Origin of the sequence: Arcicella rosea (genome assembly GCF_014204325.1) — a bacterium.
GTDB classification, from domain to species: domain Bacteria; phylum Bacteroidota; class Bacteroidia; order Cytophagales; family Spirosomataceae; genus Arcicella; species Arcicella rosea_A.
The window spans coordinates 1-53,519 of the sequence record NZ_JACHKT010000036.1; the positions used below are offsets into that span (position 1 = coordinate 1).

Sequence of the window (53,519 nt, forward strand, 5' to 3'; positions counted from 1 at the left end):
AACCCCGAAATTTGCCAGTATTGACACTTTTTCGGGGTTATTTTATTGGTAATATATTGATTATTAAAAGATTACACTCATAAAGGGAAGCCTAATTATATTTTTATTAATCAAAAAGCCTTGAACGTCTAGCGTTCAAGGCTTTTTGATTTTATGACAGATAGGTTTCTATCTAATTCATAACCATTTTAGGAAAACGATATGATTGAGAATCATAAACCATCAATTGGTCTATCTCTAATTCAAAGTAGCTATACAATGGTGACCGTTCCAGATATTTGTGAACACTTTCTTTACTTTTAGCATTGACAATTATCCAGCCACGACCTACTTCAGCTGAGATAGCATAAGAATCTATTACTCCTTTTAGAATTAAATCATTAATCACACTTCTATGTTCAGGGATTAATTTCATGAATTCCTGATCTACACTAAAATATACAGTTGTTTGGTATTTGTTCATATCAATAAAAATTGTGGTGCTGCTAAAAATTACTAATATTGAGCGAACAAAAAAAATACCTTGACAGTTCGTTGGAGATGTCAAGGTATTTTGAAATTGTTAAAAAGTATTAGCTCTTTTTACCTTTTGCTTTTGATTTTCCAGCTAAAGAATTAATCCATCCTGCAATTTTCAAAGCGTCTTCTTTAGGTACTTTTAAAGCAGCCATCGGAGGATAACCTGGCCAGTTAGAAGGCTTAGGAGCACCGATTAATTCTACGATTTTCTCGTTAGTATATTTCTTTTTTGCAACATCAGTATATGCAGGACCAACAAGTCTAGCATCAACTTTATGACATGCAGTACAAGCGTACTTCGTTACAAGTGGTTTAATATCCTCTGGAAAATCCTGAGCTTTTGCATTAATTGCTAAACCTGCAAGCAATAGTGCGCTAAATATCGTTTTTTTCATAATAAAGAAAAGAAAGGGTTACTGGTATATTGATTAAATCTTATTTGTTCGGAAAATTATAATTAGCAATAAGACTTGTTTATGGTTTAAGTAATTTCACTTATAACGACAAACATAGTCGCTTGTTTTAATACTTGCTGTTAACGATATGTTAATGGCTGGCTCTGTAGGCATCTACCGAAGCTCGTACACTTCCGTGTTTTTGTAATAAATTTTCGGCTTCGTCACGAGTAATCCCTAATTCTTCCATGACCATATTCTCTGCTCTGACAACCAATTTATGATTACTCAGTTGCATATCAACCATTCTGTTTCCTCTTACTCTTCCCAATTGAATCATCACAGAGGTTGAAATCATGTTTAGAATTAACTTTTGAGCCGTACCTGATTTCATACGAGTACTTCCCGTTACGAATTCTGGCCCTGAAATGGCTTCAATTTTAAATTCAGCAGCTTTTGAAATTTCACTATCTTCATTACAAGAAATAGAACCTGTCAATAATCCATTTTCACGAGCTTTGTTTAAACCACCAATAACATAAGGTGTTCTTCCAGAAGCTGCTATACCAATTACTGTATCTAGTTCATGAATATCATAAGCTTCTAAATCTTTCCAAGCTTGTTCAATATCATCTTCTGCATTTTCAACTGCTTTACGAATAGCACCATCACCTCCAGCAATTAGTCCAATTACTAAATCAAAAGGTACACCAAAAGTAGGTGGGCATTCTGAGGCATCTACGATTCCTAAACGTCCGCTCGTTCCAGCACCGATATAGAAAAGCCTTCCTCCTTTTTTCATTCTAGGAACAATCTCTGCAACTAGTTTCTCTATTTGTGGAATAGCTTTTTCTACAGCATAAGGCACTGTTTTGTCCTCATTATTAATACCTTCTAAAATCTCACGAATAGACATTTCATCAAGGTTGTCATACCGTGAGGTTTCTTCTGTTGTAAGAGCGTCTAAATTAATTTCGGTCATGATGATTATAATTCAATTCTTTCAGAAAGGGCAAAAATCAACACTTATACCTCTCTTTAATCTTTGTATTAAGATATTTTATTACGTAGCAACGCTTCTATCTTTTTGCAAATATAACAATTTGCCTTTTTAATTAAGCACAGTATTGTCTTGACTATAATGGTTTTGCCATAAAAACAAAAGACCTCTGCAATATTTTACTGAATCCTTATGATTCTGCATAATACTTAAAAAATAAAGGTATCGTTTCTATTCCTTTATAAAAGTTAAATAAACCATAATGTTCGTTAGGCGAGTGAATAGCGTCTGAATCTAAACCAAATCCCATTAATACAGTTTTTAAACCTAATTCTTTTTCAAATAAAGCCACAATTGGAATACTTCCACCACCACGAGTAGGTACTGGTTTTTTACCAAAACTTTCTTCCATTGCCTTTTCAGCCGCTCTGTATTCTTTAGAATCAGTTGGGGTAACATAAGGTTCTCCACCATGGTGTGGACGAACAGTTACTGTTACTCCTGCTGGTGCAATTGACTGAAAATGCTTTGTAAACAATTCTGTAATTTTATCTGATTGCTGATTAGGCACCAATCTCATTGAAATTTTTGCAGAAGCTTTTGAAGGCAATACCGTTTTTGCACCTTCTCCGATATAACCTCCCCAAATACCATTTACATCCAAAGTCGGGCGAATAGATGCTCTTTCCAAAGTTGAATAACCAGCTTCTCCTCTTACATCATCAATGGATAAATCTTTTTTATAAGCTTCTAAATCAAATGGCGTTTGTGCCATTGCTTCACGCTGAGCAGGCGTTAATTCAACCACATCATCATAAAAAGTAGGAATGGTAATATGGTTATTTTCATCATGTAAAGAAGCAATCATTTTACTCAACACATTGATTGGATTTGCTACTGCTCCACCATACACACCCGAGTGTAAATCTCTATTTGAACCTGTTACTTCTACTTCTAAATAGCTCAACCCTCTTAAACCAACATCAATTGAAGGAATATCATTAGCAATAATTGCTGTATCAGAAATCAAAATAACATCAGCAGTTAATCTTTGTTTATTGGCTTTTACAAAAGTACCCAAGTTATCAGACCCAACTTCTTCTTCTCCTTCAATCATGAACTTTACATTACATGGTAAAGCATTTGTAGCCATCATTGTTTCAAAAGCTTTGATGTGCATATATACTTGTCCTTTGTCATCGCAAGCTCCACGAGCATAAATTTTTTCGTCTTTTACAACTGGCTCAAATGGTGGAGAATCCCAAAGATTTAATGGATCAGCAGGTTGTACATCGTAATGTCCATACACCAAAACCGTTGGTAAAGATTCATCTATGATTTTTTGTCCAAATACAATTGGATAACCAGCCGTTTCACAGATTTCTACGAAATCTGCACCAGCAGATTGAATTTTTTCAGCAATAAATTCGGCGGCTTCTCTGACATCATCTTTGTATTTGCTATCAGCACTTATCGATGGAATTCTTAATAAATCAAGTAATTCAGCTAAAAAACGCTCTTTATTTGCTTCAATATAGTTTTTCATGTTGTTGTGATTGTGTAATGATGAGCCTTTATTTTGTATTTGATGCTCCAATATTCAGTCAAAAAAATACCTTCCGTCAATTTTCTGACAGAAGGTACAAATATAATATCTTCTAACGATTTAAACGGATTCTTTCTTCGGACGAAGGTAAATTCTATTTTCTTGCCCTTTGAACAATCTCACTACATTTTTACGATGCGTAATCAGGATAAGTAAAAATAAAATAAAACCGAAGACGATTACTAAATCGTTTTCTTTTCCAAATGTTTTTAATAAAAGTAAAATAGGAAACGACAACGAAGCGATGATAGCACCTAATGAAACATAATGAAATGAAATAAATACTAAAAAGAAAATCACCATGCAAACTAAAGCTGCTTCTGGATGCACTGACATCACCATTCCTAATAAAGTTGCTACTCCTTTGCCACCTTTAAAATTAGAAAATACTGGAAAGATATGACCTAAAACCGCTGCAAAACCAAAAAGTAGTTTAAGATTTTGGCACTCAGACCATTCAATAAGATGCCCGTAATAAATCATTAAAGCTAAAGATGTTGCAATCCAGCCTTTGATGGCATCAATTAATAATACGATTGTCCCTGCTCTTTTTCCTAGTACTCTAAAAGTATTGGTAGCACCTGCATTCCCACTTCCATGTTTACGAATATCAAAACCAAAATAAGCTTCACCATACCAAATTGCCGTTGGAATTGAACCAAGTAAATATGCAGCAATTGTGCAAGAAATTATAAGTACTAAAATTGACATTGATTGAAAATTAATTAATGTTAGGCAAACAGTGCTATATTTTTTTTCTCTAAAACAAATATAAATCAAAAATTATTAAAACACGAAAGCCTCCAAAAGTTCTTCAAATTGTACAAATTGGCTCTTTTAAATGTTTTATTTTTGAAAAACTGTTAAGATTATTGTGTTCTTCAAGGTCTTTCATGAATTAGCTATAGCACAGTTTAGTCATTTATAAAAAAGCATAAAGCCTTGGTACATTGAAGTTACCAAGGCTTTATGATAATAAAATATCTATTTATTAATTATTTGTCTCCACCAATTTTTCTATAAACCAAGGTAGCACTATCTTTTTCTTTATAGTAAATACTTCCTTCAATCGCTTTCGTAAATTCATCTGCATAAGTATCTCCAACAGGAATTCTCACTACTTTATCAAGGATTACTTCGTCGCCTTCAATACCTGTGATTTTTTCCGTTGAGATGATATAAGAACGGTGAATTCTCATAAAACGGTCTGGCGGTAAACGTTTTTCTAAATCCGAAAGCGTTAGATTGGTCGTAATACGTTCTTCTTTCGTATAAATAGAAGCATAGCTTTTTTGAGCTTCCATATATACAACATCCTTGTAGAGTACTTTATGAAATTTACCTTTTACATCTACTTTTACAAAAATAAACTCTTCTCTTTTTACAGGAGGCTCTGGAGCAGACTCAACTGATTTAGTTGGGTCATCAACCAAAGTCATACTGAAAGGCATTTTATTGACAGCCTTCAAGAATCTTTGATATGAAAATGGTTTAACCAGATAATCTAATACACCATATTCAAAGCTTTTCAAAGCATATTCCTGATAGCCAGTCGTCATCACGAATTTTACTTTATTTTCAAATAGACTGACCAAATTCAAGCCATTCATTCTTGGCATTTGAATATCTGCAAATACCAAATCAACCTCCCTAGATTGAATAATACCAACAGCTTCCATAGGGTTGGTTGTCGCAGCCACTAAATTAAGGAACGGGGTATCATTAATATAATCTACCACAAGATCTAATGCAGATTGTTCATCATCTACTACAACACAATTAATCATTTCTTCAGAAGGTTAAAATTTACTGTAAATACTACTGTATAGTCCTCTTCGCTTTCTATTATTTCTAAACTATGCGCTTCGGCCGGATATGTTGTTAAAAGTCTTTTTTTAATATTTTTTATTCCTATTCCAGTCTGTCCAGCATCCGCAATGGCATTAGGATATGGATTTTTCTTGTTTGTCGCCGTAAATACAAATACTTCATCCATTAAAGTTGCTCTGATTCTAAAGGCAATGTCTGGCTCATCAAAAAAACCGTGTTTGATACCATTTTCTACAATCGTAATCAAGACCATCGGAACGATTCTGTGGTAAGAGAAATCGCCATCTTCTTCAAAGTCGATATAAACTTTATAATGAAATCTTTGTAAATGTAATTCAATATATTGTTTTACAAAATCTAATTCACCCCCTAAATCTACTTCATCTTCTTGCGACTTTGTACTAGTTGCATAACGTAACATTTCAGCAAAAGCTAGAACAATATCTCCAGCCTCACGAGAAGCCTTTCTTACCCTTTCAAAAATCATATTAAGGGTATTGTACATAAAGTGCGGATTAATTTGGGCTCTTAAAAAAGCCATTTCCGCCAAAGCTTTTTCTTTCGCTAAGATAGCTATTTCCAATTCTTGTTTAGCAATTTTCGCCTCCTTTTCTGCAATGGCAATTTTTTGTTCAGCAATTTCTCTATCTCTGGCTGCTATTTCAATTTGTTGATTAATTGATTTTTGTGCGAAATAATAGCCTAGTGCGTAAATAGTAAAAATCTGACAGCCCCAAAAATGTCGAATTACTTCCAATACATCAAATGCAACGCTTGGATAATCAGGAAAAAGTAGAGTTATTATATAAAGGTTAACAATTGTAATTATTGAACTATTTATTACACATAAAAAGGTTGTTGCAGTATATCTTTTTGTTTTTAAAAATTTCGGAAAAATAAATAATGAGCAATTATAGAAAATAATTATCCAACAAGAACAATTTATTAAGATTATTAACCCAGTAGCCAATTCATACTTTTCTCTGTATGCAATTACATAACTCAACTGATAATAAATCACATATAAAACCCAAACAACTATGTGTATTTTTTTTCTCCCATTCATTTTATAAAATTTTAAAAATTATGAACCCGAATATCCTTTACTTTTCATCAAATACATTAAAACTTATCAACTTATTATTTATTATTCAAATCTATAATATTACTATTTAGACTGAGAATAGTTTGGTTAAGACCGACCACCTCTAACAAGATATTTTTTTGTGCAATTTTGAACCATCAAACAACTCAAAACAGAGTTGATTTCTAATCAAAGACATTTTAAACATTTCACAAAATGAAAAACAGTAAATTAAATATCTCGAAAAAAACAGTTTCAAGTTTATCTTTAAAGGCTCATGCTCCTAAAAGTGGTAAAACAAATTTAGTTACAGCTGATACGATGGTTACATTTATAATATAATTATACAACCCATTATAGTTACTTACTAACAAAAAATCCCACCTCACAGCTATGTATTCTGTAAAGTAGGAGCTTTTTGTAAAACTAGTAAGTTTGTCTTAAAAAGAGAAATGTACAGACGCTTTTAATGCAAAAGGTCTTGGACTTTTCCCTGATGGTGAAAGATGATCTAGGTAAGAAAGGCGATGAAATGCCTGAATCCTAAATATCTTAAAGATGTTATCAATACCGTATCCAACTTCAATATAAGGTTTGTTGGGGTCTAGTCCTGAAAAACTATATCTTGGCTGTAATTCTCCTTTAGTATGTTTTGGATTAATTACTGGTATCGCTTCTTGCATCAGTTCTTTATTTTCTTCTCGCTGACTTCCTAGAAGTACATTAGCAGAAGCAATCAAACGCCATTTTAATTGACGAATGGCAGGAATACGGTTAAAGAGTAATCCATCAAAATTGTGGTTATAATTTAACGAAACGTATTTATCACTTACAAATTCAAAATAGTGCATTGTATTAAATGCGGCACGATTATAAAAAAAGGTTTCGTTCCCTAAATGTGGGAACAAAAGCGGTGCTGGCAAAGCTGTTGGAATATAGCCTGCCTGCAAAGTATAATCTGAGCGACCAATTGTTCCAATACGAAACGATTGAAATACTTTTGCCATAAACTTATCATAACGAAAATCTCCGTTAAGGACTTTCATTCCATGTTGATAAGTTAGCGTAACAGTAGGAGTACGTTTACTTCCAAGCGTTATGCGTTCATTACCATCCATTAAGAATGTTTCATTCTTTGCGAAGCGTGCTTCAAACGTAAAAAATGTATCGTCGTAATGATCGACCGTTGGTGAATGTTTGCCTTGGTCGGGATGTGTGCGGTATTGAAACTCAAAAAGTGGGTCAAAACCTCTTGTTGTGAGTGAACTCGTGAAAGTGATACCTTTTGTAGGTTCTGTTTTATAGAATACTTCACTTTCTCTTCGGTAGAAAGCACCAGAAAATGCACCCCAGCGTGTAAAAGCATAAAATATTTTATTGTCGCCAATTAATTCTGGTGTCAATCCTATGCGTTCTAAATCATAACTGTGTTTTATTCCAGCGACAGTCCAATGTCTGCGTGAAATAATATAGTCAACTTCTCCGCCATATTTAAGTGTTAAATCTCTAGTTCCAAATCCTGCCCAGCCTTTTAGAATCCATTCTTTGCTAAAATCTGAGTTTGTTTTAAAACCCAATCTTGTTCTGATTCCTTCAATTTTATTGACAGATAAAAGTGAAATGTAGGGACCTATTCCAAATTTATTGAATCTTTTATAGCCACTTGCCACAATTTCTGCGATTTCGACATAAGTTTTCACGATTGGAACATTCCTTACAGTATCAATTAGTTTTGAAGCTAAAATATCTTGTGCAGAAAGTGATTCATGTCTTGCTTCTAGCCAAAATTTAGGGTCAGGTTCTTTAGAATCTTCTGCTACTTCAATCGGTAAGTCATAAAAGCTTAGTTCTTTTGGTTGATTTACGACAAAATCCTTATTTGAAATATACATTTTCAACAACATCCCCGCCGAATTTTTAGTTAATTCAGCAATATCAATTAAAAATCGTGTTTTTGATGGCAACCAAGCTCCTTCAGAAGTCTGTTCTAATTCTTGAGATATTTTTATTTTGTCAATAAAGTTGATATTTGCCTCTTTTCCAACAGTAGCATCAATTTGTACTAAAGCATACGAAGTAGTATCAATATAAGCTTTCCCTATAAAAACTAAATCTTTATCATTTTTAGGGTCAAATTCCATTCCGTAACAAATATGACCGTCAACATTTGTTGTATCTGACAAAAACCACTTGTATGTTCCTTTCCAATTATCACCAAATGGAGAAATAATATCTTTGCCTAAAAATGGCACATAATTATCGTAGAAATTGTAATTAGCAAAAATGTTTCCTCCAACAAGTTGCGAGACAAAACCTCCTTCTTTTACACCAACACCTTTGATATTATTTTTCAAGATAATTTCTTTCTTTCTTGAAGGATTTTCACGGAAGTAATATTTTGAAAGCGTTTCGGAAATAAAAGTTGGAATTACAGCTTTGCCGTCTTCACCTGCTAGTTTTTCAAATTTTTCAATCGCTCCCTGTATTTGCTTCATCACCTTTCTTTCTTTAAATTTTTCAGAAAGGTTATCCACATCCAATTCCATTTTTGAATAAGAATTATACTCAAAAGCATTCAGTCGCTTTCTATCATTCTTGTTTTTATTTTCACTAAGTTTTCTAAGAATTTTAAATGCAGGATTTTCACCAGAATATACCACTACTTCATCTAAAGATTTGGCTTCTCCTTGTAATTGGAAGTCTATCGTTTGAGTAAATATTTTTTTATCAAGTACTTTCATTCTCCTTTTATAATTAATAGTACTTACATAAATGGAGTCGGAAAGCACTTTTGTTTTGATAACATAAATGCCTTCAAAATTTGTTTGTGCACCTACATTCATACCTTTCAAGCCAACTGTTGCAAAAGGCAAAGGGTCTCCATTTTTGGCATCAGTTACAACTCCAGTAATAGTGTATTGGGCATTGGCGTTTTGGTAAGCTAAAGCAACGATTATAACAATTAGCAGTTTTAAAGTTTTTGGGTAAATCATTCTATTTGTGAATGTTAAAGAAATTAGCATTTATACTCGAATTTACATGATTTAGAGGCAATATCAAATTTGCTCGCATAATACAGACATTTCATCTATTCAAAACCCCTATTTAAAGCATAAATCTTTAAAAAAAACAATTATCTTATCCGTTACAACCCATAAAGTAAAATAGCCACAAGGCTAAGTTTTTTTCACTTAACCTTGTGGCTATTTTACTGTCTTTTTATATTTATTTTAAAAAGCTAATTAATTTTTCAACAGCTTTTGCACGATGCGAAATTTCACCTTTTTCCTCTATACTCATTTCTGCAAAAGTTACTTCATAACCTTCGGGCATAAAAATTGGGTCATACCCAAAGCCTTCGCTTCCTTTTAATTCTTCAATAATTTTACCTTTAATAATCCCTTCAAACTGATTTACTTTCCCATCTAAAATCAGTGTAATAACCGTCCTGAACTGAGCTGAACGGTCTTCTACTCCTGATAAGTTTTTTAAAAGTAAAGCGATATTATCAGCATGGCTTCTTTGCTCTCCAGCATATCGAGCAGAAAATACTCCTGGTTCACCGTTCAATGCAGTTACTTCCAAACCCGAATCATCTGCAAAACAATCTACCTGATAATGATCAAAAAGATATTGAGCTTTTTGTAAAGAATTGGCTTCTAAGGTATTTCCTGTTTCAGGCAATTCTTCTTGACAACCAATTTGATTGAGCGTCAATAACTCAAAATGTTGTCCTAAAATCGCTTGAACTTCTTCTACTTTATGAGCATTGTTCGTTGCAAAACATAGTTTTTTCATGATAAAATAAATAAAAAACCTCCTCATTTCTACGTGAGGAGGCTCTTAATGAAAATATAAATTTATTTAACCGCAGTTACTTCTATTTCAAAATTTAATGGTGAATATGGAGGAATTACGTAAACGTTTAAATTATTAAGGCTTCCATTTTTACTATAACCTAATGAAGAGGGAAAAACAAAATTCCCTTTATCACCTACTTTTAGTTTTGAAACACTTTCTTCAAAACCTGGCACCACTGAACCTTGTCCTATTACAAAACTAAGACTTCCTGTATCAAATTGTTCGTTGTAAATATAGAAACCATTAAGGTCTCTTTTTCGAGTTTTAAAAAGTAAATTTCCTGTATAAGCTACCGTAACAGTTTGTCCAGCTTTAACCAATTCTCCAGTAGAGTTTGATTTCGTAATTACATATTGTAAACCTGTACTGGTTGAATTAACATTTAATCCTGCAAATTTACTTTGAACGAATTCACCAATCTGTTCCGTTTCATTACGAGTTGAAATCAATTGAATACTTAAGATTGTAGGTTCAGTATATTGGCTTGTTTCTGGAAAAATAATTATTCCTTTTTCACCTTCTTTTAATAATGCAGCAGCAATGCTATAAATAGAATTATAAGTAAAATAAGTAAAACCTAACGGTACTGTTGTGGTACTATCAAGTAATGTTCCGTCTAATTTTCTATATGTATAAAAAAACTTTACTAATTCCGTTTCTTTTGCACTCCTGCCTGAAGCATTTGGAGTAGTTACTGTATAATAAGCTCCAGAATTGGCTTCCTTGGTAAGTGTCAGATTATTAGCTTTACCGTATTGAATTACTTTGTTTTCATTCTCTATGTATCGCTTACTTGTATCTTCAAGGCCACTCGAACATGAACTTAGCAACCCAACAACACCAAATAACATTACCCAAAATATACTTTTATTCATTGTTTTGTATTTATTTTTATTTATCCTTCATTGCTACAATTTCTAATTCAAAAATAAGTGGTGTGTATGGTGGAATTCTTCCGCCATCTCTTGAATCTCCGGTTGCACCATAACCAAGTGCAGACCTAAAGATGATTGTTGCTTTTTCGCCTAGTTTCATTTTATTTGCACCTATCATAAAACCTGTCACAAACGATGCTGCTGTAGAACCTACTGTTAAACTTAAAGAATCTGTTGTATTTAGATTAGTATCGAAGATTTCGCCATTCAAAAATTTACCAGTGTATTTAATTTTTGCTACTTTCCCTGCTATTAAATCCGCAGAACCATCTCTTGTTTTGATATATCGTACTCCTTCTGTGGTTTTTTCTGTAACTGTAATGTTCTTTTCTTTTATATAGCGGTCAATGGCTGCTTCTTCTCCAGAAGTTTGGAAATAAGATATATCACAACGTACAGGTTGATTAGCGGCTAAATTAGGAAAAGCTACACCACCACCCACTAATCTTGAAGGTAAAATAAAAGTACCTTTTTCACCTTCGTGCATTAATGAAATGAATTTCAAAAAGATATTAGTATTTACTCCGTTGTGGTAAAACGTAAAAGGCTTGTTCGTTAGTACAGATGAACTATCGATTTTAACACCGTCTAGCCTAGTAATGACATAATGCAAGTGGATAGTATCGCCTAAAATCATTTGGCGACCATTCGCATTCGACTGAGTAATTGTATAATAAACCCCATTTCCAGCTTTTTGCATCGTTAGGCTTTTACTACTGATATATTGCTGGATTTGTGTTTCGTTTTGTTGGTCGATTACATTTTCTTCCAAAACAACCGAAGAAAGACATGAACTGAGCAAACTCACTACCGCCCCAAACACTAAAAAGTTTAATAATTTGAACTTCATCGTTACTGACTGTTATTTGATTATCAGTTATTCGTTAAAATCATAACGAAACTAAACTCTTATTTGAAACGCAAAATAACGAAATCCATTGTTGGAAATTCGTTAAAAACTGTTAAAATGGCATAAAGCCAAAAAGGTAAGTAAAAAAGTACAACAAAATCTTAGAAATAAATAAATTAAAAACCTTTAGGCTAAAAGATTTACATATTTCATTTTACTGTCTTCTTTACTTACCTTCTGTGAAATCTATTGTCCGCCTTTTTTGAAATCTACCACTTCAACATCAAAAACTAAAGCAGAGTTGGCAGGAATTGGTCCTTGAGCAGCCTCGCCATAGCCAATTGTTGGTGGAATCAAGAAAGTACCTTTCCCTCCTTTTTTCATCATCAATAATGCTTCATTGAAACCTGGAATCATACTTCCGATTGGCATATCTAATGGGCTTGGGCTTTTATCAAACTCTTTTCCATCTAAAAACTTACCAACATACATACATTTACAAACGTCACCAGTTTTAGGTGTTTCGCCTGTTCCTTCTTTCGTGATTACATATTGTAAACCAGAAGCAGTAGTTTTGAATGTTAAGCCAGATTTTTTAACATAATCAGCCATCATTTGTGGCAATTTAGTTTTACGATCTTCAGCATCAGCTTTTGCTTTTGCTTGTTCAGCAGCCATATCTTTTTCAAATTCAGCTTTCGACTGTACTTTCAAAATCTTAACTGTGTATTTTAAATCTGTTCCTTTTTTGATAAATGGAGGTAATTGCTGACCACCTTTTGCTAAAGAATCTACTGGAACATAAATTGTTGCACTATCTCCTAATGAAAGTAAACGTAAGCCATCTTCAAAAGAACCTTTGAAGCCTGATAAGCCAGCTGGTTGTAACATAGCACGTGCTGGTTGTGAAGCTGGCGACTCTTGAAGTACTGAGTCTGTAGAATTTTGAATTTTAGCAGTAAACGAAATAATATCTCCGTCTTTTAATTTTCTTGCTTTGTCGTCGTGGCTATGAATTTGGATTTTCACACCTTCTTTTACTTCTACACGATTCTTGTTACATGCAACCATCATACTGGCAGCAAACAATACAACACTGATTCTTTTGAACATTTTTGTTTGATTTTATTGATTTTATTTTAGTTTTTTTGCTCGATGAGCGATTATTTAAGCCCTGTTTAAAATAAACGAGTTAGTGTATAAATTAAAGTAATGTATATCAATATTTTAGACTCAAAACTCATCACTCACAATTCTTACTTAAATGGGTACTGCTAATAATTCTGCCTGATACTCTGGTAAAATACCAATAAATTTTTCTACGGTTGCTTCTAAACCAATACCCGATGTTTTACCGCCAGAGGCATTTTTGTGTCCGCCTCCGCTGAAATATTTTGAAGCAATTTGATTCACAGCAAATTCTTCTACCGAACGGAATGACATTTTTACTGCCTCCGGACGGTCAACAATGATTACTGACATTACTACTCCTTCAATTTGTAAACCATAATTTACAATTCCTTCAGTATCGCCAGTTTGCGAATTAAAACGTTTTAGTTCTTCTTCTGTAACGGTAAAATAAGCGACTCTGTATTCTGGTAAAATGACTAATTTTTCTGAAAGAACATATCCTAAAAAATTCAATCTTTCAGCGGTTGTACTATCATAAATTCGGCGATGAATCAGGTTTGTATTCACGCCAATTTCCATAATATCAGCTACAATTCTGTGTACTGCTGGCGTTGTACTTGGATGACGGAAAGAACCTGTATCCGTCATAATTCCAGCATATAAACATTCACAAATAGCGACGTCTAGTAAAGATTCATCTCCTAAAAGTACTATTAATTGAAATATCAATTGTGCTGTAGCAGCCGCTTTGGTATCATGATAAGAAAACTGTGCAAAATCTTCAGGAAAAGTATGATGATCAATCATTACTTTTATGGCATCCGATTGTTTGACAGGGTCAGCCATTGCTTCAATACGAGACAATGCTGAAAAATCTAGACAAAATATTATATCCGCCTCAGCTATTAATTTATTAGATTTGCCTCTTAATTTATAATCTTCATAATTAATAACTTCCTCATTATTAGGCATCCAGAATAGGAATTTAGGATAATCAGAAGGAGTAATAACTGTGATATGATGTCCTTTTTTTCTTAAATATCCTGCTAAACCTAATGCAGACCCAAGTGCATCGGCATCGGGTTTAAAATGGGTTGTAATTACAATTTTTTTGGGCGTATTAATCAACTCACGAAAGGCTTCAAGATTTTGCATTATATACGATTGATTATCAGGATATTATGTTTTATTCTAAATTTGAATGGCAAAGTTAGCGAGAATTCTCCACAAAAAAAGCTGCTAGGTTTCTAAAACCTTACAGCTTTGTCGTAATTTTACATAAATTATCTATTTTAATAGGGGTTTAATTGCTTTTCAATAAGCTTTAAAACTATTTGGCACATAGAAATATCACATTCCACACATTTCATAAATTCAAAATATGGCAACTAATAGAACTTTTACAATGATTAAGCCTGATGCAGTAGCAGAAGGTAACTCTGGCGCAATTATTAAAATGATTGAAGAAGCGGGTTTCCGTATTGTAGCCATTAAAAAAACGCTACTTACCAAGGAAAGAGCTGGAGAATTTTATGCAGTTCACGCTGAAAGACCTTTTTATGGTGAATTATGCGACTATATGTCGTCGGGACCAATCATTCCAATGATTTTGGAGAAAGAGAATGCAGTGCTGGATTTCCGTACATTAATCGGAGCAACCAATCCAGCTCAGGCAGCTGAAGGTACAATTCGTAAAGTTTTCGCTAAATCGGTACAGGCTAACGCAATTCACGGTTCTGACTCTGATGAAAATGCAGCTATTGAAGGGTTTTTCTTTTTTGCTGGTGTAGAGCAGTTTTAATAATGCTGTTATACATCAATATGAGTAGTAATATGTTTTATTCCATGCTACTACTCATATTTATCGTTATCCCCTAAATCCTCCCCAATAATTCTACTTGCTGCTTGCTTTAGTTTTCCAAAGAATCCTAAACTGCTTTTCTTTCCATTGGTTTCAGCAGACTTAGTATTTTCTCTACCATTTTTATTGATGGTTGTATTAACAGGTACTACTGGTATAATTACTGGAGCATCCTTTCTAAGTATTTTATAACCTTCTTCACGCTCGTCAATATCTCTGATGCCTCTCCAAACCAATCCAACAGCTGTTGAATAAGTAGGGTTTTTAATTTCTTCTGTAAATGTTTTTCCTAAATTTTCGTTTGGATAACCAATTCTAACATCTCTCTGTGCTACTCTTTCAAAAAGTTGATCAATGTAAGGCATTTGAGCAGTTCCCCCAGTAATCACAATTCCGCAGTTAATTCTATTCAAATAACCAGACCGTGTAATTTCAGCCACAACCAATGCTACAATTTCTTTTAATCTCTCTTCAATGATGATTGCAACATTTTTTACAGAAACAATTTTAGGTTTACGTCCATTAGCACTTGGAATGGAAACAACTTCTTCGACAGCTACTTCGTCAGCAATAGCTGAGCCAAATCTTACTTTCAATTGTTCTGCTTGTTCAATAGAAACCCCACAGCCTTGTTCAATATCTGTTGTGATTGAATCTCCAGCAAATGGTAATACAGCTACGTGTCTTACAATATTCTTATAATAGATTACAATTTCAGTAATTCCACTTCCAATATCTACTAAGGCTACGCCTGTTTTCTTTTCTTGTTCGGTTAATACGGCTAAAGAAGCGGCTAAAGGCGAGTGCACTAATCCGCCTTCAATCTCCATTTTATCTTTAGAGCGTTCAATACATCTTTTAGTTTTGTCTAATTCTGCTTGTGGAGAAACAATCATCAAAAAATCTCCTTTTAGTTTCAAACCACTAATTCCTACTGGTTCTTGGATACCATTCGCAGAATCTACAGAATATTCCTGGGGTAAATTGTGCACAATAGCATTACCCTGCGAAACGAAAGTCCGCTGGGCATCATTAGCTACTTGATCTACGTCCGTAACTGTTACTTCTTCTCCACGAGTTTGTCTGGTAATATCAGCCTTATGTTTTAAACTACGAATATTCGGGCCAGCGATACTAGCAACAACACCTCTGATATGAATATTGGCTTGGTTTTCAACTTGCTCGATAGCAGACTGAACGGCTTCTATCGTTTTATTGACATTCAAAACGACACCCTTAGAGACTCTTCCTGTGGTATCGGCTTTACCCAAACCAAGAATCTCCAACTTGCCAAAACTGTCAAGTCTGCCAGCAACTACACTTACTTGCTTGCTGCCTATGTCAAGTCCAACGATTATTTCATTCATGGAAGGTAGAATTTAGGAAACTTGGGATTAAGAATCTGAAAAATACAACATTATTAAAATAAACCGCCAATATAAGTACTCTTATTGGATAATCGTTTACCGTTTAATAAAGTCTATATTGAAACATCATCTTTACTCACAAATAATCTGGTTTCTGTATTTTACACTTACTTTGTGATAGGTATCCCAGCCTTTAGCAGGTAGAATATCTTTATAAAAAAATTTAATTTTCTTGAATTTAGATTCAATATCAATCCCCATGCCAAATTCAATTACATGGTTGCCTATCTCAGGCACCATAGTAATACCCCCATCTTTCTCAACGATTAGTTGGGTTATTTGTGCTTTCCAAAAAGGATCGACATTGATAGCATTGATTAAGTCCAAAACAGGTTTACTTTTCACTTCTTTTAAATCCTGTATTTTATCAAAATACCTTCCCGAGAGTAATAAAACTCTGGGAGTAAAGTGCTGAGAAATACCGATAAAATCGCCTTTCTCTGTGACGTAACTATCTGAACTTTTATTATATAATACTCGGGCGAGTGGTGTGTGTTCTACAATATCAATTGTCATTTCTCCGCTTAAATCACGATGAACTTGACAAGATTTTACTAATTTATTTAAACAAACTCTTTTTTCAATCTTTTTAAAGTCAATCTTGTCAAAAGGTTTTCCTTCTGGACTATCAACAACATTTGGACTAACAATGGCTAAAATCTCATCAGGAGTAACTAATTGGCTTTCGTTAGCACCTTCAATGTTTACATTGATATTCTTACATTTCTGATGATGATGAACATTTTCAGCATAAATTACAATCGACAGTAGAACCACAGTTAGTACCGTCGGCCAAATCCATTTCTTAATTTTTCGTAAGGGGTTCAATGTAATTGAATTAAAGATATTGTTTTCAAGCAATTTGAAAAAGCTTATTCAGCTACCTATAAAATTACTCATTATATTAATGAACTTTCTAAAAGTTTGAAAAAACCATACGAAATTAAATAAAATAACTTAAAACCTTAGCATTATTTATTAAAAGGCAATTAAGTACACAAAAAAACAAAAAAGTTTCAATTCTCAACATATTTAAGGCTGAAAAAATAAAAAACTTAATATTGACTCATTTTTCTAATAAATCGGAGGAAACTTTAGTGGATAGCATTCCGACATCAGTTCATAAGCGGTATCTACAACATTCTCTACATTTGGTTTTGAAAAATAATCTCCATCAGAACTATAAGCAGGGCGGTGAGGCACTGCTGCCATACAAACTGGTTTGGCATCTAAATACCGATAAGCATTTTGTTCATCCAATACTTGTTGCATCATATATGCCGAACCTCCTCCTGGCATATCTTCATCTGCAAAAATCACTCTATTCGTTTTTTTAATTGATTCTACGATAAGATGTGAAATATCAAAAGGCATTAGTGTTTGTACATCTATCACTTCTACCGAAATATCCATATTTTCTAATTGACGAGCGGCTTCCATCACAATTCTGCACATTGAACCATAGGTAACAATGGTAATATCTCGTCCTTCTCTGATTACTTCTGGCACTCCTAATGCTACTCTTGTTTCATGTAAATTCGTTGGTAATTTTTCTTTTAAACGATAACCATTCAAGCATTCGATGACAATAGCTGGGTCGTCGGAATTTAATAAAGTATTGTACATTCCAGCGGCTTGCGTCATATTTCTTGGTACGCAGAGATGAATTCCTTTTAAACCACCTAATAAAACAGACATTGGTGAACCTGAATGCCAAATTCCTTCTAAACGATGTCCTCTGGTTCTGACAATCAATGGTGCTTTTTGTCCGCCTACCGTTCTGTATTGTAAACAAGCCAAATCATCCGACAAAGTAGCGAATGGGTAAAATATATAATCTAAATATTGAATTTCAATAATTGGTCTTAATCCTCTCATTGCTGCTCCAATTCCTTGACCAACAATCGTCATTTCTCGGATTCCAGTATCAGTTACTCTTAATTCCCCAAATTTTTCTTGTAAACCTGCTAATGTTTGATTGACATCCCCAATTTTCCCCACATCTTCTCCTAAAATGAAAATTCTAGGATTTGTACTGAATAAATGGTCGAAATTTTTATTTAATATTTCTCTACCATCTACTAATGGTGAATTCGCATCGTATTCTGGCTGAATAGCCTGTACTTTCAAAGGCGAATGTTTTGAAATACTAAACTGACTTGAATTAAACCTTTGGTCATTACTTGCATCGGTTTGCTCTAACCACTTTTTTAATCCTTTTTTGGCTGGAGAATCCTCAAATCGTAAAGCTCTGAGTACTTTTCTCGCTGCTACTACATTTTCATGGTGAATCGGATTTACAGCTTTGCGTAATTCTTCTGCTATTTTTTTTACTTCTGCACCATTCTCGGTTTCAGCGGCTGCCTGATATAATAATGAAAGTAAATCTTCTCTTTCTGGCTTGATTGAACTCATATAAGCATTCCAAGCTGCTTTTTGACAAGCCTTTGCTTCTTTGATAGCTTCTTCGTCAATACTTTTTAGTTCTTCTTCAGTAGCCAAATCTTCTGCTAAAATCCAATTTCTGAATTTTATATTACAATCATAGTCTAATTCAAATTGTAATCTTTTCGAAGATTTATATCTTTCGTGTGAACCCGAGGCTGAATGTCCTTGCTGTTGTGTTACTTCTTCTACGTGAATTAAAGATGGAATATGATACTCACGAGCTAAAGTTGCTGCTTTTTGGTAAGTTTCCATCAAAGCCACATAATCCCATGCCTTTACTGTAAAAATTTCTATGCCAGCACCATCTTCATTTCTTTGATAACCTGCCAAAGCTTTTGAAATAGAAGATTTTGTAGTTTGGTATTCTGAAGGAACTGAAATGCCATAACCATCATCCCAAACAGACATTACCAAAGGAATTTGTAAAACACCCGAAGCATTTACACACTCCAGAAACATCCCTTCTGAAGTAGAAGCATCGCCAATGGTAGAGAAACATACTTCTCTGCCATTACGAGTAAATTTTTCTGAAATTTCTTGAAGATTAGGTAACTGTCTGTATAATTTAGAAGAATAAGCTAAGCCCACAGCTCTTGGCATTTGCCCAGCCGTTGAAGATACTCCAGCCGCAGAATTAAATAATTTTGTTTGATCAACCCATTCTCCTTCTTCGTCCAACCATCTAGTAGCATGATGATTATTCATTGCTCTTCCACCAGTGTGTGGGTCGAAATTAATATCTGGATGTCCGTAAAGTTGGGAGAAGTACTGTGTCCAAGTCATATCACCGACTGCTGCAACAATAGTTTGATCTCGATAATATCCTGAAATAAAATCTCCTGCTTTCATAGCTCTTGCCAAAGCAAGTTGGCAGAGTTCTTTTCCGTCTCCGTAAATTCCAAACTTAGCACGACCTGCAAAAACTTCTTTCCTTACAAGAAGGCTACACTCACGACTCATGCGAGCAACCCGGTAATCAGTCAAGACTGATTCTTTGGTGAATACAATAGTTTCTGACAGAAGTGTGTTTTCCAAGATAATGAGAGGGGTATAAATGAACAATAAAATATAAGTTTCAGTACCAAAAATAACAAAAATTAATTAGGGTAGCAAATATAGATTTTGGAAGCAAAGAAATTCTGCTCTTGTTAATGATTTGTTAAAACCTATGAAACATTTTGCGAAGCATCTACAAGACTTTACTTTTGTTTTGTGAATTAAGGGTATTTTTTATTAAATTAAACGAAATTTTAATTTTAAGACATCGTTTAAAACTTTGTTCAGGTTATAATATTTTTACAATTATCTTAAACATCATTAAAACAAAACAATTAAATCTAGTATGAAAAAGTTATTTTTCGTTTTCGCATTGGTATTTGTTGCTTCTTTTGCAAATGCTCAAGGAGTAATTAAATTCAAATCAGAATCTCATGATTTTGGTAAAATAGAAGAAGGTGTTGTGGCAACTCACGTTTTTGAATTTACAAATACTGGTACTGCACCAGTTGTTATTTCAAATGCTTCGCCTTCATGTGGTTGTACTACTCCTGACTGGACGAAAGAACCTGTAATGCCAGGAAAAACTGGTAAAGTAACGGCAGCATTTAGTTCGGCTGGTCGCCCAGGTGGTTTTTCAAAAACAGTTACTGTAATCAGTAATGCTGAAACGCCACAAATTGTATTATCATTCAAAGGAGAAGTTGTTCCAAAAGGTACTGTTATTGAAGCTCCTGCTCCAGCGAAAGCTCCAGCAAAGAAAAAATCAACGAAGTAATATTTCTTGAAGTAATTTAAAGAAAGGCGTAGGCAGTAATGTTTACGCCTTTTTTTGTTTTTTATCAATATCAACAATCCAAAACTTTATTACTTCCGTAAATCTGTTTGAAACGATATTTAAACAATCAAATAAAATGAAAAAGGTAATATTAGGATTGGGATTAGCATTTTGTGCTATGGCATTTACAAGTAATGCACAAACAGTAACTGTAGGAAATGAAGCAATGTTTCCTGCAAAAAACATTGTTGAAAACGCCGTTAACTCTAAGGCTCACACTACTTTAGTAGCCGCTGTAAAAGCAGCTGATTTAGTAAGTACTTTACAAACAAAAGGTCCTTTCACAGTCTTTGCTCCTGTAAACGATGCTTTTGAAAATCTTCCAGCGGGTACTGTTGAAACTTTATTAAAACCTGAGAACAAGGCAACCTTAGCCAAAGTTTTAACGTATCATGTTGTAGCAGGTAAATTAGATTTCGATGCTATTTCAAAAGCCATCAAAGCGGGTAACGGAACTGCTACATTAAACACTGTAAGTGGTGGCAAATTATATGCAATGATGAATGGTTCACACAACATCATGCTGAAAGATGAAAATGGTGGAACGTCAAACATCAGTACTTATGATGTTTATCAATCAAACGGCGTAATTCATGTATTGGATGCCGTGGTATTACCTAAAATGTAATTCACAGAAATAGGGGTATGAAGTTAGTTATCAATACTTCCTTCACGCCTAATAGACAGGTGTGGTTTAATAATGGGTAATGTACAAAGGGCTTTCTCTTTGTTGGAAAGTCCTTAGTTTTCAATACTTATATTACCTCGCCATCTCCAGCAAATAACTTTATCATAAATTTCTGTACAATAAAATCTCTTTAATACTTCCTTATTTATAAACAATATATTGTTAAACCTCCTTCTCCTCAATTTTATAAACACATATTATTTTCAATTATAGATTATTTAAATTATCCCATTATCTTTATTAAGCCCTTTAACAAGAAGGTAAAATATGAAAAAACTTGTTTAAACATAACGTTGCTTTTGGCGTTGTAAAAAAAGTTATTCATTCATCATCTTACATTCATTGAGAAGAAAACACTCATGTCTAAACGCAAAACCATTATAGCTGAAGAAGCACTCGTGTCCTTATTGCAAAGTAAGGATGAGCGAGGGTTCTCCATCTTGTATGATAATTATTCCTCAGCACTTTATGGGGTTATTCTGAAAATTGTTCGTTCAGAAGAAGTCGCTGCTGATGTCATGCAAGACTCCTTTGTGAAGATTTGGCGAAATATAGAAGGCTATAATCGCACAAAAGGTACATTATTTACTTGGATTCTAAACGTGGCAAGAAATACAGCCATTGATAGAATTCGTTCACAAGAATTCCAGAATTCTCAGAAAAATCACGACCTTGATGACCATGTAAATTTCATCGATAGCCAAGGAGGAAGTCAGTTTGATATTGATGCCATCGGCGTAAAAAAGGTAATAGAAAACCTTCGTCCAGAACATCAGCAAATTATTGATTTACTTTATTTCAAAGGTTACACACAAGCGGAAGTTGCTGAAGAATTTGGTATTCCATTAGGGACGGTCAAGACAAGAGTAAAATCTGCTATTGTTCAACTAAGGCAATATTTTGTTGAATTCGGATTGATTTTCCTCTCTGGATTTTTTGATTTGTAATTGAACGATTGATGATTGCTCAATTCAAGCAAATCAAATATCATTCTTTCACAAACATCAACCACGATTAACGTTTATACAAATGAACATTCAAGAATACATAGAATCTGGTATTTTGGAGAGCTACTTGCTAGGAGCTACCAATGCTGCGGAAACCGCAGAGGTAGAACGCCTTGCAGAAGAGTATCCTGCCATTCAGATGGAACTGATGGCTTTACAGGGTACGCTTGAAAATTATGCACTTCAATTTCAACAGGAACCTCCAGTTGCTCTCAAGGATAGAGTGATGGAAGCCATTAAAAAAGAATATACAAATACTGAAAATACAGGATGGCAAACGTTGGAAATACCAACAGCCTCCAAACCTGAAAGTAATATCAAGCCGCTCAAAGCAACTAATACTTGGCGAATGGCAGCTTCGTGGGTGCTTTTGGCTTTGAGTATTGCAGGGAACGTTTGGTTCTTTAGTAATTGGCAAAAATCTGAGGGCAAATTACTTGCTTTGGAAACTCAGAATCAAATTTTAGCCCAAGAAGGACAAACCCTAAAAGCTAATTATCAAGAAGAAATAGCCATTCTTCAAAACCCGAATGTAAAAGTAATTCCTCTGGCAGGACAACCTGATTTTCCAAATGCGAAGGCTCTGGTTTATTTCGACAAAACTAGTGAAGCTGTATATTTATCAGGCCTGAATTTACCAAGTGTGCCTTCTGGTAAACAATATCAACTTTGGGCAATTGTTGATGGCAAGCCTGTAGATGCAGGGATGATTGAAGGCAATGCAAGTATTTTGAAAATGAAATCTTTCTCAAATGCTGTCGCTTTCGCCATTTCATTAGAAACTACTGGTGGAAGTACTACAGAAGCAGGTCCTAAAGGTGCTATTTGTGTAATGGGAGCGGTGTAGTAATTATGCTTTTATCTTCTCTGTGAATATTATAGAAAACAGAAAAGCCTCACAAACTGATAATCGTCAATTTGTGAGGCTTTTCTATAAAATATCAATAACTAATCTATGATTTTATACCAGAAAACCAGCAGTGCAGTAGAATTCAAATTTTCACCAACAAAAAAGCCTTAAATCGTATGATTTAAGGCTTTTTGCTCCCTCTCCTGTGGATGAAATAAAAATATAACTATCTAATAATCAAAATATTACAAGTCAATCTTAAAGAGCTTTTCCAATTTCTTTCCAATCGTTATTTTACATCCTCATCCATAAAATACATAAAATACTAAAAATCAACACATTAGCCTATTCCAAAATTTTTCAATGCTTTTCCAGATTCTTTCCATAACTAAACAGGGCATAGCCACTGCTATATATTTATTTATCTTTTTATATTTATTTATCTTACTACCTTACTACCAAAGGGAAAAAACAAGCTACGTGCTTTAGAAAAGCCTTTTTTAAGTAGTAAGATAGCTTCTTATAAGCTACTACTCTTCTTACGACCTTACTACTTTTCAATTTTCTAAATTAATATCAAAAGAAAGTTTCATCTGAGCATCAGCCAAAATTTAGTAATTTGCAAAAGATATATTTATCATTGAATATCGTCATTCATTAAATGCAAGAAAAAGACTTACATAGCTTACTTGAAGAACTTCTCCAGCAAAACAGTGGAGAGCAAGCTTGGTTGGAATTTAAAAGTAATGTTGCTTCTCAAAAAGCAAGTATTACAATTGAGGGAATTGGTGAATATATTTCTGCTTTGGCTAACGGTGCAACGATTAGTAATCAAGATTTTGGTTATTTAATTCTCGGTGTTGAAGACATCACAAAAAATATCATTGGCACAAATTTTAGACCTTTTGTTCAAAAAGTGGGCAATCAAGATTTTGAGCTTTGGTTACGTTTAATGGTATCTCCTAAAATCAGTTTTGAAATTTTTGAATTTGAGTACCAAAATCAACATCTTGTATTATTCCGAATTCCTGCCGCTAAAGGTGAACCTGTAAGTTTTCAGAAGAAATTTTTCATTAGAATCAATAGTCAGAAAACAGACTTATTGAATTATCCTGCTTATGTTCGGCAGGTTTATAATTCGTTGGAAGATTGGTCAGCTAAGACAATCCCTAACGCAAGTATTGCTGATTTGGATGAAATGGCTTTGGCAGTAGCAAGAGCAAAGTTTAAAGAGAAGAATACTCAAGAAGCTTTCTATTCAGAAATTGATAATTGGGATACCTCGGTATTTCTGGATAAAGCTAAAATAACTATTCATGGTAAAATTACCAATACCGCTATTTTACTTTTGGGTAAACCTGAATCTGTCCATTTGTTGTCGCCATCCATTGCTGAGATTACATGGAAGCTTGATACAGAAGAAAAAGCTTATGAACACTTTGGAACACCACTTCTGTTGAACACAACTAAGGTTTTACAGAAAATTAGAAATTATCAATACAAGTTTTTCCCCAACAATGAATTACTTTCTGTGACGGTCAATAAGTACGAAACCAGAGTTATTTTGGAAGCCATGCACAACGCCATTGCTCACCAAGACTATACTTTAAATGCTCGAATCATCGTCACCGAAAAGACCGACAAATTGGTTTTTAGTAATATTGGCGGTTTCTATTCAGGTACTCCAGAAGAATACTTTTTTGGAGAGAAAACACCTGACCGTTATAGAAATCCGTGGTTAGTAAAAGCAATGGTTAATTTGGGAATGATTGATACTATGGGCTACGGTATTTACACCATGTTAAAGGAACAAAGAAAACGTTTCTTCCCATTACCAGACTATCATCATTCAGATTCAAGGAATGTAGTATTAGAGATTTATGGACATGAAATAGATACCAACTATTCAAAGCTTTTAATGGAGCATAAAGACCTTTCTTTGGAGACAGTCATACTATTGGATAGAGTACAGAAAAAACTGCCTATTACGAAAGAAGCATCAGATTCATTGCGTAAACAGAAATTGATAGAAGGAAGGACTCCTAATTATTTCGTATCGGCAAGTATTGCTCAAGCCACAGGACAAAAAGCCATTTATTCTAAAAACAAAGCGTTTGAAAAATCGTATTATCTTGACTTAATCATTAAGTCAATCACAGAGCATGGATTTTTAGAGCGTTCAGATGTGGATGAGCTACTATGGAATAAACTCCCTGAATGGATGGATGAAAAGCAGAAAAAAATCAAAATTACAAACCTTTTAGCAGAGTTAAGAAGTATTGGTAAAATTAGAAATGAAGGAAGTGATACTAAGCCCAAATGGGTTCTTTTATAAGAGATTTATAAGAGATTTATAAGAGATTTAGTTCGACAGCTCAAAGTCAAAAACTTAACTATCAATACTTTAAGCAAAAAAATCTTTTTAAAAATTTTATAAATTTACAAATAAACGCCCTTGTTTTAAAAGAGCTTATAAGAAAGAATCTTAATTCTCAACCTCTCTCAAAACCATATCAGAGGTTGAGCGGAATGTATCGTTTTGTAAAATTCTATCAAAAATTGAAATGGCTTTAACTAAGTAATGATGATTCTGTTCAGCATCTTCTTCAAAAAGAACATTATAAACACTTAGTATAATTTGAATAACTTCTTTATCATAATAGTTGCCTTCACTAATACTTGGCTCTTGGTATTTATCGAAATGTTCAACCAATTCTAAGCAATCTTTTGGATATTGTCTTACGCCTGAAAGCAAATATTCATAATAATAACGAGATACTTTTTTGGTTGCCATCAATTTAGCATACTTCTTAATTGATGGTAATAATAATGAGAATCGTTCTTTAGGAAGCCATAAAAAAGAATGTCCATAAGCATCTACAACTTCACTATCACAATCATCCATAAACATCTCGAATATTTCAATAGATTTTTCCCAGTATTTTGGTTCACATTCTTTTAGTACTTGAGCACTGGAATCTACTAATTTAGCCTTTACCTTACTATTGTCATTTGCCATAGACATAAGAAGATTATAAGCTTGGTCATTTCCATTTATCCAGTAATAATATAATATTTCTGCAATCTCTGGCATTACATCTTCATATTCAAAACACATTTTATAAAAATCTTGAAGCTTCTCAAAATGTGTCCAATTAAGTTCTTGAGCTACAATACCTGCATATTTGAATACCTCTGGATGAGGTTTGCTTGTTAGTTTTAAAAATATTTCTATAACTTTTTCTTTATCAATAACCAACCAATTTGGTAGCTTAGTCATAACCGTTGTTTTTAGCATGATATTAGAACCTTCAGCTATTTGTTCAACGGTTTCAACTATTCTAATGTGAAACTCAGGTAAATGTGAGCAGTCCATTAAATGCAAAATAGCACTTCCTCTAACCGAATCAATTCTATCCAAAAGTATTTCCTCATCTCTGTTTAAATTTTGTATTTCATATTTTTCATCTAAACAGTTGGTAATCATATAAGTGACGATATTGCTGCTTATAGTCCTATTTTTAAGCAAATAGCTGGAAATTCTGTAAACCCTCAACTTAGAATAATCTGATAAATGGTTGCACTCAATCACTTGATTAACCATTTTAGTAATTACATTTCCATCATATTCTGCTTCAACAAGCCCTTCAATACCAGCTAAAATATACTCCTCTTTTACTTTCCAATCGGAGACTAACTTATTTATAAGTGGTAGAAAATAATCTGGTCGCTCTTTTACTTCTTTTGTGAATTGGCTATAATGTTCAATCATAGAGCCTCTATTAGAATCAATAAATAGTTTGTCACTGTCTATCTTTAAAAAGGTTTTTTCCCAGTGGGTCAAAGTCATTTTGTGATAGCTTCTTTGAGAATAAGGAGCTGGTACTCCTCTAAAAATACTTTTGCGGGGAGCTTCATTCTTAACATTTGGATGTTTTCTTTTTAGCTCTTGATATTTTTTTTTTAGTACAAGCTTCTTTAAAATTTCTTCAATGGGAATTGATGATAAGCTCAACAGCTTTTTCCTTCCATACCATGATAAATAATGTATTTTCTTTTCTCCACTTGAATAGCATTTTAAATGAAATTTATCTTTTATGTTCAACAGAAATTCATCGACTTGATTTTTTTCTTGTTCTGAAAATCTGGGGTAGCTTATAGCTATTAATTCTCTAACGTAATAAGTATATTCATCCCTTAATTCAAAACCTTCTTGTTGTCCAAAATTAAAGATGAATAAAAAACACTCTTTGGAATATTCTTGAGGATTTTCAAGTAATCCTTTTACTAATAATCGTTGAATAATGAGAAAAAGATTATCAATATGAGCATAGAAAAAGGTTCTAAAAGCCTGAGGCTCTTCCTTGGCTATTTTCTTGACATTATCCATCACAATTCCATAAAAGGTTTCATGATTCACCGAACCTTCAGCCGAATCAATAGACGAATAGCCACTTATGGCAGTATCTCCCATGAATGATGATAAAACATCATCGGAATGTCGCTCAATTCTAAATTTTGTCTCCTCTATTACTTTTTTGATTAGATTAACCGAAAATTCCAGTGTTTTATCAAAGTGTTTTTTAAATAGAAGTGTTAGTAATTTCTTCTCAGAATGTTCAAATTTTATTTCTGCACGACTATACGAATTAGTAGATTTTCTACTATAAAGTTCGATTTCAAATTGGGTAATTACCCAATCTGGTTGGTCAGATACTGCGTTTTCTAAAATATAGAAAAACCAACGATTACGATTTTCTGGCTTTTGGAAATATTTTTCAAATAAATCACAAGCTATTGGGTTAGTCCATACTTTTAAATAGAATAACATATCTGAAATAATACGCTCTTTCCCCTCGTAATCTAATAAACTCTCAGAAACATATTCTAAAACTATATCTGTACTATTTTGTAAGAATCTATTGAAAATTGAGCTACAAAGAGCTATATCCCTATTTTTATCGGTTTCATAAAGTTTTAAATCTGGGTTAAGTAAATCATTAAAAATATTCTCTTCAATTAAAAATTGTAACCAGTCTGGGCTATTAACAGATTCTAAGAATGCTTTTTTGAAGGTTTGAGAAGTCAAGATTTTACTCCTAACAAACGCTTTTTCTTTAATCGAAACCTCCCTTAAAAAACATAAATTAGTGATTAATAAGTGTTTGAGATGGTACGAAAAAGCGTCCGAAAATAAAACCTCATTTAATAATCTGAGATACTCTTTCGGGTTATTCCCTCTTGTAAAATCAAACACCATTTTTACAACAGTTCTAATCTTTAATCCTTGATGATTTTCAATAATATATTCTAAAATTGATTTGCCCTTGTGAACAAATGATTTTGCATAAGTAAAATCGTAGAACGTTTGATGGAAGAATTGGATATAATCCTTTTTAAGGGTTAAAATTCCTTCACTGACGAGATAAGCAAGCTCTCGTTTATATCTAATTTGAAATGGCTCTGATGAAATATTTATGCGTTCTTGCTCATACATTTTTTCTGCAATGTCATAGACAAGCATTATACAGTCAGGAGAAGAAATTCTATTGTTAACTATTCGTTGTTTGAATAATTCTTGCTGTAAATCCTGACGTGTAGCCAAACGATTAAAATCTAATGTATCATTTAAAACTCTACAAAATAAGTCAAGGTTTGAAGCATTTTTCAAGAGTTGTTTCAATGGTTCAGATAGTGTTTGAATATTGAAATTCTTCTTTTGAAGCACTGTTTCTATCTGTTCGATAGTCAAATCTTTCACTTCTATTTTACTTGCTTTTCGAGATATAACAATTAAATCAGCATCTTCTTGTAAATCAAAAGGTCTTGCAGAAATTACAATACGAACTTGGGGAATAGTTGAAAGCGTATTGATAAGAGTACGAAATGTATTTAAAGGTTCTCTCCTGTTAGATTGTGTTTGTGATAAAGCATCAATCTGGTCAATTATGACTACTACTTTATCAATTCCATTCATTAATAAGGTTTTAATCTCTCTTTCTAATGAATCCTTCAAATTGAGTTGAGCTTCTAAATCCTTCACTGTCTCAGGAGCATATTTATCAGACTTAATAGCAATTACAGGAACTTCTGAATCCATCAAATGACAGACTAAATCTTTCATTATTACACTTTTGCCTACTCCTGCACCACCAACTAAAAGTAAACTATTATTTTTTTTATCATCTGATAAGTCACTATTTAGCCATTCTAAAATTTGAAGAGTTTCATCACGTTCAATGTGTGAACCTTCAATATTATCAAACTCATTCGATAACTCACTAACAAAAGTGGATGCTATTTTGAAATCTTGGTTAATTACATCAGGAGATAGTAGATTTGGACTTTGAGGTTCTCGAATTGCATCAATAATTTCATCTGTTTGCTTACCCAATTCCTTCAACAAAGTCTCACTATCAATTACAGTTCTAACACTCCAAAATTGTCCGATTATTATCTTATTAGCTTCTTTAGCAAGATAGTTGTCTAATTTTGAAGATATTATTGGCTCAATTTTTATTAATTTTAAGAGAGTTTTTAATCTCTTCTCAACGTTTGCAAAAGTTAGTTGAGCATTCTTAAAAGTTTCGTATTTTCTGATAACTGCTTTTGTCCATTTTTCAAAATCTGGTTCACAAACAACTTGATTACTAAAATTTTCGATAAATGGACGTACATCCTTTGCAAAACCTTTTGGAGCTGCTAAGAAATAGCTATATGAATTTAAATCAATAAAATTTTCATTATCAAGCATATAATGCAAAACAAACTTGATAACTTCTTTGGAAACAGTAGCTTTATCCAATAGTTTACTAACCCATTTGCACTGAATCCCCCCAGCCTTTAAGCCATCTTTATATAAATCTACATCAATACCTTTATCTGCTCCAATCGGTTTTAAATCGGAACAATCAAACACTCCTTTGTACTCCCCCGTCTTAATTTCTTGTGAAAATATAGAGTGTAATAACTCTTCAAATTTTCTATCATTTTGAAGTGCAAAGTAATTATGAGAAGAATTTGGTGTTTGAGAGATTGGTTTGGTGTTCATACAATTTTATAGTAAAAGGTTAATTTCTATTACTTAACTTTCAAAAATCACTTCCTTAATTGGAACAAATTATTACTAAAATACCAATTTCTGTTTAAAAAGGAGGGCTTCACTATATAAGATACCTAAACAATTTATTTTTATTACTTAACCTCAATAAGTGAGCAATGAGAATAGTCTTAAAAGTGAACATTGAAAGAATAAGTTATTTGAAGATTTTCAAGACAGTACAGAAATTAAACAGAAAATATTCTAATAAAAACTGTTCCAAACCATTTCAAAAAATCTGGAACAGTGGAAAACAAAAAAGCCTTCATACGTTGCGTATGAAGGCTTTTTGTAATTAATTGCTCCCTCTCCTGTGGATAAAATCATCGTTTTATTATTCTCCTTTCTCCTGTAAACCAATGAATTACAGAATAAAGCCCCCAAATTGTACCTTTATTTGTAACTATTTCTATAAAAAAGCCTTTTATAAACTCTAATTACTACTCATTTATAATTGTGCAAGATTTAAAACTAAATAATGCTTTCTCTTTGAATTAAAGCCTTTTTTCTTCCAAAAGTTAATTTTCAGGTACTCACTTTTATTGTACCTCAATACACTTAATGTTTAATAGTGCATAGTTGTTCAAATAGATTATTTTATTCTTTTGATTTGAGAGCAATTTTTAAAGCATCTATTACCATTTCTTTGTCTTTAATTCTTTCTTCTTTTTCTTTTATCGTGTTCTTTAAAGACTTTATCTCTTTCTTTAGATTTTCTATTTCTGAATTTTGCTTACTCCATGTTTCAGTATCTTCATTTGATGATAATTCAAATTGAGCTTTTAGTGCTTCATATTTTTTCTCAAGTGCTTTGATTTTTTTTATATACTCTTCTACTTCACTATGACCAATCTCTCCACCTTCATAGTTCATTAGTTCGGTTACAGTCATATCAAATGCTTTCGCTATTTGTTCCATTCTCTCAATAGTTAGTTGAGTTAGTCCAGATTCAATTCTATTGTAATTACTTTGGTTTGTACCAATCATCTTACCTAAATCTTGCTGACTAAGCTTTTTCTCAATTCTTATTGCTTTAATCTTGGAATATATAGTATTCATTTTTTAGATTATTTGTTCAACACAAATTTAATTTATTTGAAAACAAGAATGAAATCTAAAATTTAGATTATCTATTATTTTGATTTTAAAAAATAAATCTACAATTTTGATAATCTAAATAATGATTTAAAGTATTAAATAACTAAAAAATAGATTAAAGCATGGAAGCAACACAAACATTTTTAGCAAGCCACATAGTAGCATTTGAAAAAGAAACTATGCTATTATTCAAACCATCAAAAGCATTTTACGAAACTGTTGGTATTAACAAAAAAAGATTTTGGCAATTGGTCAGAGGTGTAAAGAAGCCATTGACAGAAGAAACAGAGAATTTGTCAAAATGCTTAAAAGTGCCTTTGTCTCAATTAATGAATGTAAATGATAGTAAAACATTTTTATCTGGACGTAGGAGCATAGAGAGCAGCACTAATGAAAATCAATAATTGATAACAAACCATTCACCCGAACCCAAAAAATAAGCCGTAACTATTGCGAGTAGTTACGGCTAAATAAATACGGTTCACTAAATAACAATTAAAATGACCAATACAAAGTTACCCATTTCTGACAAAGGAGGAAAAAAAAGAACCTCAACATTTAACGTAACATTCAGAGCAAGAGAGAATAACGCTAACTTATCAATAAATGTTAGGCTTTCTTATGATGGCAAAACCTTTGATAAGTTCACAGGGGTTAAATGCCAAAAAGGAGAGTTTAAAAATGGCAAAATCAAAGGCAAACCAGAACAAAATTCGTTACTAAAAACCTATGAAAACAACCTACATAAAGCTTTTATTCAATTGCTTGAGTCTGGTCAAACGATTGATTTAGAGCGTATTTCTTTTTCAATTTTTGGTAAATCTGTTATTCAAGAAAAACCAAAGCTTTTTGAAGCTATCGACCTGTATATCAAAGACATTTATTTGGACAAAGGCAACGATTTTGCAGATAAAACAAAGGATAAAAATCAACGATACGGAAAACATTTGAAACAATGGCTAAAGTTTGTTTTTGAACGTGAAGGCATAGACTTAACGGAAATTAAACCAGCTCACGACTTAGAAATAATCAAGTTTATGAAATCTCATAGACAATCAGGACACAACCACGCCACAAGATACGTAAAATGGTTAAAACGCTTTTTTGATTATGCTATTAGTAAAGAATGGGTATTAAGAAACCCTTTCCTAAACTTTAAACCCAAACACGAGAAAGTAAAAATAAAATACTTGACAAAAGAAGACATTGAGAAGTTTGAAGCCTTAAAAGTATCTAAGGGGAGTACCTACGAAAGAGTTAGGGACTTTTTCCTGTTTTCTTGTTACACTGGTCTAAGTTATATAGACTTAGTAAACGTCACTTTCAACCACATAAAAGTTAATGAAAATGGAGTAAAATATCTCGAAGTTCCAAGACAAAAAACTGATGTCACTTCAATTGTTCCACTGCTTGAAAAGCCTATTTTTTTGATTGAAAAATATCGTTTTGAAGACAATCAAGTAAAGATTTTTAATGTACCTACAAATCAATGTATGAACCGTACATTAAAAGAACTTGCAGAAATGGCAAACCTTTCAATAATGCCTACTTTCCATATTTCTCGCAAAACGTGTGCGACACTTCTAATTAGTGAGGGTATAGATGCAACTATAGTCCAAAGGGTTTTAGGACACTCATCACTAAGCACAACGCTAAATCATTACGGTAAAATAGAGGCAAAACCTATTATTGATTCATTCAATAGAACCTTTAAAAATGCCTAATGATATGGATTTTTGTGATGAAAACAAGGAGGAAATATTTAATAAATTTTTAGCTAAAATAGGATGCTATGAGATGTTAGTCAGTGAAATGAAAGATTACATTGAAGAGCTAAAAAGAGTAATTATTAGTAAAGATTTAGAGTTGAAAAACTTAAATAATTACGTAGATAATTTGGATTTATGGCTTGAAGAGTATGAAGAGATTGCCAATAAATATTCTGATATATTTCAAAATTAGTACTAAACAATTTTAAAAAATAGCCCTGTTTTTTCCTCAAAACAGGGCTTAATCTTATAAGCAAATGAGCAATATAACAGCACTTAAAGTTACAAAAAATAAAGAACAAAGTCAAGGGTTATTGGACAAAAGCACTGAAAATAAAGGTGTTACAAAAGAAAGTAACAATAATGCAAATAAACCTTTAATCATTAGATTAGAAAATTTTATTTTTAGTAAGTATGACCTTAGAGTAAATATAGTTTCCAATGAAATGGACGGTAAACTAAAGAAGGAAAAAGAGTATAATTTGTTTACTGAGGATACAATCACTTATGACCTTTATGCCAATGGCTTTAACAAATTCAATCAGATTTTACCCGTCATAATATCTAACAAAGTAGAAAAATACGACCCGATTAAACAGTATTTTGAGAGCCTTCCAAAATGGGATAATTCACAGCCTGATTACATAACTGAACTAAGTAAATATGTCATCATCGAAGATAAAGTTTGGTGGCAAAGAATGTTTAAAAAACACCTTGTCAGGATGGTTGCACAAGGCATTTTACATATTCCGTTTAATAAACAATGTTTGACGCTTGTAGGCAAACAGAATGACGGCAAAACATCCTTTTTAGAGTTTCTCGTTCCTCCTAAATTAAGCAAATACTATCGTAAAGGTTTTGATTTTGGAGGAAACAAAGACGGTAAAATATCACTTTGTCAGAACTTTATAATCAATTTGGATGAACTAGCCAGCTTTGAAAAAAGAGAGCTTAATAACGATTTTAAAACTATTCTAACGGAATCAGTAGTGAAGTTTAGACCTCTGTTTGGAAAGAGTGAAATTACTCATTACCGCCGTGCAAACTTCGTAGCAAGTACAAACCAATATGAGTTTTTAACAGATGAAACAGGAAACGTTAGGTGGTTGCCATTTGTGGTAAAAGAAATTAAGCACGATAACGGCAAAGCAAAAGGCTATCAGGCTAATATTGATATTGATTTGGTTTGGTCGCAAGCCTATCATTTGTTGTTATCTGGGAACTTTGAATTTATAATGAGCAAAGAAGACATTGAGATGCAAGAAAAGATAAATCAAAGGTTTATGCGTATCAGTACAGAAATTGAAGTTATTCAAAGAAACTTTTTACCAAGTGATAAAGATAGCCCGAATAGCGAATTTTTAACGACAAGTGAAATAGAACAAAGATTGGTTGCGGTATCAGGTTTAAAGCTCAATAGAATTCAAATTGGTAAAGCATTAAAAATATTACATTTCCAAGAATCCCAAAAATACAGTAAAGAATATCAATACAGTATAAAAGGGTATTATATAAAAAATATTCAAAATCATCTTACTTAGTTACTCGATAAAATATAATATATTAGTAATCAATACATTAAGTGCCAAAAAGTCGAGTAAGATACTTTTTTTAATCCTACTCGAAATATTTTAAATATATTGATTTCCAGTTACTTATATATTTACTTTCGAGTAAGATACTCATTGTTAGTAAATACTTGCTACTCGAAAAAAGGGTTAAAATTGGCAGATTTCGAGTAAGTCGAGTAAGATGATTTAAAAGTATCTTACTCGACTTTTTTACTTTAAGTTCTTGATTTTAAATGTGTTATTTCGTTTCGAGTAACTTAGTAGGATGAAATCACGTTTTTAAAAGTTTTCAACAACATTGTTTTTTTTAATTGTAATATTCCGCAAAAAGAAAAATGGAAATATCCGATTTAAAGCAAATTCAAATAATAGATTATCTCCAAAACTTAGGTTTAGAGCCTGTTAAATCCAGCGGTAAAGAGTTGGTTTACTATTCGCCCAAAACCAACGAGAATACGCCTTCTTTTTTTGTCAATCCAAGCAAGAATGTATTTTTTGATTATTCCAGTAATGAGAGCGGGGACATTATACGATTAGTACAATACTTGGAGGGTTTTGATTTTACAACCGCCTGTAAACACTTGGAAACTATCGGAAACGGTTCTATTTTTCAATGTGCTGAAAATTCCTTTTCTTTTTGCAGAAAATCACCTGAAAACAACACAAACACTATATCAATCAACACCGTAAAGCCTTTACAAGCCAATTCCTTGATAAGTTATTGCGAATCTCGAAAGATACCCTTTCAGATTGCATACAAATACCTTAAAGAAGTTCATTACACCAATAACAATAAATCTTATTACTCATTAGGATTTATCAATGATAGGGGAGGTTTTGAACTGAGAAACCAACATTTCAAAGGATGCACCACACCAAAGGGAATCACAACTTTTGAAGTTCCAGAAAGTAGGGACGTTTATTTATTTGAGGGCTTTTTTGATTTACTTTCGGCATTCGTTCACTTTGGCACGTCTAAACCTTCAAACACTGTAATTGTGTTAAACTCTATTGTAAATATTGAAAAAGCTAAAGAACGACTAAAGGAAGCCGAAAAAATACATTGCTTTCTTGATAGAGATGTTCAAGGAATGAAATCAGTTAAAAAACTATCAGAGAGTTTTCAAGTAATTGATAGGTCAAAAATTTACGAAGGTTTTAAAGATTTTAATGAATATATAAGTGCTTAAAGCTATGAGTATTCTAAAGACTGCCTGAAAAGTTTCTGAAAGTATCCTGAATCAGGTCTGAAATAATTCTTAAAGTGTGCTGAAATAGGTCTGAAACATTCTGAAAGCATTCTCAAATGATTCTGAAAGTGTTCTAAAATGACCCTGAAATTATTCTTAATGATATAGTATAGCTAATAGAAGGCTAAATGAAGGCTAAATGAAAGCTAAATGAAAGCTAAATGAAAGCTAAATGTACCCCAAAAAATACCCCAAAACAAAGATTATGTATAACGGATTTAGTAAGAAAGATTTTTTGAGAATGTACAACGTGAACAGAACTATCTTTAACAATTGGTGTAAGGAGATAAAGAAGAATGTTAATATTAAAGACACTAAACAAACCTTTACACCAAAGGAAATAAAAATAATTATTGCCAGCTTTGGACAACCTCCATTTTCAACCGAACAAGAGAAAGAATATATTAAGGCAATATTAGAGCAATCTTAGTTTAAAGAATAAATAAGGTACTCAAAAAACTGAGTACCTTATTTGTACCAACTTTTTTACAACAAAAAAGCCTTCATACGTTGCGTATGAAGGCTTTTTGTGATTAATTGCTCCCTCTCCTGGGCTCGAACCAGGGACCCCATGATTAACAGTCATGTGCTCTAACCGGCTGAGCTAAGAAGGATTGTTGTTAATCGTGATGCAAAAGTAGTCCGTTTTTGAATATCATGCAAGTGTTTTCTATTAAAAAAACATCAAAATTTCAAAGAAAAATGTTTATTACTTGATTTTCAGAATATTACAATTGATATTTTTTTTCACTCTTTTACTTATAAAAAGCCCTTTTTACTTCATAGGAACATGAACAACCATTTTTGTTTCAAAAAACTCTTCTTCAAAATAATCAGACAATTCAAATACTCTGGTCTTTTTACCTAATTCTTTCAGTTCTTCTTTCATATCGCCACCTTTTAAGTAAAGAATGCCGTTATTTAATTTATTGTAGTTGTTGATGTTGATTTTCCCTTTAACCCAACCATAAAATGGTAAAAGACGAGTAACTGCACGGCTTACGATAAAGTCATATTCTCCATCAATTTGTTCGGCTCTGATTTGCTCTGCTCGGACATTCTCCAAACCTAAGGCTTTGGCTACTTCATTCACCACTTTGATTTTCTTTCCAATGCTATCAACTAAATGAAATTGACAATGTGGAAACATGATTGCTAAAGGAATGCCGGGAAAACCGCCACCTGTACCAACGTCAAGAATTTCACTGAAATCTTTGAAAGTAATTACTTTGGCTATGCCTAATGAATGCAAAATATGTTTTTCATAAAGATTATCCATATCTGTTCTTGAAATCAAATTGATTTGTGCATTCCAATGTGCATATAATTCTCCTAACTGAGCAAATTGCTGTTTTTGCTTTTCAGTAAGTTGCGGAAAATACTTTTCTATTAATGTATTGTTGTTTGTCATGTTCTTTTTTTAATTGTGATTGAGTGAATTAGTGAGTTAATTTTAATTGGCAAATTTTCGGAAAACTATCAAGAAACTCTGCACTCGTATTCAAAACTCAAAACTCCCTCATTTCCATCTCATTTTTTTCTTTCTAGGAATCAGATTATTTACGCCCATTATCAAGAAATAAAGTGTAAATAAAAAATCCCAGAGTGGAAATGTGGCTGATTTAAAAATGTTATCAAAACGCTGATTGGCTTTCGCAAAAACTATCCATTGAGTGATTAATCTTAGTGCAAAAACACCCAATACTGCATATAAAAGTACTGTTTCTAGCGTAAATGGAATTAATACAAACAGTAAAATCCAAGAAAATATTTGAGTGGAAGCCAAACTTCCTAAGATTAATTTATTTTCAAAACGATAATATTTACTGACAGATAAATGTCTTGTTTTCTGTCGATACCAAGCGTCCCAAGTACGCTTTGGTACAGAATACATAAAAGTATCTGGATTCAAACAAACCGCAGTATTTTCGGCTGTGGCTACGTCATTCATAAACAAATCGTCGTCGCCACCTACTATATTAGTATGTTTTGCAAAACCTTTGTTTTGAAGAAATAATGATTTTCGGTACATCAAATTTCTGCCTACGCCCATGTATGGCTGTCCTTTTATTGCCAGTGAAAAATATTGTAATGCTGTAATAAAGGTTTCGTAGCGAATCAATTTATTCAAAAATGACTTTTCTGTATAATAAGGTGAAAAACCCAAAACGATTTGTTTTTCTGGCAATAAACATTCCGCCATGCCTTTTATCCATTCTTTACTTTGTGGGCGACAATCGGCATCTGTCAATAAAACAACATCATATTTCGCTGATTTTATGCCTAAAGTCAACGCATATTTTTTGGCTGAAAGATGTTCTGGAGTTTTTTCTATTTGTATAAATCTTACTCGTTGAAATGCCGAACTTTCTTTCATTAAGTATTCGTGCGTGCCATCCCAAGAGCGGTCGTCCATGATGATTACTTCAAAATTTGGATAATCTTGTTCATCTAATAATGGAATCAACTCTTTTAAATTTTCTAGTTCATTCCACGCACAAACAATTACTGATACGCCTTCTGAAGTTATTTCTTCCTGAATCGGACTTTCATGCCTGTTGACTTTAGCGAAAACGAATAAAATGAAAAACAGTTGAAGACCAACAGAAAATATGTATATGCTAAATAGAAAGGGCATCAAGGTATTAAATATCAGTTGGTTAATCTTTTGGGAGTGCAAAGATAAGTAAAAGCCTAAAGGCTATCGGTAAAAGAAGAAAGATTTGTTGATAAAACTTGTAATTTTGTAAGATTTCCGTAAAAATAAATTCAGAAAGGATGAGGATATTCCTTTTTTGGGTCTTAAAATCCTTTTTGTTCAGCAAATGACTTTCGATATACAACACAATGACCCCAATTCTAAAGCCCGTGCAGGTGTACTTCAAACCGACCACGGACAAATAGAAACTCCTATATTTATGCCCGTCGGCACGGCTGGTTCGGTAAAAGCTGTGCATCAGCGTGAACTGAAAGATGATATTCATGCCCAAATTATCTTGGGAAATACTTATCACCTTTACTTGCGTCCGGGTTTGGATATTATTGAAAAAGCGGGCGGTTTACATAAATTCAACGGTTGGGACAAACCTATTCTCACGGATTCAGGTGGCTACCAAGTATATTCTTTGGCAGGAACTGGTAGAAAAATCAAAGAAGAAGGCGTTACTTTCAAATCTCATGTAGATGGGTCAAAACATTTCTTTAGTCCTGAAGGAGTAATGGATATTCAAAGAACCATCGGTGCAGATATTATCATGGCTTTTGATGAATGTACTCCTTATCCTTGCGAATACGGCTACGCTCGTGAATCGATGGAAATGACGCACCGTTGGCTAAAACGTTGTTGCGAACATTTCGATAGAACCGAACCGAAATACGGTTATAGCCAAACACTTTTCCCGATTGTTCAAGGAAGTGTTTACAAAGATTTAAGAGTAAAATCTGCGGAAGTAATCGCTAGTTTTGAGCGTGAAGGAAATGCCATCGGTGGACTTTCGGTGGGCGAACCTGCCGAAATGATGTACGAAATGACAGAAATGGTAACAGATATTTTGCCAAAAGATAAACCTCGTTACTTGATGGGCGTTGGTACTCCTGCTAATATTTTAGAAAGTATTGCTTTGGGAATTGATATGTTCGATTGTGTAATGCCGACTAGAAATGCCCGAAACGGAATGCTGTTTACGACGGAAGGAACAATTAATATGAGAAACGAAAAATGGAAAGATGATTTCTCGCCAATCGACTCAGGCATTAATTGTTATGCAAGTAATTTTTATACAAAAGCATATCTCCGCCATTTATTGAAAGCAGATGAAATGTTAGGAGCAATGATTGCCAGTGTTCATAACCTTAGTTTTTACTTATGGTTGGTTGGTCAGGCAAGAGAGCAAATTATCGCTGGAACTTTTAAAACTTGGAAAGATGCAATGGTTGTAAAATTGATGCAACGTTTATAATTTAAAAAATATTTAGGCTCAACTCTTCCTTTGAATAATTTTATTTATTATTTTTAAGGAAGAGTTCTCTATCAATCAGACAGTTGTCACCTGTAAATTGCTATGTTAATGAGCCTACAAACAAAATATTGTGGGAAGTACTATTCCTACATTTGGTACATCTTTTTCTTTTCTTTCTTTTTTTGTGCTAAGATTCAAGCACAAAAGAAACTCAATGATTTTAGCGATGAACAGCTGAAAGCTTTATTTCTGAAAGCTCAAGCAAATGGCATGTCCGAATCGCAAATCAAAGAAGCCATGTTGTTGAAAGGTTATTCGTCGGCACAGTTTGATACACTTCAAGAAAGATTTACCAAAAAGTATTTCAACAATCTTCAACCGAATTCTCCAAAAGAAATTATATCTGCTCGACAAGTAATCAAACCAGCAATTCCTTTTGTCAAAAAAGATTCTTTCGAACATCATTCTCCCAAATCTGCTATTTTCGGAGCATCACTTTTCACGCAAAATAATTTAAGTTTTGAACCCGACTTACGCATCGCTACGCCTAAAAATTATCAATTAGGGCCAGACGATGAATTGAATATTGATATTTTCGGAAATGCTTTGGATAATTATAAAGTAAAAATCAGTCCAGAAGGAACGATAAAAATCCTCAATCTTGCTCCCATTTACATCAACGGATTAAGTATTGAAACGGCTTCCGAGAGAATTATCAAGCATCTTCGTCAACTTTATCAAGGTATTAATTTGCCCCAAAGTGGCGTTTCTGCCCAAATTACTTTGTCGAATGTTAGAAGTATTAAAGTAACACTTACAGGCGAAGTGCATCGTCCAGGCACTTATACTATTTCATCTTTAGCAAGTGTTTTTAATGCACTGTACTTGTCGGGTGGACCTTCTGAAAATGGTTCTTTCAGAAATATTCGGGTCATTAGAAATAACAAAATTGTTAGAATTATTGATTTGTACGACTTTTTACTCCGTGCCGATCAAAAAGATAATATCAGATTACAAGACCAAGATATTATCAGAATTGCCGATTATGAAACAAGAGTAGAAATTATTGGCGAAGTAAAACGTCCGATGATTTTTGAAGTAAAATCTACAGAAAACCTCAAAGAAATACTCCGTTTCGCTGGCGGATTTACGGATAAAGCTTACACTAATCTAATTTCTCTTAAAAGAAATACGGCAACAGGTTTAAAACTGTTTAACATTACCGAAGACGAAGTATTGACTTTTATTCCTAAAAATGGCGATAAATATACGGTTGGTGCAATTCTGGAACGCTACGAAAATAGAGTACAAATAAAAGGAGCTGTTTTTAGAGCTGGCGAATATGCTTTGGAAAGGGGACTAAGTACAGTAAAAGAATTAATCAAAAAAGCCGAAGGTTTGAAAGAAGAAGCTTTTTTGAATCGTGCTACAATTACTCGAAAACAAGAAAATAATGAGCCAATTATCATGGCTTTCGATGTTGGCAAATTGATTAGAAATGAAATTTCGGATATTCCTTTACAAAGAGAAGATATTGTCGAAATCAGTTCTATTCCTTCACTCCGAGAAAAAAGAACGGTTAGTATTTACGGAGAAGTAAACAAAACTGGCGTGTTTGATTTTGTAGAAGGCTTAACGATTGAAGATTTGATACTTTTTGCCAATGGTTTTACAGATGCGGCGAGTAATACAGAAATTGAATTATCAAGACGGATATTGGATGATGATTCAACAAACACTAATCACGAGCAAGTGAAAATTTTTACGTTTAAAATTGACCGTAACTTGAAATTATCTTCTGAAAATTCAGGATTCAGATTGCAAGCCTTTGATAGAATTTACGTTCGTAAGTCGCCAAATTATGCCGTCCAGAAATCGGTAAGAATAAACGGCGAAGTGAATTTTTCAGGCGTTTATACGATAAAAGATAAAACACAGCGTATTACGGATTTGATTCATTTGGCGGGAGGTTTGAAAAAAGAAGCTTTTCCGAAAGGAGCAAAATTTATGCGTGACAGTTCAGTCTTGGCGATAGATTTGGCTTATATTTTACAAAATCCCAATAGTTCAGACAACCTTTTATTACTCAATGGCGATTATCTTGAAATTCCAAGAACTTTAGAAACCGTAAAATTATCTGGGGAATTCTTGAATCCTGTAGCAGTAACTTTTCGTCAACATCTTAACGTAAAAGATTATATCCGACAAGCAGGAGGTTTTACTGACAAAGCCAACAAAAGAAAATTGTACATAAAATACGCCAATGGCATTTCGGATAAAACCCGAAAATTCTTGATTTTTTATACTTATCCCAAAGTTGAACAAGGGGCTGAAATTATTGTACCAAGTAAACAAAACGAAAATATACATAAACTTTCTACTGGAGAACGCATCGCTTTAGTTGGGGCAATTACTTCGGTTTCCTATTTATTAGTCAATATCAGTAATAACTTAAAATAAATCTATACCATGAAAACTAACCCTATTTTTAACAATTTTAGGCTATTTCCTTTGCTTCGTTTACTACTTCAGAAGAAATGGAAAATATTCATTGTTAGTACTTTATTTACTTTTTCAGGGATTTTGATAGCCTATAATATTCCAAATGAATATACTTCGCAAGTTCAGATTTTGCCCGAATTGGAAATCAAAGAAGGCACTGAAAGTATGAATAATTTTAAATCTTTGGCTGGACTCGCTGGCGTTGACCTTAGTAGTTTTGGTTCTACCGAAGCTGTTCGCCCAGATTTATATCCAAATATTTTGCAGAGTACGCCTTTTTTGATGCAATTACTTCATTTAAAAGTTTTCTCAATTCAACACCAACGAGAAATGCTAGTTTCGGAATATTTGAAAGAGTGTAGGAAAAAGGAAATACTTGTTAAGCTTGTTGGCGAATCAAATAAAAATGAATTATTGATTTCAAGTCCCAAGATGTCGGAACTGATTCATTTAAATAAAGAGGAAGATATACAAATTAGAGAATTGCATAAAAGAGTGGTGACTTCTTTAGACAAAAAAACAGGTGTAATTACCATGTCTGTAAAAATGCAAGACCCTGTAATTGCCGCTACGCTTGCCAAATTTACGCAAGACTATCTACTGAAATATGTGATTCAGTACCGAACAGAAAAAACGCAAAAAGACATAGATTTCTTATCCTCTCGAATCAATGAAGCTCAAAAAAATTATGATAAAGCTCTTTTTGCTTACTCTCATTATCAGGATATGAACAGGAATTTATTCTTGAATATCGCAAAAGATGAGGGCAAAAAACTACAACACGAAGTTGAATTGGCTTATAATCTTTATACGCAATTGGCTACTGAATTGGAAGAAACCAAGATTAGGATTCACCGAGAAACACCCGTTTTTAAAGTCCTAGAACCCGCACAAGTGCCTGTGAAGAAAAGTAGTCCTTCGAGAGGAATTATCATTGTAGCCTTCACTTTGTTGGGTTTGGTCTTTTCAATTGCTATTATCATAATTAGATACACAAAGTTTTTTAAGTAAAAAGATGATTTATGTTTATCCAAAATTTCGTTCCAGAATAGACATTGGCATCAGAATAGGAGGGATGGGCTTGGCTAATTGTCTGCTGGTTTATGCCAGAGCTTTGTGTTTGGCAAAAAAGCTAAACGCCAAAATGATTGCTCCAACTTGGGAGCAATTCAATTTCGGGCCGTACTTACGACAAGAATCTGACAAAAGACATTACTTCAACATTTTCAAAAAAGAAGGAATTTCTGGCGGGAAGAAGTATTTTCTGTTGAAAAGTTTACAAAAAATTTCAGAAAACGAATTGTCGGAAATTGAACATTTGAAGTATCAAAATCTCCTGATTGAAGTAAAAGGCGTTCAGCCTTATTTCAAGGATTTGATTGCTGAACGAGATTTTATTGTAGAAAATGTGCTAAAACTCATTCATCCATTTCGGTTGAATGAAGTACAACACTTTTCATTTTCAAGAAAAATAGGTATTCATATTCGTTTGGGAGACTATCACCATTCGGCACAAAAAAGTTTGGATTGGTATCTGGAAATTATCCGTCAAATTGATTTACACACGAATTGCAGTTACAATTTTTTACTTTTTTCAGATGGAAAACCTAAAGAATTAACACAACTTTTAAATTACTCTTCAAGAATCCAACACATTCATTTTGGTTCTTCGATAGCTGACCTTGTGGCTTTATCGAAATGTGAATTTATTATTGGTTCAAATTCTACATTTTCAGCTTGGGCAAGTTTTATGGGCAATAAAATGTTGTTGATTCCAGAACCTAAAGGCTATTTGAATGATTTTTCGGGTTTGGATTATTTTGTTTTGGATGAAGTACCGATTTTGTCGAGAGAAGTTTTGGGGAGGGTTATTAAAATCTGAGGTTATGGAAAGTGGTGGCTGGTCGGGAGACCAACCACGGAAAAAGACTGGTCGGGAGACCAGCCACGGGAAGTGAGGATTATTAAAATCAAGTCATGAAAAAATCACTACACATAAATACAGACTCAGCTTGGCTTTTGGCATACACTTTTACACAGGTTTGCCTGAATGCCATGATTATCAAATACCTCACCAGTACTTTTTCTACCCAAGAGTACGGCATTATTAGTCTTTTTAATGCTTCGTTACAATTCTTTTCAATGATATTTTTTGCTTCGTTTAACCAAACTGCCAGTACTTTCGCTTTTCGTTTTCAAAGTTTCAATCGTATTTTTTTGTACTTACATCCTCAATTTTTTAAAATTTACGGCTTGGTCGTAGTGGCTGTTTTTGTCTTTATTTTTTGGTCTATTTATCTTCATCAATTTCAATACTTTGCCCTAAGTCTGTGGCTAATTCCGATTGCCATACTGGAATCGCAGCATGAATTTTATAAAACTCGTTTGCATTTACTCCAACAACGTAAACAAATCGCAATTGCGATTACGCTTTACTTTGGGATTCGCCTCTTTTTGTTGATTTTCTTTATTCATTTTTCAAAAAGCCTACACGCTGTTTGGGGAGCTTGGGCGATAAGTACTTTGCTGAGTCTTTTTTACTTAAAACATATTTTTAGTAAAACTGTAATACCCGAAAATAATGTGCAAGAAAACCCTTCTTGGACAGAAATTGATAGTTTTTCACGTTGGTTGATGCTCGTAAATACTTTTGCTTGGGTGCAAGTTTGGCTCGATCGTTGGTTACTCAGTGGCTTTCTGAGTACTTCCGAAACAGGTTTGTACAGTTCTTATTCTCAGCTTGCTATTCATCCTTTTAGTATTATTTCGGGTTTATTGATGGCGAAATTTAGTCCGTTTTTATACAAAAATGTTGTAGATAAATCTCAAAGAAATGAATTTATAAAAAATGTAAAATCCTTATTTTCAACCTATTTACTTATCTGTTCAGTAGAAATTTTCTTTATTTTTTTATTGCAAGATTTTCTATTGGAATTACTCTTGGGGAAAGCCTTTTTGGAACAAAAAGAGCTTTTCATCTGGCTTTGTTTTGCTTGGATGATTTTTCAATTAGGGCATTTACTCAGTTTTCTATTGAATGTTTTGGGACAAGCCAAAGCTTTATTCGTACCAAATTTTATTACGGCTTTGGTTTCGGTTGTTGCCAATATTTTACTGATTCCCAAATTCGGTATTTCGGGAATCGTCATTGCTTTTATTTTGACGGGAATTACTAAAAACCTAAGCCTTTTATCATCGCTGTACTTTTTTAGAAAAACTTTTTGGTGATTAGTTAATAGTGACTGGTGATTATAATTTTAAGAATCTAATTATCAATTACTTACAAAAAAAAGAAACATCTCTTAAATTATATAGCAATCTGAATATTCTATAAAACTTAAAAAATCTAATCACCAATCACCATTTACTGATAACTAATATGTGGGATAATCTGCTGATTTCTTTGGTCATCGACCTATCGGTTTTCTTGCTTTGTATTTCGCTTTTGTGGCGTTACGGCAAGTTGTCGGCTTATCATCCTGCTACGATTTATTTGGTTTTTCATTTTCTGATTTTCACCGTTCGTTTGTTTGCGATTAATCGTGGAGCAGCACTTTTCTTGAGTAATAGCACTTATTTTGTGGGTACAGAAAACCATGAAATTAGTCGTGCTGCTTTTTGGGCAGATATGGGTTTTCTGGCAATGACGCTTGCTTGGCTTGTGGAAGCTCAGAAAAATAAAGACGATTTTATTCAGACTGAACAAAGTATTTTGATTGATAGAAAAGTACTGAATATGATACTTTTTGTGACGATTCCTTTGGGGATTTGGGGGATTTTTTCTCAGCAATATATTCCGATGCTTGGCAAATCAGAACATGATTTTGGCGATTGGGAACGCTCTTCGTATTTATCGAATACCCAAAATTTTGTGGTGTTGAGTATGATGGCTTTGATTTTTAAAAATGGCTTCAAGAAAATTTACTTGGCAATTGTCGTGATTTTCCTCCTGATTTTGGCTTTGCAAGGTTATCATCGTTATCGAGTAATTGTTCCGCTGATTTTTTTAGGTTCGTTGTATTTGTATCGGCATCAACAAAAGTGGATGCCCAAACGCTATTGGTTTATCGGGATTTTTTGTTTTTTACTTTTTTTGCCTTTGAAGTATATCGGGAAATTGGTGCAAGAAGGAGCGACGCTGAAAGATTTTTCAGATTTTTTCACGGAATACCAAGAAGTAAGTGGCGACGGGAGTAATGCAGATTTGGCTTTTTTGGATATGTATGCAGTGTCGATGACTTTGGTGGATGAGGCTGGTTCGTATTATTATGGCAAAACTTTTTTCCCCATTTTAGTTTCACCGATTCCAAGAAATTTTTGGAATGAAAAACCTTCATTAATGCAGTGGACGTTGGATATTTCTGTTCCAGAACGTGACATTAGTAAACTGGGTGCGGTTTGTTCGATTTATGGCGAAGCTTATGCCAATTTTGGTTACTTCGGAATTGTGCTGATTCCCTTTCTGTTTGCTCGATTTACGGCTCGCTGTTACTTTAAAGTACTCCGAAGTCCGCCCGATTCTGCTTTTGTCTTTTTGTACTTTTTATTGATTTCTGTTTTGGTGCAGGTTTATCGAGATGGCTTGGTTTCAATCTTTACTTTTATTGTGATTTATAATATTCCATGTTTGTTAATTTGGCTTTTTAGTGTTTTGAAAGGGAAACTGTTCTATGAAAAAAACGGAAATTATCTTTTGGATGAATATTCCGAGTTTTCATCAAAATGATTTTTTGAATGAAATCTCTATTGATTTTGAATTATTCGTAGTTTTTGCTCATAAAATAAATGTTGAAAGAGTACAACAAGGTTGGGATTTTAGCGAAAATTCCATGAATTTTTCTTACTGTTATCTTTCAGATAAAAGTGTTTTTCAAATCTTTCAATTCATTTATCAACACAAAAACGCTTTGCATATTTTCGGTGGAATTTGGGCTGAAAAGTACTTTTTTATGGCTTTGCTCTTACTAAAATGGTTGAAAGGGAAGTACTTGATTTACTCCGAAGCTCCAATTCCGAATAAAAAACGAAGTATTTTTAAGCGATTTTTTCTACAAAATGGCTTCAACTTTATCGCTCGAAAACTCCTTCAAGATGCCAAAGGCTGTTTGGCTGTGGGAAAAAGTGGAGAGGATTTCTTTAAAAAATTGGGGGTTGACGAAAATCGAATTTTGCCTTTTGGCTATTTTAGAAATTTAAGTATTAGTGAAAAGCAAAAAATCAACAAGAATACAATTGAATTTATCTTCGTCGGACAATTGATTGAACGAAAAGGAATCACTTTATTGATTGATGCAATTTTTGCTCTGAAACAGCATTTTGATAATTTTTCTTTGACAATTATCGGTTCTGGGAGACTTGAAAGTACAATTCTTGAACAAATTCAGCATTATCAATTACAGAATCATGTAAAATTACTCGGAACAATTCCAGCCGATGAAGTACCAACATTCATTCAAAAAGCAGATTTATTAATTCTTCCTTCTGATTTCGATGGTTGGGGAATGGTTGTCAATGAAGCTATTTTATGCCAAACGCCCGTTTTGGTTTCGGATGCTTGTGGTGCTTCTTCACTGATAAAAAACAATCAAAATGGCTTTATTTTTCAAGCTGGAGATCTTCATTCTTTGCTGAATCAGTTGCAGCATTTTATGAATTTATCAGAAAAAGCAAGATTTGAATTAGAGGAGAAAGTACAAGAAACAGCCGAAAAAATTCATACAAAATCAATTTCAAGCTATTTTGGTCAATGTATTGATTTTTGCTTAAATCCACATCTACCAAAACCTAAACCTACTTGGCTATGATTTTAGGCATCGACTTAACGAATATCAAAAAAGGTGGTGGACTTACGCACATCAGCGAATTACTAAAAGTTGCCCAACCTCAGCGTTATGGTTTCGAGCAAGTAATTGTTTGGGGAAATGCCGAAACCTTGGCTTTACTTCCTAATTCTGTTTGGCTGAAAACGGCTATTTTTCCACAAACGCAACAACCATTTTTACAATTATTTCAAAGAATTTTCTTTTTCCCGAACATTGCTCGTAAAAATTGCAATTTACTTTTTTCGCCTGGCGGAAGTTTTTTTAGTACAAAAATGGCTTTCGTTTCGATGTCGCAAAATATGTTGGTTTTCGAGAAAAAAGAACGTGACCGTTTTCGTTTCCGCTTCAATTGGTTTCGTTATTTGTTTTTATCAGCTTTACAAACTCTGTCATTTCAACAAGCGAAGGGAATTATTTTTATTTCGGAGTATGCAAAACATTATATTGGTCAATGTTTAAGAAAAGATTTTTCAGATTTTCCCGTCATTTATCATGGCGTTGCGGATAGATTTTCGCAAAAACCCAAAATATTTAATCCAAAAGCTACGATTCAACTTTTGTACATTTCTACGATTTCACTTTACAAACATCAATGGAATGTGGTGGAAGCTGTGGCAAAACTTAGAGAAGATGGTTTTTTAGTGAAACTTGACTTGATTGGTGATTTTTATCCGCCTGCTTGGCAAAAATTGCAACATTCTTTGGCAAAATTTCCAGCTTCAAAAGATTTTGTTAAGGTTCACGGAGCTGTCAATTTTGAGGAAATCGCTAACTATTACCAACAAGCAGACATTTTTGTATTTGCTTCTACTTGTGAAAATATGCCAAATATTCTTGTTGAGGCCATGCGAGCAGGTTTGCCGATTGCTTCTTCTGATTATGGACCAATGCCCGAAATTTTAGGCGATGCAGCTTTTTACTTTGACCCTTTAGATGTTAATTCTATTTATGAAAGCTTGAAAATGATGCTTACTTCACCCGAAAAATGTTTTGAAAAAGCAGAAAAAGCCTTTGCCAATGCTCAGCAATATTCTTGGCAACGCTGTGCGGACGAAACTTTTACTTTTCTTCAAAAAATGGCAAAAGTATAGAAAATTGAAATTTGCCTTGCCTGTTCTGAAAAATGATTGAACTTTGTATTCGATTTGAAGATGTGGAAATTTGATGATTTGAAAATTTCTACTTTTAAAATTGGCTATCTTTTTTAAGATAATTTCAAATTTTTCCTTCAAATTTTTGACATTTAAACAAAAACAAAGCTCAACGCTTCCACAAATATCATTATGATAAAAATCTTGAACATCGTCGGGGCAAGACCGAATTTTATGAAAGTAGCACCTTTGCACCGTGCTTTTGAACAACGTCCAGAAATTGAATCAAAAATTGTACATACTGGTCAGCATTTTGATGCAAAAATGAGTGATGTCTTTTTTGAGCAATTGCAAATGCCCAAACCACATTACTTTTTAGGCATTGGCGGTGGTTCGCATACAGAAGTGACGGCGAAGACGATGCTGGAATTTGAAAAAGTTTTGTTGGAAGAAAAACCTGATTTAGTACTTGTAGTTGGCGACGTAAACGCAACTTTGGCTTGTACTTTGGTGGCAATAAAATCGCATATTCCTGTGGCTCACGTAGAAGCAGGTTTACGAAGTGGCGACCGTGCCATGCCCGAAGAATTAAACAGAATTTTGACGGATAGCGTTGCGGAGTACTTATTTATCACCGAACAGTCGGGCGTGGATAATCTGAAACATGAAGGCGTGCCAGACGAAAAAGTGTTTTTTGTAGGTAATGTGATGATTGATTCTTTGGTACATTATTTAGAAAAAGCTTGTGAGACCAGCGTTTTAGAAGATTTTGGCTTGCAAAAAGATGAGTACGCTGTCGTGACGATGCACCGCCCTGCCAATGTGGATACGCCAGAAGGTTTGGAAGCCATTTTGAATATCATTGCCGACACTACTCGCTATAAAAAAGTAGTTTTGCCCATTCACCCACGCACGGCGAATAATTTAAAGAAGTTTGGTTTATCTGAAAAATTAGAAGCGATTGAAGGTTTGATTTTGACTGAACCGCAAGGCTATTTAGAGTTTTTACAATTGATGCAAAATGCCTCAATTATCATTACTGATTCGGGAGGAATTCAAGAAGAAACTACTTTCTTGCAAATTCCTTGTTTGACTTTCAGAGATTCTACTGAAAGACCGATTACGGTTGAAATTGGTACAAATCAGTTATTGGCTGACTTAAATCCTGTGACGGTTCATGAAAAATTATTAGAAATTTTAGCAGGAAAAACAAAGAAAGGACAAATTCCACCACTTTGGGACGGACATACTTCTGAACGAATTGCGGATATTTTGATTGAAAAATTGAATAAATAGGTTTGGGGGATTTTGGATGTAGGATTTCAGCTATTAAAAGTTAATAAAAAAGAGTAAATGATGATTTTTTAAATCTCGTTTACTCTTTTTTATTATATTTATCTCAATGATTATCAGTCTAATAGTTCAAAGTTTACTCATAAATTCCTTTTCTATGAAACAAATCATACAGCATCTACAAACTGGAGAGACTATTTTAGTTGAAATTCCAGTTCCACAAGTTCGTAAAGCTTGTGTTCTCATCAAAACTCATCGTTCTTTAGTCTCGCTGGGAACAGAGAAAATGTTAGTCCAATTCGGAAAGTCAAATCTTCTTTCAAAAGCCCAACAACAACCCGAAAAAGTAAAGCAGGTTTTAGCAAAAATTAAAACGGATGGTTTCAAACCCACTTTTGATGCCGTCAGACGAAAACTCAATGAACCCATTCCTTTGGGTTATTGCAATGTGGGTGAAGTAATTGCCATTGGAACAGAAGTAAGCGAATTTAAAATTGGCGATAGGGTAGTATCCAATGGAAATCATGCCGAAGTAGTTTGTGTGCCTAAAAATTTGGTCGCCATAATTCCTGACGAAGTTTCTGATGAAGAAGCTACTTTTACGGTTGTGGGAGCGATTGCTTTACAAAGTATTCGTCTAGTCAACCCAACTTTTGGAGAAACCGTTGTAGTTATTGGTTTAGGTTTAATCGGACAGCTAACAGCAGAATTATTATTAGCCAATGGTTGTGAAGTTATTGCCTTTGATTTTGAACAAAGTAAGGTTGATTTAGCCATTTCAAAAGGCATAAAAGCCTTTCAAGTAAAGGAAAAAGACGATAGTTTGCAGATTGCGAAAACCCTAACAAAGCAAATTGGCGTAGATGCCGTAATCATTACAGCCTCCACAAAATCTAATGAAGTAATTGCCCAAGCTGCACAAATGAGCAGAAAAAGGGGAAGAATTGTATTGGTGGGCGTAATCGGTTTGGATATTCAGCGAGCGGATTTTTATGAAAAAGAATTGAGTTTTCAAGTTTCGTGTTCGTATGGAGCTGGTCGCTATGAGACAAATTATGAGCAAAATGGACAAGATTACCCAATTGGTTTTGTGCGTTGGACGGCAAAACGCAATTTTGAAGCCGTTTTAAACGCCATTGCCAAGAAAAAACTACAAGTAAATTCCTTGATTACCCAAAAAGTAGCTTTTGAAAATTTTCAAGAAATTTATGCCAATATGGGCAAAAGCAATGCGATTGCGTCAATTTTGGAGTACTCTGAAAAGAGTTTTTCACTTCAAGACACAATTCAGTTTCAGAATAATACTTTTGAAAAAAGTAATGATATTTTAGCCATTATTGGAGCTGGTAATTTTACGAAAAGTACTGTATTGCCCAATTTAAAAAAGCTAAAGGCGAAAATTAAATACATTTCTTCTTCCAATGGTTTATCAGCAAGCCTTGTTGCCCAACAATTCGGCATTACGAAAGCTACAAGTAATAATGAAATCATTTTTAATGACCCAGCAGTAGGAGCAGTCATTATAACTACACAACATAATACTCATGCAAAGCTTTGTATTCAGGCTTTGAAAGCAGGAAAACACGTTTTTGTAGAAAAACCTTTGGCATTGACCCAAGAAGAAATTGACGAAATCATTGAAGTATATCAGCAATCTGGCAAAACGTTGACTGTTGGTTTTAACCGACGGTTTTCGCCTTTTATACAAGATGCAAAAAAGCAGTTGGGTAGTAATAATTTACCGATGAATGTGATTGCTACGATGAATGCTGGTTGTATTCCAAGTACGCATTGGACACAGGATATGAGTGTTGGTGGTGGAAGAATTATTGGGGAAGCTTGTCATTTAATTGATTTAATTAGCTTTATAACAGGCAGTTTGGTAGAAAGCGTGGTGATGAATGCCATGGAACAATCACCCAGTTTGAACACTGATAATGCTACCATTTTATTAAAATATCAAAATGGTTCGACAGGGGTAATCAATTATTTTTCAAATGGGCATAAAAGTTATTCAAAAGAACGCATAGAGATTTACTCGCAAGGACGAACGATTATTGTGGATAATTTCAGGAAATCAATTTACTACGGTTTTAAAAATTCTGGCTTTTCACAAAGCCAAGACAAAGGGCATTTTCAGCAGTTTAAATTATGGTTAGAAAGATTAAAAAATGGGGGAGAGGCAATTATTCCATTTGAAGAGATTATTAATATTTCCAAGGCGAGTATCGAAGCAGTTTCGTCATTAGTCGTAGGTAAAATCATGTTTATTTAAGTTTCATTTACCGTTTGATAAATTTTACAGGTAATTAATTGGTAAATAATAAAAAAAGATTATATTTAGTTTCTCTTTATTATTTACCAAATGTTAACTAAGATGAACACAAAAACAACTCTCTCAGTATTGCTTTTTTGTTTGTGTCTGGCAAGTTCTGTGGGTTTCGCACAGGATGCTCCAGAAAACAAACCGCCTAAGGCAAAAACTGCCCACAAACTAGGTCTCTCATTGAATTTAGGCACAACGCCTGGTATTGACCTTGCTTATGCCATTAGCCCTAAAATCACTACTCGACTTGGCTTTAGCTATTTTAAGTACAATGTCAATTCTACAACGACTACTTCAGACGAAGAAGTAAAATTAGCGGGTGATGTAGATATGGCGATGGCAGGATTATCTTTTGAATACCATCCTTTCAAAAAAAGTAGCTTCAAATTATTTGGAGGTGCTTCGTATATTGA

The 53,519-nt window shown here is 33.5% G+C and carries 43 protein-coding genes and 1 tRNA gene; 23 read left to right on the plus strand and 21 right to left on the minus strand.

Annotation, left to right across the window (positions count from 1 at the left end; all coding sequences use genetic code 11):
- Positions 1–172: 172 nt before the first annotated feature.
- From HNP25_RS18410 to HNP25_RS18470, 13 genes are all read right to left on the minus strand, one after another.
- Positions 173–463 carry a hypothetical protein gene (locus HNP25_RS18410; RefSeq protein WP_184136628.1) on the minus strand — a complete coding sequence of 97 codons (291 nt, stop codon included), beginning with the start codon at positions 461–463 and terminating at the stop codon, positions 173–175.
- A gap of 109 nt (positions 464–572) precedes the next feature.
- Positions 573–887 (minus strand): c-type cytochrome, encoded by a 315-nt coding sequence (locus tag HNP25_RS18415; RefSeq protein ID WP_310587183.1) that lies wholly within the window; start codon positions 885–887, stop codon positions 573–575.
- Positions 888–1,065: 178 nt separating this feature from the next.
- Positions 1,066–1,896, minus strand: coding sequence for an N-acetylmuramic acid 6-phosphate etherase (gene murQ / locus HNP25_RS18420; protein WP_184136632.1), 831 nt, complete (start codon positions 1,894–1,896; stop codon positions 1,066–1,068).
- A 208-nt stretch (positions 1,897–2,104) separates the two neighbouring features.
- Positions 2,105–3,499, minus strand: a complete 1,395-nt coding sequence (locus tag HNP25_RS18425; RefSeq protein WP_310587184.1) for a dipeptidase — start codon at positions 3,497–3,499, stop codon at positions 2,105–2,107.
- An 81-nt stretch (positions 3,500–3,580) separates the two neighbouring features.
- Positions 3,581–4,231 carry a glycerol-3-phosphate 1-O-acyltransferase PlsY gene (plsY, locus tag HNP25_RS18430; RefSeq protein WP_184136636.1) on the minus strand — a complete coding sequence of 217 codons (651 nt, stop codon included), beginning with the start codon at positions 4,229–4,231 and terminating at the stop codon, positions 3,581–3,583.
- A gap of 284 nt (positions 4,232–4,515) precedes the next feature.
- Positions 4,516–5,307 carry a LytR/AlgR family response regulator transcription factor gene (locus tag HNP25_RS18435; protein WP_184136638.1) on the minus strand — a complete coding sequence of 264 codons (792 nt, stop codon included), beginning with the start codon at positions 5,305–5,307 and terminating at the stop codon, positions 4,516–4,518.
- On the minus strand, positions 5,304–6,107 hold the full coding sequence (locus HNP25_RS18440) for a sensor histidine kinase (RefSeq protein ID WP_184136640.1): 804 nt from the start codon (positions 6,105–6,107) through the stop codon (positions 5,304–5,306). The genes HNP25_RS18435 and HNP25_RS18440 overlap by 4 nt, the downstream gene beginning before the upstream one ends.
- Before the next feature lie 767 nt (positions 6,108–6,874).
- On the minus strand, positions 6,875–9,427 hold the full coding sequence (locus tag HNP25_RS18445; RefSeq protein WP_184136642.1) for a DUF5686 and carboxypeptidase-like regulatory domain-containing protein: 2,553 nt from the start codon (positions 9,425–9,427) through the stop codon (positions 6,875–6,877).
- 232 nt (positions 9,428–9,659) lie between these two features.
- The gene (locus HNP25_RS18450) at positions 9,660–10,232 is read right to left on the minus strand and encodes a non-canonical purine NTP diphosphatase (protein WP_184136644.1); all 573 of its coding nucleotides are present in this window, start codon (positions 10,230–10,232) and stop codon (positions 9,660–9,662) included.
- Between the two features lie 62 nt (positions 10,233–10,294).
- Entirely contained in the window at positions 10,295–11,170 is an 876-nt protein-coding gene (locus tag HNP25_RS18455; RefSeq protein WP_184136646.1) for an FKBP-type peptidyl-prolyl cis-trans isomerase, read from the minus strand.
- 16 nt (positions 11,171–11,186) lie between these two features.
- Positions 11,187–12,080 carry an FKBP-type peptidyl-prolyl cis-trans isomerase gene (locus HNP25_RS18460; protein WP_184136648.1) on the minus strand — a complete coding sequence of 298 codons (894 nt, stop codon included), beginning with the start codon at positions 12,078–12,080 and terminating at the stop codon, positions 11,187–11,189.
- Positions 12,081–12,326: 246 nt separating this feature from the next.
- Positions 12,327–13,193, minus strand: a complete 867-nt coding sequence (locus HNP25_RS18465) for an FKBP-type peptidyl-prolyl cis-trans isomerase (RefSeq protein WP_184136650.1) — start codon at positions 13,191–13,193, stop codon at positions 12,327–12,329.
- A 147-nt stretch (positions 13,194–13,340) separates the two neighbouring features.
- Complete coding sequence (locus HNP25_RS18470) at positions 13,341–14,366, minus strand: DHH family phosphoesterase (RefSeq protein WP_184136652.1); 1,026 nt, start codon at positions 14,364–14,366, stop codon at positions 13,341–13,343.
- A 226-nt stretch (positions 14,367–14,592) separates the two neighbouring features.
- Here HNP25_RS18470 and HNP25_RS18475 point away from each other — a divergent pair, with 226 nt between their 5' ends.
- A complete protein-coding gene (locus HNP25_RS18475; protein WP_184136654.1) occupies positions 14,593–15,012 on the plus strand; it encodes a nucleoside-diphosphate kinase in 420 nt (139 codons plus the stop codon).
- 50 nt (positions 15,013–15,062) lie between these two features.
- Here the strand turns inward: HNP25_RS18475 and ftsA are convergent, their stop codons facing one another.
- The 3 genes from ftsA to HNP25_RS18490 form a co-directional block, all read right to left on the minus strand.
- The gene (ftsA, locus tag HNP25_RS18480) at positions 15,063–16,439 is read right to left on the minus strand and encodes a cell division protein FtsA (protein WP_184136656.1); all 1,377 of its coding nucleotides are present in this window, start codon (positions 16,437–16,439) and stop codon (positions 15,063–15,065) included.
- A gap of 132 nt (positions 16,440–16,571) precedes the next feature.
- Positions 16,572–17,360 carry a cell division protein FtsQ/DivIB gene (locus tag HNP25_RS18485; protein WP_184136658.1) on the minus strand — a complete coding sequence of 263 codons (789 nt, stop codon included), beginning with the start codon at positions 17,358–17,360 and terminating at the stop codon, positions 16,572–16,574.
- Between the two features lie 213 nt (positions 17,361–17,573).
- Entirely contained in the window at positions 17,574–19,985 is a 2,412-nt protein-coding gene (locus HNP25_RS18490; RefSeq protein WP_409012532.1) for an alpha-ketoacid dehydrogenase subunit alpha/beta, read from the minus strand.
- Between the two features lie 304 nt (positions 19,986–20,289).
- Here HNP25_RS18490 and HNP25_RS18495 point away from each other — a divergent pair, with 304 nt between their 5' ends.
- The 5 genes from HNP25_RS18495 to HNP25_RS18515 all read left to right on the plus strand — a co-directional run bounded on the left by HNP25_RS18495 (position 20,290) and on the right by HNP25_RS18515 (position 25,661).
- Positions 20,290–20,721 (plus strand): DUF1573 domain-containing protein, encoded by a 432-nt coding sequence (locus tag HNP25_RS18495; protein ID WP_184136661.1) that lies wholly within the window; start codon positions 20,290–20,292, stop codon positions 20,719–20,721.
- A 136-nt stretch (positions 20,722–20,857) separates the two neighbouring features.
- Positions 20,858–21,409, plus strand: a complete 552-nt coding sequence (locus HNP25_RS18500; protein WP_184136663.1) for a fasciclin domain-containing protein — start codon at positions 20,858–20,860, stop codon at positions 21,407–21,409.
- A 419-nt stretch (positions 21,410–21,828) separates the two neighbouring features.
- The gene (locus HNP25_RS18505) at positions 21,829–22,416 is read left to right on the plus strand and encodes an RNA polymerase sigma factor (RefSeq protein WP_184136665.1); all 588 of its coding nucleotides are present in this window, start codon (positions 21,829–21,831) and stop codon (positions 22,414–22,416) included.
- Between the two features lie 82 nt (positions 22,417–22,498).
- A complete protein-coding gene (locus tag HNP25_RS18510) occupies positions 22,499–23,323 on the plus strand; it encodes an anti-sigma factor (protein WP_184136667.1) in 825 nt (274 codons plus the stop codon).
- A gap of 664 nt (positions 23,324–23,987) precedes the next feature.
- Positions 23,988–25,661 (plus strand): RNA-binding domain-containing protein, encoded by a 1,674-nt coding sequence (locus tag HNP25_RS18515; protein WP_184136669.1) that lies wholly within the window; start codon positions 23,988–23,990, stop codon positions 25,659–25,661.
- Positions 25,662–25,811: 150 nt separating this feature from the next.
- Here the strand turns inward: HNP25_RS18515 and HNP25_RS18520 are convergent, their stop codons facing one another.
- Complete coding sequence (locus HNP25_RS18520) at positions 25,812–30,377, minus strand: NACHT domain-containing protein (protein WP_184136671.1); 4,566 nt, start codon at positions 30,375–30,377, stop codon at positions 25,812–25,814.
- A 645-nt stretch (positions 30,378–31,022) separates the two neighbouring features.
- Complete coding sequence (locus HNP25_RS18525) at positions 31,023–31,484, minus strand: helix-turn-helix domain-containing protein (RefSeq protein ID WP_184136673.1); 462 nt, start codon at positions 31,482–31,484, stop codon at positions 31,023–31,025.
- Between the two features lie 161 nt (positions 31,485–31,645).
- Here HNP25_RS18525 and HNP25_RS18530 point away from each other — a divergent pair, with 161 nt between their 5' ends.
- From HNP25_RS18530 to HNP25_RS18555, 6 genes are all read left to right on the plus strand, one after another.
- On the plus strand, positions 31,646–31,927 hold the full coding sequence (locus HNP25_RS18530) for a hypothetical protein (protein WP_184136675.1): 282 nt from the start codon (positions 31,646–31,648) through the stop codon (positions 31,925–31,927).
- Between the two features lie 96 nt (positions 31,928–32,023).
- On the plus strand, positions 32,024–33,247 hold the full coding sequence (locus HNP25_RS18535; protein ID WP_184136677.1) for a tyrosine-type recombinase/integrase: 1,224 nt from the start codon (positions 32,024–32,026) through the stop codon (positions 33,245–33,247).
- Positions 33,240–33,485, plus strand: coding sequence for a hypothetical protein (locus HNP25_RS18540; RefSeq protein WP_184136679.1), 246 nt, complete (start codon positions 33,240–33,242; stop codon positions 33,483–33,485). The genes HNP25_RS18535 and HNP25_RS18540 overlap by 8 nt, the downstream gene beginning before the upstream one ends.
- Positions 33,486–33,549: 64 nt before the next feature.
- Positions 33,550–34,833 carry a VapE domain-containing protein gene (locus tag HNP25_RS18545; protein WP_184136681.1) on the plus strand — a complete coding sequence of 428 codons (1,284 nt, stop codon included), beginning with the start codon at positions 33,550–33,552 and terminating at the stop codon, positions 34,831–34,833.
- A 365-nt stretch (positions 34,834–35,198) separates the two neighbouring features.
- On the plus strand, positions 35,199–36,053 hold the full coding sequence (locus tag HNP25_RS18550; protein ID WP_184136683.1) for a toprim domain-containing protein: 855 nt from the start codon (positions 35,199–35,201) through the stop codon (positions 36,051–36,053).
- Positions 36,054–36,363: 310 nt separating this feature from the next.
- Complete coding sequence (locus HNP25_RS18555; protein ID WP_184136684.1) at positions 36,364–36,543, plus strand: hypothetical protein; 180 nt, start codon at positions 36,364–36,366, stop codon at positions 36,541–36,543.
- A gap of 110 nt (positions 36,544–36,653) precedes the next feature.
- Here HNP25_RS18555 and HNP25_RS18560 read toward each other — a convergent pair.
- From HNP25_RS18560 to HNP25_RS18570, 3 genes are all read right to left on the minus strand, one after another.
- A tRNA-Asn gene (locus HNP25_RS18560) sits at positions 36,654–36,727 on the minus strand.
- 161 nt (positions 36,728–36,888) lie between these two features.
- Positions 36,889–37,524 carry a 16S rRNA (guanine(527)-N(7))-methyltransferase RsmG gene (gene rsmG, locus HNP25_RS18565; protein WP_184136686.1) on the minus strand — a complete coding sequence of 212 codons (636 nt, stop codon included), beginning with the start codon at positions 37,522–37,524 and terminating at the stop codon, positions 36,889–36,891.
- A 108-nt stretch (positions 37,525–37,632) separates the two neighbouring features.
- On the minus strand, positions 37,633–38,751 hold the full coding sequence (locus HNP25_RS18570) for a glycosyltransferase (protein WP_221432506.1): 1,119 nt from the start codon (positions 38,749–38,751) through the stop codon (positions 37,633–37,635).
- 187 nt (positions 38,752–38,938) lie between these two features.
- On the opposite strand from HNP25_RS18570, the gene tgt reads away from it, so the two are divergent.
- The 11 genes from tgt to HNP25_RS18625 form a co-directional block, all read left to right on the plus strand.
- Positions 38,939–40,072 (plus strand): tRNA guanosine(34) transglycosylase Tgt, encoded by a 1,134-nt coding sequence (gene tgt, locus HNP25_RS18575; protein WP_184136688.1) that lies wholly within the window; start codon positions 38,939–38,941, stop codon positions 40,070–40,072.
- Between the two features lie 108 nt (positions 40,073–40,180).
- Positions 40,181–42,532, plus strand: a complete 2,352-nt coding sequence (locus HNP25_RS18580; protein ID WP_184136690.1) for an SLBB domain-containing protein — start codon at positions 40,181–40,183, stop codon at positions 42,530–42,532.
- A gap of 9 nt (positions 42,533–42,541) precedes the next feature.
- Positions 42,542–43,585 carry a GNVR domain-containing protein gene (locus HNP25_RS18585; protein WP_184136692.1) on the plus strand — a complete coding sequence of 348 codons (1,044 nt, stop codon included), beginning with the start codon at positions 42,542–42,544 and terminating at the stop codon, positions 43,583–43,585.
- A gap of 4 nt (positions 43,586–43,589) precedes the next feature.
- On the plus strand, positions 43,590–44,456 hold the full coding sequence (locus HNP25_RS18590; RefSeq protein ID WP_184136694.1) for an alpha-1,2-fucosyltransferase: 867 nt from the start codon (positions 43,590–43,592) through the stop codon (positions 44,454–44,456).
- A gap of 95 nt (positions 44,457–44,551) precedes the next feature.
- Positions 44,552–45,802 carry a lipopolysaccharide biosynthesis protein gene (locus HNP25_RS18595; RefSeq protein ID WP_184136695.1) on the plus strand — a complete coding sequence of 417 codons (1,251 nt, stop codon included), beginning with the start codon at positions 44,552–44,554 and terminating at the stop codon, positions 45,800–45,802.
- 151 nt (positions 45,803–45,953) lie between these two features.
- Positions 45,954–47,300: an O-antigen polymerase gene (locus HNP25_RS18600; RefSeq protein WP_184136697.1), complete on the plus strand. Its 1,347-nt coding sequence runs from the start codon at positions 45,954–45,956 to the stop codon at positions 47,298–47,300.
- Positions 47,245–48,378, plus strand: coding sequence for a glycosyltransferase family 4 protein (locus tag HNP25_RS18605; protein ID WP_184136699.1), 1,134 nt, complete (start codon positions 47,245–47,247; stop codon positions 48,376–48,378). The genes HNP25_RS18600 and HNP25_RS18605 overlap by 56 nt, the downstream gene beginning before the upstream one ends.
- On the plus strand, positions 48,375–49,487 hold the full coding sequence (locus HNP25_RS18610) for a glycosyltransferase family 4 protein (protein ID WP_184136701.1): 1,113 nt from the start codon (positions 48,375–48,377) through the stop codon (positions 49,485–49,487). Before HNP25_RS18605 ends, HNP25_RS18610 begins: the two co-directional genes overlap by 4 nt.
- Before the next feature lie 192 nt (positions 49,488–49,679).
- Entirely contained in the window at positions 49,680–50,783 is a 1,104-nt protein-coding gene (wecB, locus tag HNP25_RS18615) for a non-hydrolyzing UDP-N-acetylglucosamine 2-epimerase (RefSeq protein ID WP_221432507.1), read from the plus strand.
- Positions 50,784–50,937: 154 nt separating this feature from the next.
- Positions 50,938–53,055, plus strand: a complete 2,118-nt coding sequence (locus HNP25_RS18620; RefSeq protein ID WP_184136703.1) for a bi-domain-containing oxidoreductase — start codon at positions 50,938–50,940, stop codon at positions 53,053–53,055.
- A 102-nt stretch (positions 53,056–53,157) separates the two neighbouring features.
- Positions 53,158–53,519: hypothetical protein (locus HNP25_RS18625; protein ID WP_221432508.1), on the plus strand; the 362-nt coding region annotated here is incomplete at its 3' end.

Excerpts from the sequence above, each read along its gene's own strand:
- HNP25_RS18410 (WP_184136628.1), bottom strand. The coding sequence starts at position 463 with ATGAACAAATACCAAACAACTGTATATTTTAGTGTAGATCAGGAATTC.
- murQ (WP_184136632.1), bottom strand. The coding sequence starts at position 1,896 with ATGACCGAAATTAATTTAGACGCTCTTACAACAGAAGAAACCTCACGG.
- plsY (WP_184136636.1), bottom strand. The coding sequence starts at position 4,231 with ATGTCAATTTTAGTACTTATAATTTCTTGCACAATTGCTGCATATTTA.
- HNP25_RS18435 (WP_184136638.1), bottom strand. The coding sequence starts at position 5,307 with ATGATTAATTGTGTTGTAGTAGATGATGAACAATCTGCATTAGATCTT.
- HNP25_RS18445 (WP_184136642.1), bottom strand. The coding sequence starts at position 9,427 with ATGATTTACCCAAAAACTTTAAAACTGCTAATTGTTATAATCGTTGCT.
- HNP25_RS18450 (WP_184136644.1), bottom strand. The coding sequence starts at position 10,232 with ATGAAAAAACTATGTTTTGCAACGAACAATGCTCATAAAGTAGAAGAA.
- HNP25_RS18455 (WP_184136646.1), bottom strand. The coding sequence starts at position 11,170 with ATGAATAAAAGTATATTTTGGGTAATGTTATTTGGTGTTGTTGGGTTG.
- HNP25_RS18460 (WP_184136648.1), bottom strand. The coding sequence starts at position 12,080 with ATGAAGTTCAAATTATTAAACTTTTTAGTGTTTGGGGCGGTAGTGAGT.
- HNP25_RS18465 (WP_184136650.1), bottom strand. The coding sequence starts at position 13,193 with ATGTTCAAAAGAATCAGTGTTGTATTGTTTGCTGCCAGTATGATGGTT.
- HNP25_RS18470 (WP_184136652.1), bottom strand. The coding sequence starts at position 14,366 with ATGCAAAATCTTGAAGCCTTTCGTGAGTTGATTAATACGCCCAAAAAA.
- HNP25_RS18475 (WP_184136654.1), top strand. The coding sequence starts at position 14,593 with ATGGCAACTAATAGAACTTTTACAATGATTAAGCCTGATGCAGTAGCA.
- ftsA (WP_184136656.1), bottom strand. The coding sequence starts at position 16,439 with ATGAATGAAATAATCGTTGGACTTGACATAGGCAGCAAGCAAGTAAGT.
- HNP25_RS18495 (WP_184136661.1), top strand. The coding sequence starts at position 20,290 with ATGAAAAAGTTATTTTTCGTTTTCGCATTGGTATTTGTTGCTTCTTTT.
- HNP25_RS18500 (WP_184136663.1), top strand. The coding sequence starts at position 20,858 with ATGAAAAAGGTAATATTAGGATTGGGATTAGCATTTTGTGCTATGGCA.
- HNP25_RS18505 (WP_184136665.1), top strand. The coding sequence starts at position 21,829 with ATGTCTAAACGCAAAACCATTATAGCTGAAGAAGCACTCGTGTCCTTA.
- HNP25_RS18510 (WP_184136667.1), top strand. The coding sequence starts at position 22,499 with ATGAACATTCAAGAATACATAGAATCTGGTATTTTGGAGAGCTACTTG.
- HNP25_RS18515 (WP_184136669.1), top strand. The coding sequence starts at position 23,988 with ATGCAAGAAAAAGACTTACATAGCTTACTTGAAGAACTTCTCCAGCAA.
- HNP25_RS18520 (WP_184136671.1), bottom strand. The coding sequence starts at position 30,377 with ATGAACACCAAACCAATCTCTCAAACACCAAATTCTTCTCATAATTAC.
- HNP25_RS18525 (WP_184136673.1), bottom strand. The coding sequence starts at position 31,484 with ATGAATACTATATATTCCAAGATTAAAGCAATAAGAATTGAGAAAAAG.
- HNP25_RS18530 (WP_184136675.1), top strand. The coding sequence starts at position 31,646 with ATGGAAGCAACACAAACATTTTTAGCAAGCCACATAGTAGCATTTGAA.
- HNP25_RS18535 (WP_184136677.1), top strand. The coding sequence starts at position 32,024 with ATGACCAATACAAAGTTACCCATTTCTGACAAAGGAGGAAAAAAAAGA.
- HNP25_RS18540 (WP_184136679.1), top strand. The coding sequence starts at position 33,240 with ATGCCTAATGATATGGATTTTTGTGATGAAAACAAGGAGGAAATATTT.
- HNP25_RS18545 (WP_184136681.1), top strand. The coding sequence starts at position 33,550 with ATGAGCAATATAACAGCACTTAAAGTTACAAAAAATAAAGAACAAAGT.
- HNP25_RS18550 (WP_184136683.1), top strand. The coding sequence starts at position 35,199 with ATGGAAATATCCGATTTAAAGCAAATTCAAATAATAGATTATCTCCAA.
- rsmG (WP_184136686.1), bottom strand. The coding sequence starts at position 37,524 with ATGACAAACAACAATACATTAATAGAAAAGTATTTTCCGCAACTTACT.
- HNP25_RS18570 (WP_221432506.1), bottom strand. The coding sequence starts at position 38,751 with ATGCCCTTTCTATTTAGCATATACATATTTTCTGTTGGTCTTCAACTG.
- tgt (WP_184136688.1), top strand. The coding sequence starts at position 38,939 with ATGACTTTCGATATACAACACAATGACCCCAATTCTAAAGCCCGTGCA.
- HNP25_RS18580 (WP_184136690.1), top strand. The coding sequence starts at position 40,181 with ATGAGCCTACAAACAAAATATTGTGGGAAGTACTATTCCTACATTTGG.
- HNP25_RS18585 (WP_184136692.1), top strand. The coding sequence starts at position 42,542 with ATGAAAACTAACCCTATTTTTAACAATTTTAGGCTATTTCCTTTGCTT.
- HNP25_RS18590 (WP_184136694.1), top strand. The coding sequence starts at position 43,590 with ATGATTTATGTTTATCCAAAATTTCGTTCCAGAATAGACATTGGCATC.
- HNP25_RS18595 (WP_184136695.1), top strand. The coding sequence starts at position 44,552 with ATGAAAAAATCACTACACATAAATACAGACTCAGCTTGGCTTTTGGCA.
- HNP25_RS18600 (WP_184136697.1), top strand. The coding sequence starts at position 45,954 with ATGTGGGATAATCTGCTGATTTCTTTGGTCATCGACCTATCGGTTTTC.
- HNP25_RS18605 (WP_184136699.1), top strand. The coding sequence starts at position 47,245 with ATGAAAAAAACGGAAATTATCTTTTGGATGAATATTCCGAGTTTTCAT.
- HNP25_RS18610 (WP_184136701.1), top strand. The coding sequence starts at position 48,375 with ATGATTTTAGGCATCGACTTAACGAATATCAAAAAAGGTGGTGGACTT.
- wecB (WP_221432507.1), top strand. The coding sequence starts at position 49,680 with ATGATAAAAATCTTGAACATCGTCGGGGCAAGACCGAATTTTATGAAA.
- HNP25_RS18620 (WP_184136703.1), top strand. The coding sequence starts at position 50,938 with ATGAAACAAATCATACAGCATCTACAAACTGGAGAGACTATTTTAGTT.